The sequence below is a fragment of the Veillonellales bacterium genome (assembly GCA_039680175.1).
GTDB lineage: Bacteria > Bacillota > Negativicutes > JAAYSF01 > JAAYSF01 > JBDKTO01.
Genome location: JBDKTO010000001.1, coordinates 1 through 57,671 on the forward strand (window position 1 = coordinate 1; position 57,671 = coordinate 57,671).

56 protein-coding genes and 1 riboswitch (1 of these 57 running past the window's edge) are annotated in these 57,671 nt (G+C 44.0%); of the genes, 53 read left to right on the forward strand and 3 right to left on the reverse strand.

Features of this window, described 5'->3' with window-relative positions:
* Positions 1 to 590: 590 nt before the first annotated feature.
* The 5 genes from ABFC84_00005 to nrdG all read left to right on the forward strand — a co-directional run bounded on the left by ABFC84_00005 (position 591) and on the right by nrdG (position 3,428).
* Positions 591 to 806 (forward strand): DUF1653 domain-containing protein, encoded by a 216-nt coding sequence (locus ABFC84_00005; protein ID MEN6411129.1) that lies wholly within the window; start codon positions 591 to 593, stop codon positions 804 to 806.
* Between the two features lie 328 nt (positions 807 to 1,134).
* Positions 1,135 to 1,302: an aspartyl-phosphate phosphatase Spo0E family protein gene (locus ABFC84_00010; GenBank protein ID MEN6411130.1), complete on the forward strand. Its 168-nt coding sequence runs from the start codon at positions 1,135 to 1,137 to the stop codon at positions 1,300 to 1,302.
* Positions 1,303 to 1,807: 505 nt separating this feature from the next.
* On the forward strand, positions 1,808 to 2,080 hold the full coding sequence (locus ABFC84_00015) for a YlmC/YmxH family sporulation protein (protein ID MEN6411131.1): 273 nt from the start codon (positions 1,808 to 1,810) through the stop codon (positions 2,078 to 2,080).
* A gap of 191 nt (positions 2,081 to 2,271) precedes the next feature.
* Positions 2,272 to 2,745: a transcriptional regulator NrdR gene (gene nrdR, locus ABFC84_00020; protein ID MEN6411132.1), complete on the forward strand. Its 474-nt coding sequence runs from the start codon at positions 2,272 to 2,274 to the stop codon at positions 2,743 to 2,745.
* An 86-nt stretch (positions 2,746 to 2,831) separates the two neighbouring features.
* The gene (gene nrdG / locus ABFC84_00025) at positions 2,832 to 3,428 is read left to right on the forward strand and encodes an anaerobic ribonucleoside-triphosphate reductase activating protein (protein MEN6411133.1); all 597 of its coding nucleotides are present in this window, start codon (positions 2,832 to 2,834) and stop codon (positions 3,426 to 3,428) included.
* Between the two features lie 60 nt (positions 3,429 to 3,488).
* On the opposite strand, the gene ABFC84_00030 is transcribed toward nrdG, so the two are convergent.
* On the reverse strand, positions 3,489 to 3,821 hold the full coding sequence (locus tag ABFC84_00030; protein MEN6411134.1) for an ArsC/Spx/MgsR family protein: 333 nt from the start codon (positions 3,819 to 3,821) through the stop codon (positions 3,489 to 3,491).
* A gap of 95 nt (positions 3,822 to 3,916) precedes the next feature.
* On the opposite strand from ABFC84_00030, the gene ABFC84_00035 reads away from it, so the two are divergent.
* From ABFC84_00035 to dapA, 24 genes are all read left to right on the forward strand, one after another.
* Entirely contained in the window at positions 3,917 to 7,582 is a 3,666-nt protein-coding gene (locus tag ABFC84_00035) for a PolC-type DNA polymerase III (protein MEN6411135.1), read from the forward strand.
* 210 nt (positions 7,583 to 7,792) lie between these two features.
* Complete coding sequence (gene rimP / locus ABFC84_00040) at positions 7,793 to 8,251, forward strand: ribosome maturation factor RimP (GenBank protein MEN6411136.1); 459 nt, start codon at positions 7,793 to 7,795, stop codon at positions 8,249 to 8,251.
* A gap of 31 nt (positions 8,252 to 8,282) precedes the next feature.
* A complete protein-coding gene (gene nusA, locus ABFC84_00045) occupies positions 8,283 to 9,335 on the forward strand; it encodes a transcription termination factor NusA (protein MEN6411137.1) in 1,053 nt (350 codons plus the stop codon).
* A gap of 5 nt (positions 9,336 to 9,340) precedes the next feature.
* Positions 9,341 to 9,607: a YlxR family protein gene (locus ABFC84_00050; GenBank protein ID MEN6411138.1), complete on the forward strand. Its 267-nt coding sequence runs from the start codon at positions 9,341 to 9,343 to the stop codon at positions 9,605 to 9,607.
* Positions 9,604 to 9,909 (forward strand): ribosomal L7Ae/L30e/S12e/Gadd45 family protein, encoded by a 306-nt coding sequence (locus ABFC84_00055; GenBank protein MEN6411139.1) that lies wholly within the window; start codon positions 9,604 to 9,606, stop codon positions 9,907 to 9,909. Before ABFC84_00050 ends, ABFC84_00055 begins: the two co-directional genes overlap by 4 nt.
* Before the next feature lie 36 nt (positions 9,910 to 9,945).
* On the forward strand, positions 9,946 to 12,423 hold the full coding sequence (infB, locus tag ABFC84_00060) for a translation initiation factor IF-2 (protein MEN6411140.1): 2,478 nt from the start codon (positions 9,946 to 9,948) through the stop codon (positions 12,421 to 12,423).
* A 23-nt stretch (positions 12,424 to 12,446) separates the two neighbouring features.
* Complete coding sequence (gene rbfA / locus ABFC84_00065) at positions 12,447 to 12,800, forward strand: 30S ribosome-binding factor RbfA (protein MEN6411141.1); 354 nt, start codon at positions 12,447 to 12,449, stop codon at positions 12,798 to 12,800.
* A 5-nt stretch (positions 12,801 to 12,805) separates the two neighbouring features.
* Positions 12,806 to 13,759: a bifunctional oligoribonuclease/PAP phosphatase NrnA gene (locus tag ABFC84_00070; GenBank protein ID MEN6411142.1), complete on the forward strand. Its 954-nt coding sequence runs from the start codon at positions 12,806 to 12,808 to the stop codon at positions 13,757 to 13,759.
* Positions 13,756 to 14,631 (forward strand): tRNA pseudouridine(55) synthase TruB, encoded by an 876-nt coding sequence (gene truB / locus ABFC84_00075; protein MEN6411143.1) that lies wholly within the window; start codon positions 13,756 to 13,758, stop codon positions 14,629 to 14,631. Before ABFC84_00070 ends, truB begins: the two co-directional genes overlap by 4 nt.
* Before the next feature lie 39 nt (positions 14,632 to 14,670).
* Positions 14,671 to 15,609, forward strand: a complete 939-nt coding sequence (locus ABFC84_00080; GenBank protein ID MEN6411144.1) for a bifunctional riboflavin kinase/FAD synthetase — start codon at positions 14,671 to 14,673, stop codon at positions 15,607 to 15,609.
* A 159-nt stretch (positions 15,610 to 15,768) separates the two neighbouring features.
* Complete coding sequence (gene rpsO / locus ABFC84_00085) at positions 15,769 to 16,035, forward strand: 30S ribosomal protein S15 (GenBank protein MEN6411145.1); 267 nt, start codon at positions 15,769 to 15,771, stop codon at positions 16,033 to 16,035.
* A 134-nt stretch (positions 16,036 to 16,169) separates the two neighbouring features.
* Positions 16,170 to 18,263 (forward strand): polyribonucleotide nucleotidyltransferase, encoded by a 2,094-nt coding sequence (pnp, locus tag ABFC84_00090; GenBank protein ID MEN6411146.1) that lies wholly within the window; start codon positions 16,170 to 16,172, stop codon positions 18,261 to 18,263.
* Between the two features lie 83 nt (positions 18,264 to 18,346).
* Positions 18,347 to 19,087 (forward strand): polysaccharide deacetylase family protein, encoded by a 741-nt coding sequence (locus ABFC84_00095; GenBank protein ID MEN6411147.1) that lies wholly within the window; start codon positions 18,347 to 18,349, stop codon positions 19,085 to 19,087.
* Positions 19,088 to 19,233: 146 nt separating this feature from the next.
* Positions 19,234 to 20,475, forward strand: coding sequence for a glycosyl hydrolase family 18 protein (locus tag ABFC84_00100; protein ID MEN6411148.1), 1,242 nt, complete (start codon positions 19,234 to 19,236; stop codon positions 20,473 to 20,475).
* Between the two features lie 39 nt (positions 20,476 to 20,514).
* A complete protein-coding gene (locus ABFC84_00105; GenBank protein MEN6411149.1) occupies positions 20,515 to 21,408 on the forward strand; it encodes an N-acetylmuramoyl-L-alanine amidase in 894 nt (297 codons plus the stop codon).
* A gap of 130 nt (positions 21,409 to 21,538) precedes the next feature.
* Positions 21,539 to 22,798, forward strand: coding sequence for a pitrilysin family protein (locus tag ABFC84_00110; protein ID MEN6411150.1), 1,260 nt, complete (start codon positions 21,539 to 21,541; stop codon positions 22,796 to 22,798).
* Between the two features lie 18 nt (positions 22,799 to 22,816).
* The gene (dut, locus tag ABFC84_00115; GenBank protein MEN6411151.1) at positions 22,817 to 23,263 is read left to right on the forward strand and encodes a dUTP diphosphatase; all 447 of its coding nucleotides are present in this window, start codon (positions 22,817 to 22,819) and stop codon (positions 23,261 to 23,263) included.
* A 173-nt stretch (positions 23,264 to 23,436) separates the two neighbouring features.
* The gene (locus ABFC84_00120; GenBank protein MEN6411152.1) at positions 23,437 to 23,745 is read left to right on the forward strand and encodes a hypothetical protein; all 309 of its coding nucleotides are present in this window, start codon (positions 23,437 to 23,439) and stop codon (positions 23,743 to 23,745) included.
* Between the two features lie 13 nt (positions 23,746 to 23,758).
* Positions 23,759 to 24,052, forward strand: a complete 294-nt coding sequence (locus tag ABFC84_00125; protein ID MEN6411153.1) for a YlmC/YmxH family sporulation protein — start codon at positions 23,759 to 23,761, stop codon at positions 24,050 to 24,052.
* Between the two features lie 68 nt (positions 24,053 to 24,120).
* Positions 24,121 to 24,843 (forward strand): general stress protein, encoded by a 723-nt coding sequence (locus ABFC84_00130; protein ID MEN6411154.1) that lies wholly within the window; start codon positions 24,121 to 24,123, stop codon positions 24,841 to 24,843.
* An 86-nt stretch (positions 24,844 to 24,929) separates the two neighbouring features.
* Positions 24,930 to 25,102: riboswitch (Lysine riboswitch) on the forward strand.
* Positions 25,103 to 25,222: 120 nt separating this feature from the next.
* Positions 25,223 to 26,014, forward strand: a complete 792-nt coding sequence (gene dapB / locus ABFC84_00135) for a 4-hydroxy-tetrahydrodipicolinate reductase (GenBank protein MEN6411155.1) — start codon at positions 25,223 to 25,225, stop codon at positions 26,012 to 26,014.
* Between the two features lie 60 nt (positions 26,015 to 26,074).
* Positions 26,075 to 27,106 (forward strand): aspartate-semialdehyde dehydrogenase, encoded by a 1,032-nt coding sequence (locus ABFC84_00140; GenBank protein ID MEN6411156.1) that lies wholly within the window; start codon positions 26,075 to 26,077, stop codon positions 27,104 to 27,106.
* Positions 27,107 to 27,117: 11 nt separating this feature from the next.
* A complete protein-coding gene (gene dapG, locus ABFC84_00145; protein ID MEN6411157.1) occupies positions 27,118 to 28,341 on the forward strand; it encodes an aspartate kinase in 1,224 nt (407 codons plus the stop codon).
* Positions 28,342 to 28,357: 16 nt separating this feature from the next.
* Positions 28,358 to 29,239, forward strand: a complete 882-nt coding sequence (gene dapA / locus ABFC84_00150) for a 4-hydroxy-tetrahydrodipicolinate synthase (GenBank protein ID MEN6411158.1) — start codon at positions 28,358 to 28,360, stop codon at positions 29,237 to 29,239.
* Here the strand turns inward: dapA and ABFC84_00155 are convergent.
* Positions 29,236 to 29,415 (reverse strand): hypothetical protein, encoded by a 180-nt coding sequence (locus tag ABFC84_00155; GenBank protein MEN6411159.1) that lies wholly within the window; start codon positions 29,413 to 29,415, stop codon positions 29,236 to 29,238. The two genes, dapA and ABFC84_00155, sit on opposite strands and share 4 nt — an antisense overlap.
* A gap of 24 nt (positions 29,416 to 29,439) precedes the next feature.
* Between ABFC84_00155 and ABFC84_00160 the strand changes: the two genes are divergently transcribed.
* From ABFC84_00160 to ABFC84_00185, 6 genes are all read left to right on the forward strand, one after another.
* Entirely contained in the window at positions 29,440 to 31,104 is a 1,665-nt protein-coding gene (locus ABFC84_00160) for a ribonuclease J (protein MEN6411160.1), read from the forward strand.
* Between the two features lie 126 nt (positions 31,105 to 31,230).
* A complete protein-coding gene (locus tag ABFC84_00165; GenBank protein ID MEN6411161.1) occupies positions 31,231 to 32,010 on the forward strand; it encodes an ATP-dependent Clp protease proteolytic subunit in 780 nt (259 codons plus the stop codon).
* Between the two features lie 14 nt (positions 32,011 to 32,024).
* Positions 32,025 to 32,243, forward strand: coding sequence for a YlzJ-like family protein (locus tag ABFC84_00170; protein ID MEN6411162.1), 219 nt, complete (start codon positions 32,025 to 32,027; stop codon positions 32,241 to 32,243).
* A gap of 125 nt (positions 32,244 to 32,368) precedes the next feature.
* Positions 32,369 to 34,543 (forward strand): DNA translocase FtsK 4TM domain-containing protein, encoded by a 2,175-nt coding sequence (locus ABFC84_00175; GenBank protein MEN6411163.1) that lies wholly within the window; start codon positions 32,369 to 32,371, stop codon positions 34,541 to 34,543.
* A 116-nt stretch (positions 34,544 to 34,659) separates the two neighbouring features.
* On the forward strand, positions 34,660 to 35,424 hold the full coding sequence (locus tag ABFC84_00180; GenBank protein MEN6411164.1) for a RodZ domain-containing protein: 765 nt from the start codon (positions 34,660 to 34,662) through the stop codon (positions 35,422 to 35,424).
* 27 nt (positions 35,425 to 35,451) lie between these two features.
* Complete coding sequence (locus tag ABFC84_00185; protein MEN6411165.1) at positions 35,452 to 37,350, forward strand: YgiQ family radical SAM protein; 1,899 nt, start codon at positions 35,452 to 35,454, stop codon at positions 37,348 to 37,350.
* Here the strand turns inward: ABFC84_00185 and ABFC84_00190 are convergent.
* Positions 37,331 to 37,717 carry a hypothetical protein gene (locus ABFC84_00190; protein ID MEN6411166.1) on the reverse strand — a complete coding sequence of 129 codons (387 nt, stop codon included), beginning with the start codon at positions 37,715 to 37,717 and terminating at the stop codon, positions 37,331 to 37,333. The genes ABFC84_00185 and ABFC84_00190 overlap by 20 nt on opposite strands.
* 135 nt (positions 37,718 to 37,852) lie before the next feature.
* Here ABFC84_00190 and ABFC84_00195 point away from each other — a divergent pair, with 135 nt between their 5' ends.
* The 18 genes from ABFC84_00195 to ABFC84_00280 all read left to right on the forward strand — a co-directional run.
* On the forward strand, positions 37,853 to 38,887 hold the full coding sequence (locus tag ABFC84_00195; protein ID MEN6411167.1) for an extracellular solute-binding protein: 1,035 nt from the start codon (positions 37,853 to 37,855) through the stop codon (positions 38,885 to 38,887).
* 40 nt (positions 38,888 to 38,927) lie between these two features.
* A complete protein-coding gene (rimO, locus tag ABFC84_00200) occupies positions 38,928 to 40,262 on the forward strand; it encodes a 30S ribosomal protein S12 methylthiotransferase RimO (protein MEN6411168.1) in 1,335 nt (444 codons plus the stop codon).
* Positions 40,263 to 40,393: 131 nt separating this feature from the next.
* Complete coding sequence (locus tag ABFC84_00205) at positions 40,394 to 41,635, forward strand: competence/damage-inducible protein A (protein MEN6411169.1); 1,242 nt, start codon at positions 40,394 to 40,396, stop codon at positions 41,633 to 41,635.
* A gap of 31 nt (positions 41,636 to 41,666) precedes the next feature.
* Positions 41,667 to 43,244 (forward strand): DEAD/DEAH box helicase, encoded by a 1,578-nt coding sequence (locus ABFC84_00210; GenBank protein MEN6411170.1) that lies wholly within the window; start codon positions 41,667 to 41,669, stop codon positions 43,242 to 43,244.
* A 112-nt stretch (positions 43,245 to 43,356) separates the two neighbouring features.
* Entirely contained in the window at positions 43,357 to 43,809 is a 453-nt protein-coding gene (locus ABFC84_00215; GenBank protein ID MEN6411171.1) for a regulatory protein RecX, read from the forward strand.
* Between the two features lie 221 nt (positions 43,810 to 44,030).
* The gene (rny, locus tag ABFC84_00220) at positions 44,031 to 45,566 is read left to right on the forward strand and encodes a ribonuclease Y (GenBank protein ID MEN6411172.1); all 1,536 of its coding nucleotides are present in this window, start codon (positions 44,031 to 44,033) and stop codon (positions 45,564 to 45,566) included.
* Between the two features lie 150 nt (positions 45,567 to 45,716).
* Complete coding sequence (locus ABFC84_00225) at positions 45,717 to 46,235, forward strand: hypothetical protein (protein ID MEN6411173.1); 519 nt, start codon at positions 45,717 to 45,719, stop codon at positions 46,233 to 46,235.
* A gap of 41 nt (positions 46,236 to 46,276) precedes the next feature.
* Positions 46,277 to 47,056 (forward strand): TIGR00282 family metallophosphoesterase, encoded by a 780-nt coding sequence (locus ABFC84_00230; protein ID MEN6411174.1) that lies wholly within the window; start codon positions 46,277 to 46,279, stop codon positions 47,054 to 47,056.
* Positions 47,057 to 47,182: 126 nt separating this feature from the next.
* Positions 47,183 to 47,443 carry a stage V sporulation protein S gene (locus ABFC84_00235; GenBank protein ID MEN6411175.1) on the forward strand — a complete coding sequence of 87 codons (261 nt, stop codon included), beginning with the start codon at positions 47,183 to 47,185 and terminating at the stop codon, positions 47,441 to 47,443.
* 116 nt (positions 47,444 to 47,559) lie between these two features.
* Positions 47,560 to 49,056 (forward strand): leucyl aminopeptidase, encoded by a 1,497-nt coding sequence (locus ABFC84_00240; protein ID MEN6411176.1) that lies wholly within the window; start codon positions 47,560 to 47,562, stop codon positions 49,054 to 49,056.
* Entirely contained in the window at positions 49,053 to 49,898 is an 846-nt protein-coding gene (locus ABFC84_00245) for a PHP domain-containing protein (protein ID MEN6411177.1), read from the forward strand. The genes ABFC84_00240 and ABFC84_00245 overlap by 4 nt, the downstream gene beginning before the upstream one ends.
* Before the next feature lie 9 nt (positions 49,899 to 49,907).
* Positions 49,908 to 50,732 carry an Asp23/Gls24 family envelope stress response protein gene (locus ABFC84_00250; GenBank protein MEN6411178.1) on the forward strand — a complete coding sequence of 275 codons (825 nt, stop codon included), beginning with the start codon at positions 49,908 to 49,910 and terminating at the stop codon, positions 50,730 to 50,732.
* Between the two features lie 36 nt (positions 50,733 to 50,768).
* Positions 50,769 to 51,125, forward strand: coding sequence for a sulfite exporter TauE/SafE family protein (locus ABFC84_00255; protein MEN6411179.1), 357 nt, complete (start codon positions 50,769 to 50,771; stop codon positions 51,123 to 51,125).
* Positions 51,122 to 51,505 carry a sulfite exporter TauE/SafE family protein gene (locus tag ABFC84_00260; protein MEN6411180.1) on the forward strand — a complete coding sequence of 128 codons (384 nt, stop codon included), beginning with the start codon at positions 51,122 to 51,124 and terminating at the stop codon, positions 51,503 to 51,505. The genes ABFC84_00255 and ABFC84_00260 overlap by 4 nt, the downstream gene beginning before the upstream one ends.
* A gap of 127 nt (positions 51,506 to 51,632) precedes the next feature.
* Positions 51,633 to 53,000 (forward strand): tRNA (N6-isopentenyl adenosine(37)-C2)-methylthiotransferase MiaB, encoded by a 1,368-nt coding sequence (gene miaB / locus ABFC84_00265; protein MEN6411181.1) that lies wholly within the window; start codon positions 51,633 to 51,635, stop codon positions 52,998 to 53,000.
* A 27-nt stretch (positions 53,001 to 53,027) separates the two neighbouring features.
* Positions 53,028 to 55,616: a DNA mismatch repair protein MutS gene (gene mutS, locus ABFC84_00270; protein MEN6411182.1), complete on the forward strand. Its 2,589-nt coding sequence runs from the start codon at positions 53,028 to 53,030 to the stop codon at positions 55,614 to 55,616.
* The gene (gene mutL, locus ABFC84_00275; protein ID MEN6411183.1) at positions 55,616 to 57,406 is read left to right on the forward strand and encodes a DNA mismatch repair endonuclease MutL; all 1,791 of its coding nucleotides are present in this window, start codon (positions 55,616 to 55,618) and stop codon (positions 57,404 to 57,406) included. The genes mutS and mutL overlap by 1 nt, the downstream gene beginning before the upstream one ends.
* A gap of 35 nt (positions 57,407 to 57,441) precedes the next feature.
* Positions 57,442 to 57,671, forward strand: partial view of a class I SAM-dependent methyltransferase gene (locus tag ABFC84_00280; GenBank protein ID MEN6411184.1) — the beginning only. It continues 559 nt past the right edge of the window; the window shows 230 of its 789 coding nt (coding positions 1-230); it begins with the start codon at positions 57,442 to 57,444; the stop codon falls past the right edge of the window.

Consider the following 57,671-nt stretch of genomic DNA (forward strand, 5'->3'; position numbering starts at 1 on the left):
TTGTTCGGCTGATTTTTGGATTGCTGGCCAAGCATCAGCTTTACTCTCAAAGTGGAGTAAGCCAAGCTTAACATTCCCATATATTACCTTTTCTTTTCGGCTATGGAAAAGGCTTATTAAGTGTACGTTCTTTTCAGAATTCGTTTACAATTCTTTATTTTTTCGGGCTTGACATATTACCAGATTGCTTAACTTAAGTCCTTAATGATTAGAAGCGAAGATATAACACATAGCACGATCATAATTGCAGTGGTAAAAGTATTTTTGTAGGCGCTTTGAATCGCAATGCTTGCTAATGTCAGAAGAACAAATCCAACAAGTATCTTTTTCATGTTATGGCTGATTGAATTTGGGTAGAATATGTTTAAAGGAATGTTAGCTTAAAGAACTCTACCTAACCCAATGATTGACCTCCTCTTTATGTATTTGTTAATATTTTTCTTAGCTAGCTTTATAGTATCATATATAGAGATAATTTTGAAATCACTTTTCATAAATAGATAAGATTATTTTGCGCCCTCCGGGGAGCTTTTACCTTTGCAATGCAAACTGATATAATAACATTATTCTATATTACAAGGAGAGAGCGAATGAACGAAATAAAGCCCGGTAAATACAAACATTTCAAAGGTAACATGTATCAAGTGTTGTTTGTTGCCATTCATAGCGAAACTGAAGAGCCACTAGTAATATACAAAGCGTTGTATGGTGAGCAAAAGATATGGGCAAGGCCATTGAAAATGTTTGTAGAAACCGTTGAACATGATGATAAAATAGTGCCAAGATTTGAATATTTATCAGACTAAGCGTTCGAATTAGCACAAAATCAGTCCACTAGCAAAACCCATAGAATCAGCACTTCGCGGTATCATTGGACGGGGGCCCGGATGGTGCCGTTTTCAGTGCGGCAATGAGAGAACAGTATTTTTTGTCAAGGAAGTCTCTTTTTGCCGAATAATGTATAAAAATGGTAAATGAGGCGTCCTTTGGGGCGCTTTTTTTATACCTAAAGCAATAAAAGCAATAACAATGCAGGGTAATACAAAAAAAATATGAAATTTGATGGTTAGATAGTAAACGGCAAAATCCTTTAGCCCTTTCTGGTATTCTGACGGGAGAAAGGGGGGATTTTGTATGAATAAGAAAGAGATGATAAGTCAGATTGAAGCATTACGGCACACTCTAAACGAAAACAGCTGCGGAAAAAGTTTTATTGATCCAGAAGTTTTAGCACTTAGCAGACGCTTAGATGAATTATTAAATGAATATCAAAAAATGTTACAAAGAAAGGGTATCAAGTGAAAGAGCCGTCCAGATTCAAAATTAATTTTAATAATCACCGCTTATAGATCGTAAACATCCTAATATTTATATCCACTTTTTTTATCCCGGCATAATGCTGCCGGGATTTTTTACCTTTTGCCGCTTTAAGGTAGTTAGTAATTATTATTTACAAAATACCACTATTATAGTATGATTTAATTAATCTAATTCCAGTTAAATAAAAGGATGTGGAATGATATGTTTAAGAAAATTGGTCAATTTCTATTACAATTTCTAGGAGTCCTAGCTTATCCTTTCATATTCGTTGCAGGAGTCATAGCGCTCATTTTTTCACCAATTATTAGTCTATTAAGAAGTATTTTTGGATCAAGTAAAAAATGTTAAACAATCGCCTATACTACGGTATAAGACGTTTTATAATAGTAACGCCTTGACATATAATGAAGAAAAATGCCCTAATCCTGCTTTGCGCATTTCTGCATAATTCACATTATCTAAAATATAATGTAGCGGGGGTGCGGAAATGGGAGACGTTATCGTATGTGTATCTGACCTGAAGTTAAAAGAGGTCATTAATGTACTGGATGGCAAACGGCTTGGCACCATAACGGATATAGAAATTGATGTGGATGCCGGTAAACTAACGGCTATCGTTGTACCAGGCGCAGGCAAATTTTTGGGCTTGTTTGGGCGAAATGAAGACATTGTAATACCATGGGAAAAGATTAAAAAAATTGGGTTTGATGTTATTTTAGTGGAAACAGCAGCTTTCGCTGAACTCACTCAACATGAGTAAAAAAAATCTCTAACCTTGAACTATGAGGTTAGAGATTTTTTTAAAAACAAGTAAAAAAATTAATTTTTAGCAGGAATAATACAATATATAGCGTAATCAATAACTAGATAAATACAATATGTGGTAAGATAAGAAGAAGCTATTGGTATTATACCAAATAACAGCAGGAATAAGCAATGGGGGCATAAATTGTGCGTTGTCCGTTTTGTGGATGTGACGAGAGCAAGGTAATTGATTCCCGTGCAGCGGAAGAGGGAAGTTCCATTCGGCGCCGGCGGGAGTGTTTTACTTGTGGGCGGCGCTTTACTACCTATGAGGTCGTTGAGCAGCTGCCACTGATGGTGGTGAAAAAAGACGGCCGGCGAGTTATATTTGACCGGTCTAAAATTTTAAACGGGATACTGCGAGCTTGCCAAAAACGGCCCATACCAATCAGTACGATGGAAGCATTAGCCGAAAAGGTAGAAAAGGAAATTCGTAATACCATGGAGCGGGAAGTTTCGAGTCAATTGATTGGTGAAATGGTCATGCAGTATCTGAAAGAGATTGATCAGGTTGCATACGTACGGTTTGCTTCGGTTTATCGTCAATTTGCCGACATCAACAACTTTATGCAGGAACTGGAAGCCCTGATGAAAACCCAGACAAAAAAAGAGCCTTATTGATTCTGATTTTTGCCCGTCCTGCAATGCTGCATCGATTAGAAGAGTTCGGAGAATTACCGGTTGCCTGAGTGCGGTAGAACGATTTAATGCGGCGGAATGCTGAGTTTAAAGAACGTGTGGTTCATATTTGGCCGTATGATTTAGAAAGGATGACCTCAATGCTCCGTTATGCAGATATAATCGATGAATCCGTTGTTGATGGATTAGGAATTCGGGTGACGGCTTTTTTTCAAGGCTGTCCCAGACACTGTGAAGGCTGTCATAACCCGAATCTGCTTACTATGACTGGTGGAAAAGAAATCAGTGAGAACGAATTTGTAGATTTGCTGCTGAGTAAGCTTTCGCCGCTTCATAAAGGGGTTACTTTTAGTGGCGGTGATCCACTGGCCCAAGCGGAAGCGCTGTTACATGTAGTTTCTTTGCTTAAACAGCAAAAGCCCCAAATAGATATATGGGTTTATACCGGTTTCGTGTTTGAAGAGGTGCTTTCTCTGCCGGTGATGAACCTGATTGATGTTTTGGTGGATGGGCCTTTTATTGCCGCACAAAAGGATTTAAGTTTAGCTTTTCGTGGTTCGGCGAATCAAAGAATTATTGATGTACCGAAATCATTGACAGCAGGGAGAGTTATTGAAGCGGTCATTGAAAACTCTTTTCGCAGCAGGCAGGTTAGTTTCATGTAGCACTGTAGCGGCGGAATGGTTTAAAATAATATTAACCCCGACGACATGCCGGGGTTAATATTATTGCCATTTCTTCCATATGTCGGGCTGATAGCCGACGGTAGCCTGGGTGCCGTTTCGAACAATAGGAGTTTTGTATAACAATGGATTCTGTAAAAGTACTGTTTCAATATCATGAATGATATATTTCAAATTGCGTTTTTGATATTCTTTACTTTCCGTATCGATTAAATGAGTGATTCCGATTACTGATTTGACACGATTTAATTCGCCTTTGCTAAGGCCTGTTATCGTTAAGTCGATAAATTGGAATTTAATGTTTCTTTCTTTAAAATAACGTTGCGCTTTTTTTGTTTCCTGGCATTTTTTTGTTCCAAAGATTTGAATGTTCATATGTGCGCCTCACCGATTCATAATTTAGTGTTAATCATTGCGTGTTATTATTTTATTATATGGTTTTTGAAGCTGAGGTAAAAGAGGGTTCTACTATGTATAGTTATTGTATCATACCGGATTGTGATAAAGATTTGAACTTTTTTTTGGCAGATATGATGTTCTCAGCCAGTGATAAAGAACTTATGGAAAGATGCCGGGTGTCGAAGGTTGAGGTAGACACCTCGACTAGTTCTTGGCTTATTTGCGTGGACGCGCCGCAGAAAATCCCGCAACAACTGGTGAACCGGATTGCAAAACAGCTTTGTAATCGTTGCGGGCTGAACAAAGTTGAGCTTAAGCAAAATATTAAAACATTAGCACGTTACCTGGAACAGGAATGGGAAAGCTTTATCGGACAGGTTGCCAAAGACAACCCGGCCTTAAAACATTTGCTGGTTGCTGCCGACTGGCATTTGCAGGGGACAACATTAACGATCGAAACGTCCGGTGATCTTTCCGGTGAACTGATGACGGAATATGGCATTATCCATAATATGCAGTCTTATATTTTGGCGGAGTTTCATCAGCATTGCGAAGTAGAGTGTATCACTTCAGCCGCAGAGTGCAATAATACTTGCGAGGAAGATTTATTAACTCCCGAATATTTGGAAGCTTTAACAGAATGCCTGACGCCAAGTACCAAAAGGGCTGCCGATAATCCGTTGATTTTCGGACGGAAAATTAAAGATTCGCCCCAACCGATCAGCATGATTCAGGACGAAGGGCGCAATATTGTTATTCAAGGACAAATGATAAACTATGAGATGCGGGAATTGCGTTCGGGAAGGAGATTACTTACTTTTGATATTAGCGATCGGGACGACGGCATCAGCGGCAAAGTGTTTTTTGATGACAAGGAGCAGGGGCAAAAGGTAGAAGCTGCCTTAAGCCAGGGCATGACAGTCAAGGTAAAAGGAAGTGTGCAGTACGACAAATATTCCAATGAATTGGCGATGTTTGCCGATAGTATGCTGCGGGTGGAACTAGAGCAGCGGCAGGATAACGCGGCGGTCACCCGGCTGGAACTTCATGCCCATACCCAGATGAGCAATATGGATGCTGTGGTTTCAGCAAAACAGCTGATCCAGACAGCAGCCAAATGGGGCCATCCGGCGATTGCGATAACGGATCACGGAGTGATACAAGCCTTCCCCGAGGCACAGGATGTTGCTGCCAAGACGGGTATAAAAGTGATTTACGGCATGGAAGGCTACTTGTTTGAAAATGATATTAACCAAGCGCGGCATATCGTTATTTTAGCGCAAAATATGATTGGATTGCGCAATTTATACCGTTTAGTCTCTTTATCCCATTTGAAATATTTGCATCGCACGCCGCGGATACCACGCACCATTCTGGCGGAATACCGAGAGGGACTGCTGTTCGGATCGGCCTGTGAAGCCGGGGAATTGATTCAGGCCATCCTTCATGATGCCAGCGAAGAAGAACTGCTTAAAATTGCTGCTTTTTACGATTATCTGGAAATACAGCCGATTGGCAATAACGCTTTTTTGGTGCGGGAAGGCAAAGTAGCGGATGATAATGCTTTGCAGCAGATTAACCGAAAGGTATGTGAGCTGGGGGAAAAACTGGGGAAACTGGTTGTGGCAACTTGTGATGTCCATTTTCTGAATCCGGAAGATGAAATTTACCGGCGGATTTTAATGACCGGCAAGGGGTATGCAGATGCGGATCACCAGCCTCCGTTGTTTTTCCGGACTACGGAGGAAATGCTGGCGGAATTTTCTTATCTGGGGCAGGAAAAGGCTCAGGAGATTGTAATCGAAAATCCCCGCCGCATTAATGAGCGAATTGAAACAATCAAACCTATACCGGATGAATTGTATTCTCCCCAAATTCCCGGAGCGGAAGAACAGATCAGTTCTATGTCCTATCAACGAGCAGAAGAACTTTACGGCAACCCATTACCGGAAATCGTAGCCACACGATTAAAAACAGAATTGGATTCTATTATCAATCATGGGTTTGCCGTATTGTATTTGATTGCCCACAAATTGGTGAAAAAATCCCTTGATGACGGATATTTGGTCGGATCCCGTGGCTCGGTAGGATCTTCCTTTGTAGCTACCATGACCAATATTACCGAGGTGAATTCCCTGCCGCCTCACTGGCGCTGCGAGAAATGCAAGCACTCCGAATTCGTTACCGACGGCAGTGTTGGCAGCGGTTTTGATCTTCCGGACAAGGAATGCCCCAATTGCCACATTCCCATGAAAAAGGATGGACATGATATTCCTTTTGCTGTTTTTATGGGATTCCATGGCGATAAAGTTCCCGATATTGACTTAAACTTTTCCGGCGATTATCAGCCGGTTGCCCACAAATATACAGAAGAATTATTTGGCAAGGATAATGTATTCCGGGCGGGAACAATTGCTACAATCGCGGATAAAACGGCTTATGGCTATGTCAAGAACTATTTTACTGACAAGGGCATTATTCCGCGTAATGCTTATATTAACAGTTTAGTGGCCGGCTGTACGGGCGTGAAACGGACAACCGGGCAGCATCCCGGCGGCATTATGGTTATTCCCCGGGATATGGATGTTCATCATTTTACCCCGATTCAGCGGCCGGCCGATGATAAAAATTCAACCACAATAACGACTCATTTTGACTATCATTCTATCAGCAGCCGTTTGGTAAAATTGGACATACTGGGGCATGATGATCCTACGGTTATTCGCATGTTGGAAGACTTAACCGGCCTTGATGCCAAAAATATACCCTTTGACGATGCGGCAACTATGAGCTTATTTTGCTCACCCCAGGCATTGAACGTTACAGCCGAGCAGCTTGGCAGCAAAGTAGGAACATTCGGTATTCCGGAATTCGGCACCAAATTTGTCCGCCAGATGCTGGAGGACACTATGCCCAAGACATTCAGTGAACTGGTTCGTATCAGCGGCTTTTCCCACGGTACGGACGTCTGGCTTAATAATGCCCAGGATTTGATAAAGAACGGGACCGCGAAGCTGTCAGAAGCCATTTCGGCACGGGATGATATTATGCTCTATCTAATCCATAAAGGAGTAGAACCGCAGCTTGCCTTTAAAATCATGGAATGTGTCCGTAAAGGCAAGGGCGTGAAACCGGAAGACGTTGAAAAAATGCGGGAAAAAGACGTTCCAGAATGGTATGTGGAATCTTGTCAAAAGATTAAATATATGTTTCCTAAAGCTCACGCTGTGGCCTATGTTATGATGGCGTATCGAATTGCCTATTGTAAAGTGCATCATCCTAAGGCGTTTTATGCATCGTATTTTTCTGTCCGGGCTACAGAATTTGATGCGGATCTTATCCTTCAAGGAGAAAATGCTTTGCGATCCCAATTGAGGGAATTTGAACAAAAAGGCAATGCAATGACCGCGAAAGAAAAGGGGCTACAAACGATTCTGGAACTGGCATTGGAAATGATTTTGCGAGGGTTCCAATTTCGCCGGGTTGATTTGTATCAGTCGGATGCCACTAAATTTTTGCTTTGCGATGAGGGCTTGCTGCCGCCGCTAGCTGCATTACAGGGCGTTGGCGATAATGCGGCTCGGAATATAGTGGCGGCTCGGCAGGAACATCATTTTTCTTCGGCTGAAGATTTAAGGATACGGAGTCATATATCAAAAACAGTCATTGATATATTAAAAGGTCACGGCTGCCTGGATGATTTGCCGGAGACCGATCAAATGATTCTATTCGCTTAATAAAAGGAATGACAAGTTTTTTGTTGTAAAAGAAATTCCTCAGTGCTATAATTGAAATGATAATTGTGGCTGTGCGTCTAAGAGTGGGTAGAAAAACCCACTCTTTCATCTTATTATTGTTAGTTCTTCGGTTTTAATCAAGGTATAAGGTAATATGCTGTTAGGCAACACTAAGGATAGAAGGATTTTCTTAGTCAGGAGGTAATTGGCATGTCAAGAGAAAAAGTTGAAACTTTGGTTGAAAAACTTGTACTTGAGATAATTCAGGATACTGAATTGGAATTAGTCGATGTGGAATACATAAAAGAACACGATTGGTATTTACGCGTTTTTTTAGATAAAACCGATGGGATTGAAGTCGAAGACTGTCAGATGGTGAGCGAAAAGCTAGAGGCAAAGCTAGATGAAATCGATCCGATTCCGGAAAGCTACTATTTGGAAGTTTCTTCACCAGGGCTTGACCGCGTCCTAAAAAAAGAGAAAGATTTTGTTCGGCATGTCGGAGATAAAGTGGAAATTAGTACTTTTGCGCCGATTGACGGGAAGAAAACCATTGTCGGTACACTCAAAGGATTGAGTGACGGTGAGATTCACCTTGATATTGACGGAATCAAGCTGGATATACCGAAAGCAAAGACAGCACAAGTTAGGCTATACATAGATTTTTAAAATAGGGAAAATTGAATAGGGGGAATTATGGGTGAACGCGGAATTTATGCAGGCCTTTGAGCAATTAGGAAAAGAAAAGGGGATTGCACCTGAAATTTTGTTTGATGCGATCGAAGCGGCGCTGATTTCAGCTTACAAGCGTAACTTTGGTTCGGCGCAAAACGTAAGGGTATCGTTGGATCGTGAGACAGGGGAGATTCATGTTTATGCGCGAAAAACTGTTGTAGAGACACTAACCGATTCGCGGCTGGAAATGGATTTGACGGAAGCACGGGCGATAGATGCCCGCTATGAGCTGGACGATATCGTCGAAGTAGAAGTCACTCCGAAAAATTTCGGACGCATCGCTGCGCAAACGGCAAAACAGGTTGTTGTGCAGCGGATTCGCGAAGCAGAACGAGGTATTATTTATGAAGAATTTTCCAACAGGGAAAGCGATATCCTGACCGGTATTGTCCAGCGGATGGAACAAAAGAATGTATTTATTGATCTGGGAAAGGCAGAAGCAATTTTAGCTCCTTCCGAGCAAATTGCCGGTGAAGTTTACAAACATGGAGATCGATTAAAAACCTATATCATTGAAGTTAAAAAGACGACGAAAGGGCCGCAGATTTTAGTCTCACGGACTCATCCGGGACTGTTGAAACGGCTATTTGAACTGGAAGTGCCGGAGATCCATGATGGGGTTGTTGAAATTAAATCAGTGGCTCGTGAGCCGGGTATGCGTTCTAAAATTGCCGTCTATTCACGGGATGAAAATGTGGATCCGGTTGGGGCTTGTGTCGGTCATAAAGGAATGCGGGTTCAGACGATTGTCAATGAATTAAAAGGAGAAAAAATTGACATTGTGAAATGGAATACGGATCCTGCTAAATATATAGCAAATGCGTTAAGTCCGGCTAAAGTGGTTGCGGTAGAAGTAAATGAGGTTGAAAAAGTATCTAAAGTAGTAGTGCCGGATTATCAATTATCATTAGCTATTGGCAAGGAAGGTCAGAATGCCAGACTTGCTGCCAAGTTAACCGGTTGGAAGATTGACATCAAGAGCGAATCCCAAGCTCAAGCTGTGACACAGGAGGAGTAATAGCCATGGCACAAAAAAAAATTCCTCAACGGATGTGTGTCGGTTGCCAGCAAATGAAGAATAAAAAAGAATTAATGCGTGTTGTTCGGACACCGGAAGGGGAAATCCTGCTGGATGTTACCGGCAAAAAGTCAGGACGTGGTGCGTATGTATGCGCCGGTGAACAATGCCTGGCAAAAGCCTTTAAAGAAAAAAGACTGGAACGGGCGCTGAAACAGGAGATTGATCCCGGGATATATGAACAATTGCGTATTCAAATTGAAAAAATATGAAGGAAAAAAAGCTAACGTCCCTTTTAGGATTGGCACAAAAGGCGGGTAAAATAGTATCTGGGGAACTGGCAGTGGAAAAGGCGGTTCGAGCCGGTAAGGCGAAGATAGTAGTCGTTGCGTCAGACTCTTCGGAAAGTACAAAAAAAAATTACCATGATATGGCAGCCTATTATAAGATACCAATTTATGAGGGACTATCAAAACAGCAAATGGGCTTGTGTATTGGCAAGGCCAACCGTGCGGTAGTGGCAATTATTGATGAGGGATTTAGCCGGATTGTAGCAGACGCTTTGCTGCAATAATTGAAACGGGAGAGAAAGAAAATCGGGGGTGGATCAATGTCCAAATATAGAATATACGAACTCGCTAAGGAGTTTAATACAACAAGTAAAGTAATTATAGATATTTTGGCTCGTAATAACATGGTAGCAAAAAATCATATGAGCAGCGTCGATGATGAAGCGAAGGCGATTGTAAATCGGACTTTTGCCAGAAAGACGGATGTTCCGGAACAAACTGCTGGAGGCAATAAACCGGTTACCGCTCAGAATCAGCAAGCGAGTGCTAAGCTGTCACGCGAAAATAAAGCTTCCACATCGCCGCAGCAAAGACCTACTAATAGTCAGCGACAACAACAGTACTCCCAGCCGCAAAGGAACCATTCAAATCAACCGAAACAACAGTCGCAGTCATATCAGCAAACAAGAACGGCGAATAATCAGGCACAGCGTCCATCACAAACTCAAAGAAATTATGGACAAGGAACACAACAGCCACGGCCTTCACAAAACCAGCAGCATTCAAATCAACCGCGCCCTGCAAACGCAGGCTTTAGAAATCAGCAGCGCCCGGATCATAAACCGGCTTCCACCGGACAGTCTCAGCAAAATCAACGGACTCAGGTGAATACCAATACCAATGGAAATGGTAATAAAAGGCAGCAAAATTTTCATAATCAAAACCGTCCCCAGGGACGTTATTCACAAAACCGCCAACAGTCACAGTATTCATCCCGCCATCATTCTCGTCCGGCAGCGGCAGCTGCCGTAAAAACAGAGCATCCAACTCCCAAACTAATTAAACTGGGCGGCCCGCTAACTGTAAAAGAACTGGCGGGCAAAATAGGCCGGGAAGTGGGAGAAGTCATAAAGAAGCTCATGATGCTGGGAATTATGGCAAGCATCAACCAGGAAGTAGATCTGGATACGGCCACCATTTTGGCGGGAGAATTTGGGACTAAGGTAGAAGAACTGCCACCGGAGGAAGACCCGACAGAAATCCCTGAAATTGAAGATGATCCTGCGACATTAGTGTTAAGACCGCCGGTTGTTACGGTTATGGGCCATGTTGACCACGGTAAAACATCGTTGTTGGATGTAATTCGCCGGGCCCATGTTACTGCTCACGAGGCTGGCGGTATAACACAACATATCGGAGCCTATCAGGTTGTATCACAAGGCAAGAAAATTGTTTTTCTGGATACTCCCGGGCATGAAGCATTCACTGCTATGAGGGCGAGGGGAGCACAGGTAACCGATATAGCAGTATTGGTTGTGGCTGCGGATGACGGTGTTATGCCGCAAACGATAGAAGCCATTAATCATGCGAAATCGGCGAAAGTCCCAATTATCGTTGCCATCAACAAAATGGATAGGCCTGGAGCTAATCCGGATCGTGTGAAACAACAGCTGGGTGAACATGGCCTGATTCCGGAAGACTGGGGCGGCGATACGATCATGGTTCCGGTTTCCGCCCATCAAAAAACAGGGATTACCGAGCTGTTGGACATGATTCTTCTGGTTGCAGAGATGCAGGAGATCAAGGCGAATCCCAATCGTGCGGCTTTCGGGACGATTATTGAGGCTCAGCTCGACAAAGGCCGTGGCCCGGTAGCCACAGTTCTGGTACAAAAGGGAACATTGCGGATAGGCGATTCCATTATTGCCGGTACCACCTATGGCAAAGTCCGGGCGATGATCAATGATCGGGGTGAAAAAGTTAAGAAGGCGGAGCCTTCTACACCAGTTGAAGTGCTGGGACTGGCCGATGTTCCGGAGGCCGGTGATGTTTTGGCGGCCGTTGAAGAAAAAGTTGCCCGTTCCGTAGCGGAAAAGCGTATAGCCAAAAAACGTACGGATGAATTAATGCAATCCCAAAAGGTTTCGCTGGATGATTTATTCAAGCAGATTCAGGAAGGTAACATAAAGGACCTGAATATTGTAGTTAAGGCTGATGTTCAGGGATCTATAGAAGCATTGAATCAGTCTCTTTTGGCCTTAAATACGAATAAGGAAGTACGTGTCAGCATTGTTCATGCCGGGGTTGGAGCCATTAATGAGTCGGATGTTTTGTTAGCATCGGCAGCCAACGCGCTGATTATTGGATTTAATGTTCGTCCTGACGCTAATGCCAGGAAGGCGGCGGAAACTGAAAAAATCGATATTCGGACCTACCGAGTTATCTATGAGGCGATTAATGACGTCGAGGCAGCCATGACAGGTATGCTTGCTCCTCAATATAAAGAGGTTATCCAGGGACGGGTGGAAATTCGAAAAGTATTTACAATATCCAAGGTAGTAATAGCCGGTGCTTATGTATTAGAAGGTAAAATCACCAGCACATCAAAAATTCGAATTATTCGTGACGGTATTGTGGTTCATGAAGGAGAACTTGAATCGCTGAGGCGGTTTAAAGATGATGTTAAGGAAGTGGCTGCCGGGTATGAATGCGGTATTTCAGTAGAGAAGTATCGTGATTTAAAAGAAGGCGACATTATTGAGGTTTGTGCCATGGAAGAGGTTAAGCCAAATAGTTAATTTGTCGGAACGGAGGAGAATGTATGGGACAACTCCGGGTTGAAAAAGTGCAGGAATTGATAAAGCAGGAGCTCAGTAAAATTATTTTGACTGAGTTGAAAGATCCCCGGATTGGGTTTGTTACAGTTACGAATGTGAATGTTACCGGCGATTTGCGAAGCGCCAAGGTATATTTAAGCTTAATGGGCAGTGATGACCAAAAAACTGCTACTTGGACGGGGCTGCAGAATGCGCTTGGTTATCTGCGCTCGGAAATTGGGAAGCGGATTCGTTTGCGGTTTACGCCGGAGCTTTCGCTGCATTTGGATGATTCTTTAAATTATAGTGCACGGATTCAGGAATTGCTGCTAAAAATTAAACATGAAGAGGATAATTAAATCATATGGAATGTTCGTTACAATCTGCCGCCAATCTCATATTGCAAGCTGAGACCATTGTGATTACCGCTCACGTTCATCCGGACGGAGACAGTCTTGGTTCTATGCTGGCGCTTTATCAGTATCTTGAGGCTAAAGGGAAGAATGTTCAAATGCTGTTGGATGATACGCTGCCAGTGTTATACGAGTTTCTTCCCGGCATTCAAAAAATTCATCGTTCGACTGAGCCGCCGATCGACGCGGATTTATTGGTCATTCTTGATGCCAGCGATGAAGAACGCATCGGTAAAATCGGAAAACTGGTTAAGGCAGCGGTTTTAAATATTGATCATCACATTTCCAACACCAAATTTGCTGATTACTGGTATATTGACAGCGCCGCCGCCGCTACGGGAGAGGTTATTCTGGCTATGTTAAAACTTATGGATGCCCAGATTTCTCCGGATATGGCGGTATGCCTTTATACGGCGATTGCCACTGACTGCGGCTTCTTTCGCTATGCCAATACTTCAGCGCAGACACTGCGGTATGCCGCTGATCTGGTGGAATGCGGTGTAAAGCCCCATCTCATCTCGGAATATGTAGATGTCAGGCCGCTCAGCAGCTTACTGATTCTGCAGAAAGCCCTGGGGACTCTGGAACTTTACTGCAACGGTAAAATTGCTGCTATTACAATTTCTCAATCTTTACTGGATGACGACGACAGTACGGAAGGATTGGTGAATTATCCGCGCAACATTGTTGGCGTAGAAATTGCTATCTTATTTAAATTTGTTGAGGCGGGTGTATGCAGAATCAGCTTCCGTTCGAAAAATGCCGATGTGAGTCGGCTGGCACTGGAATTTGGCGGCGGGGGACATATCCGGGCAGCTGGCTGTACCGTGAAGGGAACAGTGGAAGAAACGAAACGGAAAGTAATTGCTGCGGCCAAACGGCAGCTTCAGGAGCTGCCGGCATGACGGGAGGGCTGCTCAACGTATTAAAGCCGCCGGGGATGACTTCCCATGATGTCGTATCGTTTATTCGGAAAACTTACGGGATGAAGCGGGTTGGTCATGGAGGAACTCTTGATCCTGGCGCCGCCGGAGTTTTGCCGGTGGCGCTGGGGCAAGCTACCCGCTTGATTGAGTATATCACCGCCGCCGATAAAAGTTATCGTGTGGAATTAACTTTCGGCTATGAAACGGATACCGGTGACGACACCGGCAAAGTGATTCATACTGCCGACTATGATATGCCGGCGCCAGAACAGCTGCAGGACGTCCTGCAGTCTTTTACCGGCATTAACCGGCAAATTCCTCCCATGCATTCTGCTATCAAAGTAAATGGAAAGAAGCTGTACGAATTGGCTAGGATCGGTATTAGCATTGATCGTCCGGCAAGAGAGATTGAAATTAGCCGGATTACTTTACTAAAGGTATTTCCAACCGGGATTCTATTTGACGTCACATGCTCTAAGGGAACCTATATTCGCAGTTTATGCCGGGATCTGGGAACGAAGCTGGGCTGTCCGGCAGTGATGTCTTTTCTGGTTCGTACAAGAGTTGGAAAGTTTTTATTGTCCGATGCGCTGACGGTAGAAGAACTGGCGCTAAAACCGGAATTGCTTTTGGCAGATCCATTCCTTTGTTTACCGAAAGTCAGCCTTTCTCATGATAAGGCGCAGGCTTTTACTTATGGTAAGAGCATTTTTTGTGAAGAATTGTGTGAAACTTTATATGGGGTTTATGATGAGCAAAAATCTTTTTTGGGGATTGGGAAAAAATCAGCTTGTGCTTCAGTGCTTATCCCTGTGAAAGTTTTGTCGTGTCAAGGTAAAACGCTGCTATAGCAGCATTTTGGATTGATGTTGATATGTGAGGAGAATTGTATGGAAGTATTGACCCAAATGACCAATATAAGCCGGCAATATCAGAGAATTGCCGTCGCTTTAGGAACTTTTGACGGAGTTCATATCGGTCACCAACGAATCATTAATCGTGCAATTGAGTATGCCAAGGAAAAAAATGGAACTAGTGTTGTATTTACCTTCAGCAACCATCCATTATCCGTTGTGGCGCCAGAGCGGTGCCCCTTGCAAATTATCACCTCGGAGTACAAGGAGAAAATACTCGGCCGCATGGGGGTTGATGTATTGCTGTCTATTCCTTTTACTCCCCAGTTTCTAAAACTTTCACCGGAAGCGTTTCTGCAACTTTTACAGGACAATCTTCAGCCTGATTATATTGTAGTCGGGCCTAATTATTCTTTCGGCTATAAAAGTGCCGGGACGCCCGAGCTGTTGAAAACGGCGGGCAAGGCCGGTCATTTTCAAGTGGAAATACATCCGCCGGTTTACGCCAAAAAAAATTTGGTAAGCAGCACTTTGATCAGGCAGCTGGCGGCGGATGGTGATGTTTTTCAGGCAGCCGGATTACTGGGCCGTCCCTTACGTATTCAGGGCAATGTGGTGTCTGGCAATCAAAGGGGTGGAGGATTACTGGGGTATCCGACCGCAAATCTTGCTATTGCTCCCGGAATGGTTGTACCGGCCGATGGGGTGTATGCCGTAGCCGTTTTTTATGATCAGCATTCTTTTAATGGCGTTGCCAACATCGGAAGCAATCCTACCTTTGCGGGAACGGAGCGTAGAATAGAAGTGCATTTGCTGAATTTTGCCGGGAATTTGTATGGTAGCACTATTTCGCTGGATTTTTTCGCGCGGCTTCGCGGTGAAAAAACTTTTTCCAGTGCCGCTGCCCTGAAGCAACAGATTCATAATGATGTAGCAGCTGCCCGGCAGATATTGGGGAAAAGCAAGTATTCGTAGTAATGACAGCTCCTCTTATATTTACAATGAGAAGCATATGTGATAAACTAATATAGTTATTTGAATGTTTTCCACAAACGTGAACCATGGCGAGGATAATCGAGTCTCCGGCGATTCTCTTGGCTATTGGGGATATTGAGAAAAAAGGAGGTGACCATAATGCTGACAGCAGAACAAAAGCAAGATTTAATTGGGAAATATCGTTTACATGAAGCCGATACCGGATCTCCCGAAGTTCAAATTGCTATTTTAACGGAACGGATTAATTATTTAACCGAACATTTGAAAGAGCATAAAAAGGATCATCATTCCCGTCGGGGATTGTTAAAAATGGTAGGTCAGCGCAGAGGATTACTTAATTATTTGCGTGATAATGATATTGAGCGATATCGTGTCATTCTTCAAAAACTGAATCTTAGAAAGTGAGAAAAGCGGATTGCAATCCGCTTTTCTTTATTTTTTAGGGTTAAGACAGAATAAAAAAGGGAATAATAAAAAAAATGTCGAAGAACTAAACTTTGGAAAAAAGAAAAGGGGCAATAAGAGGAGGAAAACTAAATATGCATAGTTTCGAAATGCAGCTAGGCGGTCGTAAGCTGGTCATTGAAGCAGGGAAAATGGCTAAGCAGGCAAATGGGGCGGTTCTTGTCCGCTATGGTGATACGGCAGTATTAGTTACTGCGACTGCTTCCGCCGAACCAAGGGAAGGAATTGATTTCTTTCCTTTAACAGTTGACTACGAAGAAAAACTTTATTCTGTAGGAAAAATTCCGGGAGGCTTTATCAAACGGGAAGGGCGTCCCAGCGAAGCCGCAATTCTCTCGGGACGTTTGATTGATAGACCGATTCGGCCGTTATTTGCCGAAGGATTTCGGAATGATGTTCAAGTGGTGGCTACTGTATTATCGGTAGATCAGAATAATCCTCCGGATATACCGGCCATGATCGGCGCTTCCTGCGCGCTGTCTATTTCCGATATTCCTTTTAACGGGCCGATTGCCGGCGTTCGCGTTGGCCGGATTAACAATGAATTTATTATAAATCCTACAGTTAAGCAGCAGGCGCAGAGTGAGCTGAATCTTGTCGTTGCCGGCACCAAAGATGCTGTGTTGATGGTAGAAGCAGGCGCCAAGCAATTACCGGAGGATATTATTTTAGCGGCCATTGCCTTTGGCCATCAAGTTGTTCAGGAAATTGTCGAGCTTCAGGAGAATATTGTGGAGCAAATTGGCAAGCCAAAACGTGAGATTAAACTGTATGAGGCACCGGAGGAAATCACGCAGGCGGTTCAGGACTATGTGACGGATAAATTAACGGTTGCCGTAAAGAATCCGGATAAGCTTTCCCGGGAAGAAAATATTAAGCAAGTGAAAGCAGAAACAGCGGAATATTTTGCAGCAATTTATCCCGATAATGATAAAGAAGTAAAGTATGTAATGCAGAAGGTTCTCAAAAAAGTTGTCCGCAGGATGATTTCTGTTGATAAAATCAGGCCGGACGGACGCAGCCTGGAGGAAGTTCGTCCAATCACCTGCGAAGTAGGGTTATTGGCAAGAACACATGGTTCCGCTCTGTTCACCCGGGGACAGACCCAGGCTTTGACTATTACGACACTTGGCCCGATCGCTGATGAACAAATTCTTGACGGCCTCGGAGTGGAAGAATCAAAACGCTATATCCACCATTATAATTTTCCGGCTTACAGTGTTGGTGAAACAAAACCTGCCCGCAGTCCTGGAAGAAGGGAAATTGGTCATGGCGCTTTAGCGGAGCGGGCCTTATTACCGGTAATTCCTTCCGAAGCGGAGTTTCCTTATACGATTCGTCTTGTTTCGGAAATTCTGGAATCAAACGGATCCAGTTCTATGGCCAGCGTATGCGGCAGCACTCTGTCCTTGATGGATGCCGGAGTACCGATTAAATTACCTGTTTCGGGCGTTGCAATGGGCCTGGTCAAAGAAGGCGACCATTATACAATTTTAACGGATATTCAGGGAATGGAAGATGCACTGGGCGATATGGACTTTAAGGTAGCCGGGACAGTAAACGGTGTTACCGCTATTCAAATGGATATTAAAATTGCCGGAATTACTCAGGAAATTTTAACTGCCGCTTTGGCACAGGCCAGGCGTGGCAGGATGCATATTATGGGCAAGATACTTGATGCAATTAAAGAGCCGCGGGCCGAATTATCCCCGTTTGCACCGCGGATTATTACCATGCAAATTGATCCGGATAAAATTCGCGATGTAATTGGACCGGGCGGTAAAACGATTAAAAAGATAATTGATGAAACAGGCGTTACGATTGACATTGAAGATGATGGTAAAGTTTTTATTGCAGCAGTGGATGTGGAAGCCGGGCAAAAAGCCATCCGGATTATTGAAACCTTGGTTCGGGATGTGGAAGTCGGTGGAATATATGTGGGTAAGGTAACCCGCCTGATGAATTTTGGGGCATTTGTGGAAATTTTACCGGGAAAAGAAGGATTAGTTCATATTTCTCAGCTGGCTTTGGAAAGAGTAGCGAAGGTGGAAGACGTCGTTAAAGTGGGCGATGAAATTACAGTCAAGGTTACTGAAATTGATCGCCAGGGCCGGGTCAACCTGTCCCATAAAGAAGTCCTTAAGGCAGAACAAAATAAAAAAGAATAATGTTCTGAAAACATAGACCACTGCGGTTTATGTTTTTTTTTTAGCGTATGAAATCACCAAACGGATCATAGATTGTAGAAATAATGCTTGCTATAGTAGAGGTGATTTCCCTGAAATATGTATTCGTTGCCCATATCCGACAGTGGTATATTATTTTTGCCGCCAGCGTTTTTCTGGTAATAGCAGCATTGGCGGGAATTATGCAGCCGGTTTTGAATCAATCGGCCGGCAGCAAGCCGCAGCCGATTTTTCAGGGTAATGGGGCCAAGCCGCAGATTGCCTTTGCCTGTAATGTGTTTTGGGGTGAAGAATTTTTACCCCGAATGCTGGATACTTTGGCTGACAATCATATTACAATTACTTTTTTTATCGGCGGCAGCTGGGCGAAACGGTATCCGCAAATTCTTGCCGATATAGCCGGCCGGGGACATGAACTGGCCAATCATTCATATAGTCATCCTCATCCGAATGCCCTTGACAAGGGGAAAAATAAGGAACAAATAGTGAAAACCGAGCAGCTGGTTCAGGAAATTACCGGCATGAAAACACAGTTGTATGCTCCGCCTTATGGCGAATATAATGATACCGTGCTTATGGCTGCCGATGAATTAGGCTATAAAACAATTATGTGGAGTATCGACACGATTGACTGGCAGCGGCCTCCGGCAGATGTTATTATTAATCGGGTCATGAAAAAAGTTCATAATGGTGCCATTATTCTTATTCATCCGACGGCCAATACAGCCGAAGCGCTACCCCGCTTAATTCAACAGCTTCAGGCTTCCGGATATCAAATAACCAGTGTATCTGATATACTAAAATAAAAAAACAGGCATAAATTGGCCTGGTTTTTTTATTGTCACAAAAATTTATATATGGTATTATGTTTACATAAAACATAACCATAATTATATTTTGCTATTGCCATTCCTCGTCGGCGGAAGCGGCAGGATAGAATGGAGGTTAGTGAATGAAAAGTTATAAGGTTGCTTTTATTTGGTTTTTGGTTATTGCAATGTTTGCAGTGATGAATATACCGTCTGCACCGGTTTACGCTTTTTCAGCGAGAGATTTACTGGGACAAACTACCGGTGCCAGTATTGACGATAATGTTAAAGGAGTTTCATCCGGTGGCGGTTTGGCGGATTTGTTGCTCGGCTTACTGTTTGGAAAATTATTCGGTAATATTCTGAATACCAATGCAGATTCATCAAAGGATGTAGGCTCGTCGTCGGCGTGGCTGAGCGGCACTGGAACAAAAGAGATAGCAGGTTTTTATGCTGAATGGTGGGGGGAAGACACATCTTCTTATAAGGATATGGTCAGTCACACGGATGTTTTGAAAACAATTATTCCTTTTTGGGCTACGTTGCAGGAAGATGGAACAGTGACTGAGCGCGGTGGCAATGACCATTCATCGGTAGTTAAAACGGCCCACCAGAACCATATTTCCGTACTGCTGATGGTAAATAATGCGACTGAGGGAAAGACGGCTACACCGATTCATACGGTCTTGACGGATCCTGCGCTGCGAACGAAAGCGGTTGACAGTATAGAAACATACATTAAAAAGTACGATCTTGATGGCATCAATATTGACTTTGAATCGGTACCGGCACAGGACCGTAACCAGCTGTCAGCATTTATGAAAGAATTGTCGGCTCGGTTGAAGCCCCAGGGGTATGTGATTTCTATTGATGTCTTTCCTAAACAAGATGAATCCAATGATATTGCGATGGCTTATGATTATGCTCAACTGGCGAAATCTGCCGATAAAATTATGATAATGACCTATGACTATCATGGCAGCTGGAGTGATGCCGGACCGGTTGCTGATGTTCGCTGGGTAGAGAATTGTCTCCGCTATGCTTTACAATTTATTCCTAAGAATAAAATTTATCTTGGGATTGCCGGGTATGGTTATGATTGGTCCAGTAAAGGGGTAGAAAGTCTGGAATATCAACCGATTATGAATTTAGTGCAGCGGTTCAATGTACCTGTACTGTGGGACCAGTCAGCGAAATCGCCGCATTTTTCCTATACTGGAACCGATGGTATAACCCATCAGGTGTGGTACGAAAATAAGGAAAGCTTGCAATATAAACTGGATCTGGTTAATCAGTATGATATTGCCGGTACAGCTTTATGGAAGCTGGGGGAAGAGGATCCAGGCTATTGGCAGGTATTTAAGGACAAGCTGCTGAAAAAATAGCAAATTAACGCTGCAAATTATAGTTGTGGGAGGATTATCGTGTATAGAAATCAATTAGTAGCAAAATTTTTGCTGATGGTACTGTTGTTGATTGTCATTGCTCCTGTCCCCGTTACTCATGCTGCCGGAATCGATAATGTAATCGGCAATCTGGCATCGTCTACGATTGCTTCTCCAAGCGACGGCAATAGCAGTTCCGGGTTGCTTAATTCGTTATTTAGTTTGATTTTTGACAAGCTCTTAGGGCCGATTCTTAATCTTCTGGGGGGAGGAAGCCATTCCTCCAGTTCTTCCGCAACGTCACCGGTGAAGGTCACACCGCTGCCATCACCGGCAGGAAGTTCCAGTACTGTACAGGATAACGGGGTGTTGAGAGGGAAGGTGATTGTTGTTGATCCGGGACACGGCGGCAGCAATCCCGGAGCAGTGGCGAATAACACCCGTGAGTCGGATAATAATTTGGCGGTAGGGCTTAAACTGCAAGGTTTGCTTACCCAGGCAGGAGCAAAAGTTATTATGACCCGGGATATGGATCGAACCGTTGCGCGGGAAGGAAGCACCCTTGGCCAGGAACTCCAGGCTCGTGTCGATTTGGCGGAGACCAATCATGCCGACATTTTTGTTAGTATTCATTCGAATGAAAATCCCGATAGTAATGTTGCCGGGGCCATGACATTTTATTCCAGCGGAAAGTCACCGGATTTAGCCACGGAAGTGCAAAGCGCTTTAATTAAGGAAACCGGCGCTGTTGACAAGGGGACTTCAACGGCAACTTACTATGTGCTGCGTAATACCACTATGCCGGGAATATTAGTGGAAATGGGATTTGTTTCTAATCAGGCGGAAGCGGCACGATTGCAAAATGATGCATATCGCGGCAGCATAGCTCGGGGTATTTTTAACGGGATTGTTAAGTATTTTAATCGTTCCTGATAGGAAAAACAGAGGTAGCAATATCTCTGTTTTTCACATGTTCGATTCGTTTACGAATATAATAATAAAAGCAGGATATTTGCTGGAGAAAAGGGAAAATAGTCTATACATTAAAAAAAAGGAGTATTCTATGTATCATAAAACTGTATTACCGAATGGGATCAGAGTTGTTTCAGAAATGATTCCCTATGTTAAGTCCGTTACGCTGGGAATATGGGTAGGGACTGGTTCCCGGGCCGAAGACGATTGTAATCATGGCATTTCCCATTTTATTGAACATCTTATGTTCAAAGGAACCCAAACCCGTTCTGCCAAAATTATCGCCGAAACGGTGGATGCGGTTGGCGGTCAATTAAATGCTTTTACGGCCAAGGAGCATACTTGCTACTATATGAAAGTGATTGACACGCACTTAGAGCTGGCTCTTGATATTCTCAGCGATATGCTGCTGGAGTCTAAATTTGATGCGGAAGATATCGACCGTGAACGGGAAGTTGTGTTAGAAGAAGTTCATATGTATGAGGATGCTCCTGATGAATTAGTTCATGACATTCATTTAGATAAGGTTTGGGCAGGACACCCTCTGGGAAGAAATATACTGGGCAGCATTGAGTCGATAAAACGCTTTGACCGTGATATGGTGGAAAAATATTATCGTGAGCACTACACCCCGGATAATATTGTTATCGCTGCGGCAGGAAATTTGCAGCATCAGGAGTTAGTGGAGAAAGTCCAGCGCTTTTTTGGCAAGCTTGCCGGATCCCAGAAAAAGTCGGTCACTATCGCTCCGGTTCTTCAGCCTGTTCGCACGATACAGGCTAAAGAAACGGAACAAGTCCATATTTGTTTAGGAACTAATAGTTATCCCCAAAATTCAGCAGAACGATATACCGTTCATGTAATTAATAATATTTTAGGCGGAGGCATTAGTTCGCGGTTGTTTCAGACGATTCGGGAAGAACGCGGGCTGGCCTATTCGATTTATTCTTATCAGGCGAATTATAGTGATGCCGGTCTGTTTACAGTCTATGCCGGCACCCGGCCGGGAAATGCCGATCAGGTTACCGGCTTGATTATGCAGAATATCCTGGAGTTAAAAGAATCGGGTATTACCGAGGAAGAGCTAATTAAATCGAAGGAGCAGCTGAAAGGTAATTTATTGCTTGGCTTAGAAAGCTCAAGCAGTCGCATGTCCCGTTTAGGTAAGATGGAAATTACCTTGGGAAAGTATGTTTCTTTGGATGAGATTGTTGAAAAAATTGATCGCATTTCTTTAACCGACATTGAACCGGTTCTTTATTCTTTGTTTACTCCGGATACGATCTGTTTTACCGCCCTTGGGCCGATAAATGCTGACCAAATATCTTTTGACTTTGGCAGCAAATTATAATTCAGTAGGAGAATATGTATGCAACAACGAGGGTTTGAAATTATTACTGCTTATTTGGATGCTGATATTTCTTTACCAACGCGTCAAACTGCACATAGCGCTGGTTATGATATGGAAGCTGCGGCTGCGGTTGTTTTGCAGCCTAAGTCGGTAACCATGATTCCCACAGGGTTAAAAGCCTATATGCGGGAAGATGAATATCTGGGAGTTCACATACGTTCTGGCTTTTCTTTTAAAAATCAGGTAAGTCTGATTAATAGTCAGGGTATTATTGATGCGGATTATTATAATAATCCAGATAATGAAGGGCACATTTTAATTGGAGTATTTAACTATGGAACGAAGGCAATTTCGGTTAAAAAAGGAGATCGTATTGCTCAGGGAATTTTTTCAAAATATCTGAGAGTTGATGCGGATATAGCGGATAATACTCGAACGGGTGGTCTGGGCAGTACCGGAAAATAATACTACTGTGCAGTTTCTATTTGGTTTTTTTGTGGCCTAGCGAAAGCTAGGCTTTTTTAACATAAATTTTTGTAAGGAACATATTATTTTATATATGGCGAGATCGTTTTTTGACAAGTCGGTACTATTAATAGTATCGGTAGCAGCTTGTGCGGGATAACGGAGGAAAATGTATGGTTTCTGTCTGGACTATACTATTCAGTATGCTGTTTGGAATCGGACTATCTGTCTGGGGAAGAATACGCTGCATCAGGCGTATGGAGGAGAAAGATACGAAATCATCTCCTCTGGCCCAGGCGATCCGGGATTTAGTGGCAGTGGCCGGAGGGTTATATTTATCGTTGATTATGCTTGTTTCCTTTTTGAAATTAGATTTACCGGAAAAAATCTCGCTGTATGAAGTTTCCCTGGATCCGTTAGCTTGCATAGCAATCGGTTTGGCGATCATTCAGCCATTATTTATGAAAATAAAAAAAGGTTAGGCAGGTGGCAGCAATGCGGGTAAGCGATCTATCCGGCAAGGAAGTTATTAATTTAGGCGATGGAGCGCGTTTAGGCATCATTGAAGAATGTGAGCTGAGTGTTGACTGCAAGTCGGGGCGGATTCACGCGATTTTGCTTCCCAACCGTTCCGGATTTTTAACTATCTTTAGCGATAATCGGCATTCAGCCATTCCCTGGCGGGCGATTAAGCGTATTGGTGACGACGTCATTATCGTGGACATTAGCAATGCTTTTGACCGCATGAATACAAATGCTGTTCGGGAGAAAATAGAAGATACATATTAACCGAATCAATGGATAAACTAACATTAACTTGCAGATTCTGCATTGTAAATGTTAGGAGGTTTTGCTACATGACCAATGAAAATGTAAATCAGCCGACAAAACAAACAGCAGCGCAATCTCTGGGGAAGACTGCACAATCTTCAACTTCAAGAGCAACTCAGGTTCAAGCAGGCGAAGGGGAAGATAATTCTTTAGTAAACAGCTATTCCCGATCTCAGTCCGGGCAAACAGCAAGTTCCTCATCCGATCAAAGGGGACAGACAGTCATCTCCCAAGGATTTGGCAAGCAAGGGAAAACAGTTATTGGGGTTTTTTCAGTCCATAGTGATGCCGAAAAAGCGGTTTCAGAATTGCGGAGTCAGGGTTTTACCACAGAGGAAATTAATATTGTTTCTAAGGATTCTTCCAAATTTCGTCAAAATCAACCCTATGACGACGATATTACCGACGGCGCTTTAACTGGCGGTACTATCGGCGGTATTGGCGGGCTGCTTATGGGAGCGGGAGTAGTGGCAAGTGTTGGTGCAATGGCGATACCGGGCATCGGTCCGATCATCGCATCCGGGCCAATTGCAGCAGCAATTGGTGGTGCCGTAGCCGGCGGCGTAGCTGGTGGGCTTATTGATTGGGGAATACCGGCGGAATCAAGTCAACGCTATGAAAAAAGCGTTGCGGAAGGCGGTATTCTGGCAGTGATTCGCACGGAATCTTCCAAGGTAAATTCAGCGGCTCAGATTTTGCGCAAAAATGGCGCCAGTGACGTGGAAAGCCATAATTTAAAGGAACGGTAATGTTTTAAAATGTTCGAAAATATATTGACAGCGTGGGAACCCTTATTATACAATGTACATAAATTAAATAGACATCATCCTGTGTAGGATGGAGTAGAGGTGCGGGTAACAAGAATACTTCCAGGGAGAGTGGAATCAATGAGCTGGAAGGAAAGGGTTAACCGCCGAAGTGTGAAAGATTACCAGATTTTTTACACTGGTCTTATATCGAATAGGTTTAAGACTGTCACCGAATTTTTGGTGGAGCGCTATCTCATTTAGGTCAGAAAACAGATTTTGTGCTGTTTTTCTAAATCCTTAAGCTGTTTAGTCATACTGACAGCCGGTGAGATACAACTCGCCGGCTGTTTTTATTATATAAATAAAAGGTGGGGGAAAAATGATTAGGGTAATGGTATGCGGTGCTTATGGTAAGATGGGACGCGAAGTTTTAAGAGCGGTATATAACGATGAGCAATTAAGTGTTGTCGGGGCTGCGGATGTAAACTCTGATTTTTGTGATGTTGGTGATTTGATTGGTGAAGGCAAGACGGGCATTGTCGTTGGAGATAATTTACAATCGGTCATTGACGAAACAAAACCCCAGGTGATGGTCGACTTTACGAATCCTCAGTCGGTTATGGAAAATATACAGACAGCTATCCGCAATGGTGTCTGTCCGGTCGTAGGGACAACCGGCATATCGGAAGCAAATATTAACGAATTGCGTGAACAATGTAAAAAGGCTAAGGTAAATGCTCTTATTTCGCCTAACTTTTCTGTAGGGGCGATTTTATTAATGAAGTTGGCGCAAGAAGCGGCTAAATATTTTCCTCAGGTAGAAATAATTGATTTACATCATGATCAAAAGCTGGATGCACCTTCCGGTACAGCAATACGTATGGCAGAATTGATCACCCAGCAGAGAGGCTATTTACGACAAGGAAATCCTGATGAAGTTGAAAAGCTGGAGGGGGCCAGAGGCTGTGAACTTTCCGGAATTCGGCTGCATAGTGTCAGATTGCCAGGCTGTGTAGCCCATCATGAGGTGATTTTTGGCGGACTAGGGCAGACATTGACCATCCGCCATGATTCGATTTCCCGCGAATCTTTTATGCCAGGCGTCATACTGGCCTGTAAGAAAGTATTAACGGTAGATGGTTTGGTTTTTGGCCTTGAAAATATTTTATAAATACGCCATAATATGGAAGTGTTAGTAACTGTCAAAATAACATCTGTGGGGGACGATAAAATGAAAAAGTATAATATAGCTATTTTAGGAGCTACCGGGGCTGTAGGGCAGGAATTCTTAAAATTAATTGCGGAACGGAACTTCCCTTTTAATGAACTGAAATTACTTGCATCAAAAAGATCTGCCGGGAAGATTATTGAATTCATGGGGAAAAATTATACGGTGGAAGAAGCTACGCCTGATTCGTTTGAGGGGGTGCAAATTGCGCTCTTCGCCGGCGGCGCTGCCAGCAAGATTTTTGCACCGGAAGCCGTTAAACGAGGTGCAGTTGTTATTGATAATTCCAGCAGCTTCAGAATGGATCCTCAAGTTCCTCTGGTAGTGCCTGAAGTGAATCCCCAGGCGATTAAAAATCATAAGGGGATTATTGCCAATCCAAATTGTTCCACTATTATCATGGTTATGGCCTTAAAGGCAATTTATGATCGGGTTAAGATTAAGCGCATTGTTGTTTCGACCTATCAAGCTGTTTCCGGAGCGGGGAAAGAGGCTATTGACGAACTGACTGAACAGGTGAAAGCGATTGTCGAGAACCGGCCGGTAGAAGCGAAAATTCTGCCAAGCGCCAGTCTGCCAAAGCATTATCAAATTGCATTTAACTTAATTCCTCACATTGATGTATTTGTGGAAGATGATTACACCAAGGAAGAGATGAAAATGGTTAATGAAACTCATAAGATCCTTGACGATTATACTATTGGCATTACGGCTACTACAGTTCGCGTTCCAGTGTATCGCAGCCATGCAGAGTCGGTCAATTTGGAACTTGCCGGCGCTTTATCGGCAGCCGAAGCAAAAGAATTGCTGGCAGCCTTCCCCGGGGTTACTGTTCAGGATAATCCGGCAGAAATGTCCTATCCGATGCCTTTGTTTACCTCAAATTTGAATGATGTTTACGTTGGCCGTATTCGTCCTGATTATTCAGTTGATTATGGTTTAAATCTTTGGGTTGTTGGTGATCAGATTCGTAAGGGCGCCGCGTTAAATGCATTGCAAATTGCCGAATATATGATTGATCAAAAATTAGTTTGAGGTGTGAGAATATGCGGATTATTGTCCAGAAATTCGGGGGGACATCAGTAGCGTCGCCGGAAGCAAGAGGCTGCGCGTTAAATAAAATTAAGGCGGCAAGACAGCAGGGATGCACTCCGATTGTAGTGGTGTCGGCTATGGGACGCAAAGGAGAAAATTACGCAACCGATACGCTTCTTGGAATCGCGGCAGCTGCTTATAAAAATATTGCCGCCCGCGAGCGGGATCAGATAATGAACTGCGGGGAAATTATCTCTGCGGTGGTAATGGCCGGTACGCTTCAGGCGGCTGGAATGGATGCGGTGGCTCTCACCGGCGGGCAGGCAGGAGTTACGACCGACACCAATTTTGGCAGCGCAAGGATTCTTAAGGTGGATCCAGCCAGAATTACGAGTTTGGTAAAGGCGGGAAAGACGCCGGTAGTATGCGGCTTTCAAGGGATCAGCACGGAAGGTGAGCTTACAACCTTGGGGCGGGGCGGCAGCGATACCACGGCAGCTGCTTTGGGAGTGGCTCTCAATGCGGAATTGGTGGAAATTTATACCGATGTGGATGGCATAATGACTGCCGATCCAAGAATCGTAAATAATGCGAAGATTCTCGACTGCATCAGCTATAGTGAAGTGTGTCAGCTGGCTCATCAGGGAGCCAAGGTTATCCATCCCCGGGCAGTGGAAATTGTGATGCCTAGAGGAATTCCATTAGTGGTGAAATCCACCTTTTCCGATGCCCCCGGGACATTGATAACTAATATTGTGAAAGAAAATACCGAGGGAACAGCAGTGACGGATCGGATTGCAACCGGGGTTACTTATCTCGGTAATATTGCCCAGGTTAAAATCGATGTTACTGCTGATGATACTGGCAAGGCGGGATTCACGGTATTTAAAATTATGGCGGATAACGGCATTAGTGTGGATTTAATTAATGTGAATCCGGGGCAAATCATCTTTACTGTTCCGGAATGTGTCGCCGATAAAGCAGCTGCCAAGTTGAAAGAATGCGGCTATGCTGCCGAAATCGTATATGACTGTGCCAAAGTTTCTGTGGTTGGCGGCGGGATGCGTGAAGTTCCCGGTGTTATGGCAAGCTTCGTCGAGGCGCTGGCACTGAATAATATTTCTATCTTGCAAACAGTTGACTCCCATACTTCCATTTCGGCCTTAGTCAGCAAACTGGATACAGAAAAAGCAGTCACTGCTTTGCACGAAAAGTTTGGCTTATCTAAACTTTAAAGGGAGGGACTAGTCAATGAAAAATTTTGGAAGAGTTCTTACTGCAATGGTAACTCCGCTGCATGATGATTACAGTGTGAATTATAAGGGTGCAGCGAAATTGGCTAAATATCTGGTGGCTCATGGATCAGACGGATTGGTTGTTGCCGGAAGTACCGGAGAAGCTGCTACCTTAACCAAGAATGAAAAACTGAAACTGTTTGAGGTTGTGCTGGAAGCCGTAGGCGATCAGGCAGCGGTTATTGGCGGTACGGGGTCGAATTATACCCAGGCTTCGATTGAAATGACACAAGAAGCGGAAAAAGTGGGTATACACGGTGCCTTGCTTGTCGGTCCGTACTACAACAAACCGCCCCAGGAAGGCTATTATCAGCATTTTAAAGCCATTGCTGAGGCTACGCAGCTGCCGTTAATTTTATATAATGTTCCGGGAAGAACCGGCTCGAATATATTACCGGCTACTATTGCCAGGTTAGCTAAAATTCCTAATATTGTAGCTGTGAAGGAAGCCAGCGGAAATTTGGAACAAATGGGTGAAATTATTCGCACAACGCCGGATGATTTTATGCTGTATAGTGGGGATGACAGTTTGACATTACCGGTTTTGGCGATTGGCGGAGTCGGTATTATCAGTGTAGCCGCTCATATCGTTGGCGATCGGATGCAGGAGATGATTGCCGCATTCCTGGCGGGAAATACAGCAAAGGCACGGGCCATCCATTTGGAATTACTGCCTTTCTTTAAGGTCATGTTTATTACAACCAATCCTATTCCCGTAAAAGGGGCAGTGAATCTGATCGGTCAGGATGCCGGGCCGCTTCGATTGCCGCTCGTTGCTCCCACGGCTGATGAATTAGCAAAAATTAAAAATGTAATGCATGATATTGGAGTGATTTAAGAAAAATAAGGCTGGCGCTTAAGCTCGATAGGATACTGCGCCGGCCTTATTTTTTTATATCTCTGTCCGATTGTTGCAATTCCTTCTGAAAATGCGTTATAATAGACAGAAGCGGATGAACGGCCGGGTTTTTTAAAAGAAAATTTGGGACGGCATTGTTTTAAACTATTTTTCATAATAAATCGGAGGTGTAGCATTTTTTGGCAAAAATACCACAAAAAATTCAAATTATCCCCTTGGGCGGACTGGGGGAAATCGGCAAAAACATGACGGTAATCCGTTATGAAGATGACATTATCGTTATTGATTCTGGATTGATGTTTCCGGAAGACGATATGTTAGGGATTGATCTGGTCATACCGGATATTTCTTATTTGCTGGAAAACCGTGATTTGGTCCGGGCTATTATTCTTACCCACGGTCATGAGGATCATATCGGGGCGTTGCCCTATGTTTTAAAACAGCTTACCGTGCCGGTATATGGTACAAAGCTAACATTAGGCATTTTAGAAGGCCGGCTGAAGGAAAATAATGTTTCAGCAGACAATCTGATTCCGATAAAACCAGGGGATCAAATTGAAATTGGTCCGTTCAAACTGGGATTTATCAAGGTGAGCCACAGTATTGCCGATTCAGTGGGAATCTCGATCAGAACCCCGATTGGTACGATTGTGCATACCGGTGATTTTAAGCTGGATCAAACTCCTATTGATGGCAGAGTGACCGATTTTCATAAATTCGCCGAACTGGGTGATCAGGGAGTTTTAGTTCTCCTTGCCGACAGTACGAATGCGGAACGGCCGGGATATACATTTAGTGAGAAAACGGTAGGAGCAAAATTTGATGAGGCATTTCGCAATGCCCGGGGACGGATTATTATTGCTACCTTCTCCTCCAACGTTCATCGCATCCAACAGGCTATTGATACTGCTTGCAAATATAAACGCAAGGTAGCAGTACTGGGGCGCAGCATGGTCAATGTTGTCAATATTGCATTGGAACTGGGTTATCTCCTAGTGCCGGAAGGCGTGCTCATTGACATTGATGAAATCAATAATTATCCTGCCTCCAGCATTGTTATTGTAACTACCGGCAGTCAGGGCGAGCCTATGTCGGCTTTAACCCGTATGGCCATGTCCGACCACCGGAAGGTTGAAATTGTTCCCGGTGATACGGTCATTATTTCCGCCACGCCGATTCCGGGCAATGAGAAACTGGTTTCCCGAACTGTTGATTATCTGTTTCGACAAGGTGCCGAAGTCATATACGGCAAGTCCTCCGGTATTCATGTTTCAGGCCATGCCAGCCAGGAAGAATTGAAATTGATGCATAACCTGATTCGTCCTAAATTTTTTATCCCGGTGCACGGCGAATATCGGCATTTGATTATGCATGCTAAAATAGCGCAAGAGCTTGGCATGCCGAAAGACCATATTTTTGTTGCCGAAAATGGACATATTCTTGAATTTACGGCTGAAACAGGTGCCGTGGTCGGGAAAGTTACTGCCGGCAAAGTTCTGGTAGATGGATTGGGTGTAGGCGATGTAGGCAATATTGTTCTCAGAGACCGCCGGCAGCTGTCGAAAGACGGAATTCTGATTGTTGTTATTACGATGGATAAGCAGCGAGGCTGTGTTTTGGCCGGACCGGATATTGTATCCCGGGGATTTGTTTACGTCCGTGAGTCGGAACAGCTCATGGATGACGCGAAAGAGCGAGTCAAGCAAGCCCTGGAACGGTGTGAGACTAATAATATTACCGAATGGGCCACGATTAAATCCAATGTACGCGATACGCTAGGTAAATATCTTTATGAAAGAACCCGCCGTCGTCCGATGATATTGCCTATTATTATGGAAGTATAAAGACCGAGTTTACTCGGCCTTTTTCTTTTTTGGCGTTCTTGATTTTTACAAAAGGAAGCTCCGAGCTGTATGTAATTTTTTGCATGGTTCATACTATGTATGAATAATGATGCTGGAGGTAATATAATGATTGATAATGATAATCCGGTTATCGCTCCGCCGGGGACCACTCCTGAACATACGGAAATACCGATGCCTGATGCTGCCCCGAAAAAAACACAATCAAGTAAAAAAGCGGGAACGGTTGAAAATATTCAGGAGATGGGCAGCACTGAAGTGCCGACGGCTAAGAGTAATGTTCATGTTATGACGATCATTGGACAAATTGAAGGCCACATGGTATTGCCGCCGCAAAATAAAACGACCAAATATGAACATGTAATGCCACAATTGGTAGCGATTGAGCAAAACCCGGAAATAGAGGGTTTGATGCTGCTTTTAAACACAGTAGGCGGTGATGTGGAAGCCGGACTGGCCATTGCAGAGATGATCGCGAGTATGTCGAAACCATCAGTTTCGATTGTATTAGGCGGTGGCCACAGTATCGGCGCGCCGATTGCTGTATCGGCAACTCATTCCTATATTGTTGAGAGCGCCACTATAACAATTCATCCGATTCGTCTGACTGGTTTAGTAATTGGTGCACAAAGCTCGTTTGATTATTTGGAAAAAATGCAGGACCGTGTCAACCGGTTCGTAGTTACCCATTCTAAAATCAGTGAAAAGAAGTGGAAAGAATTATTATATAAAACCGGAGAACTTTCCAGAGATATAGGAACCTCAGTAGGTGGTAGAGATGCAGTGAGTTTTGGCTTAATTGATTCGGTGGGGGGGATATCCGCTGCTATGAATAATTTGCAGGAATTGATAACAATAAGCAAAGAACACAAGGGGCTGAAGCAATGATTTTATGGACGGTCATGCCTTTGAGTCTAGTTTGGGGACAGCCGCAAGGTTCACTTCCTCCCTATGAAGAAATCGAGTATACCGGTACGAAAATGCAGGTAACAAAGCTGTCGGACAACCAATGGCAGATTATTCGAATTCTATCAACAGATCCGCAGGACTACTTGCGTGAAGATATTCAACCGGGAACCGTTCTCGTGAGTACGCCTGTATTTAAAGCGCTTGCACATTAGAAAAAAGCACTGTAGTTGCGATTGGCAGCTCAAGCACTCTCTTAGTAAGGGTGCTTTTTTATGCATAATGATAAAAGGATTTTATTGCAACATGTAGAAATTCATACACTTAGAGGTGGTGTGTTTTGTCTAAGTCCTTGTCAGAACTGACACCCGAATTAAAATACGAATTGTTCGGCATTGTACTTGTTACAGTCGGTATTTTAGCCGGTATCAGTCTCTTGGGGCTTCATGCCGGGCCGGTTGGGTTATTCATTGCAAAAACTCAAAAATATACAGTCGGCGTTGGGGCACCGATTATTCCTCTATTACTGATGACTGTTGGCTTACGCTATATTTGGCGGCAGCATGCAATTGATTATTCGTTTAAATTTTGGGGGTTGGTGTTTTTATATATTTTATTATTAGCTATTTTTCATCATTGGGCTATTCCCGAAGGGCAGGAAATTCTGCCGGAAAGTTTGGTCCCGGGCGGCGGATTCATTGGTGGCTTTACTTTGTTTTTATTACGCAAGCTATTTGGTGTTGACGGAGCGATCGTTGTTCTGGTTGCTTTAGCGATCTGCGCTGTGCTTTTGGCAACAACCTGGTCTTTGGCAAAAGGATTTCTGGCGGCGAAGCAGAAAGCGGCAGAAAGTTTTCTCAGCGCCCGGCAAACCTTAGCTTGCACTTATGAAAATCTCATTGAGGTGCAGGACGAGAGCGAAACGGAACCAAAGCAGGAGAATCGTCGTTCTTTTTATAATCAGGAGAATGATCGGCCTGTGGTACCGGCAGCGGCAAAAGGAGATAAGCAGAACAGTGAGGCGTCTTTAAAATCTGCATCGCCAGCGGCGAGTGTTCAGCAGCCCTCTGATCCTGCTACCGCTCAGCAATATATGCTGCCGCCACTTACTTTGCTCAAAAAAATTAATCGAATGAAGCAAACGAGAATTCCAAAAGAAGTAAGTCAAAATGCTGCCATTTTAGAAGAAACATTGGAAAATTTTCATGTTAGTGCTAAAATAATAAATACTTGTCAGGGACCGGCGGTTACACGCTACGAGTTGGAACCGGCTCCTGGCGTGAAAGTAAGTAAGATTGTAAATTTAGCCGACGATATTGCTTTAAAACTGGCATCCACCGGTGTGCGTATAGAAGCGCCTATTCCGGGGAAAGCGGCGATTGGCATTGAGGTTCCCAATAAAGAAGTGTCCGGCGTTCATTTGCGGGAGGTCCTTGAAAGTCAGGATTTTCAGCAGGCGGGTTCCCGGCTTGTTGTGGCTCTGGGAAAAGATATTGCCGGCCAGCCGGTGGTGACCGATTTGGCTAAAATGCCTCACTTGCTGGTGGCGGGAGCTACTGGCTCCGGCAAAAGCGTATGTATTAACACGTTAATTACCAGTATTTTATTTAAGGCTATGCCGGATGAGGTCAAATTTATCCTGATTGATCCGAAAGTAGTGGAATTATCCAATTATAATGGCATTCCCCAGTTGATGACGCCTGTTGTAACAGATGCCAAAAAGGCTGCGGCTGCTTTAAACTGGGCAGTCCAGGAAATGGAGCGGCGGTATGCGGTCTTTGCGACTGCCGGGGTGCGGGATATAGGACGGTATAATGAAATTTCCCAGGATGGGGGATTACCGCTTATTGTAATTATTATTGATGAATTGGCTGATTTGATGATGGCAGCGCCGGTAGACGTGGAGGATGCAATTTGCCGTTTGGCGCAAAAGGCTCGTGCAGCAGGCTTGCATTTAGTGCTGGCTACCCAGCGCCCATCGGTGGATGTGATTACCGGAACGATAAAGGCAAACATTCCTTCACGGATATCCTTTGCCGTATCGTCACAGATCGATTCGCGGACTATCTTGGACATGGCCGGAGCGGAAAAATTATTAGGCAAAGGGGATATGCTGTTTTATCCTGTAGGAGCCGCAAAACCGCTGCGGGTACAGGGGGCTTTTATTGCTGATAGCGAGGTGGAAGACTTGGTATCTTATATCCAACATCAGGCTGAGATTCCCAAGTATTGTGAAGAGATTACATCCTTTGAAAGTGTAAAAAAGGAAGATGAAAAGCCGGAACAGGAGAAATATCAGGATGAATTATTAGAAGAAGCGGTCCGAATGGTATTGGAAACAGGTCAGGCTTCCGTATCTATGCTGCAGCGAAAGTTTCGCGTTGGCTATACCCGGGCCGCCAGACTGATTGACACGATGGAAGAAATGCGAATCGTCGGACCGAATATTGGCAGTAAGGCCAGAGAAATTATCATGACTTCCGATCAGGTGAATGCCCGTTATTTTAAAAAATAATATTCATATTTTGTCTAACGAGGTTATAGATGGCTTTCGATGTTGGGTAAAATAGAGTAAGCAATCTTAATACCGTCGACTATTGAGTCATTAGAAAAATAGGAGGTAATAACAACATGCAGACTGTGGGTCAGGCATTGCGTAGTGAGCGAGAGAAAAAAAACTTGACGATAAAAGACATTGAGGCTGCTACTAGTATTCGGTCATTATACATCAATGCCATTGAAGAAGATAATTATAAAGTGATTCCCGGTGAAGTTTATCTGAAAGGGTTTATTCGCAATTACGCGAACTATTTAGGCCTAAACGGAGAGGAAATGGTTGCTTTATATCGTGAAAGTCAAGCTCCTGTTGAACCGGAACCGGAAGTGCCGGCTAGAAAGAAAGTAGCACCAAAGAAAGATACTCCGGTCAGTTTACGAACGGGCGGCAAGGGGAAATGGGCCGCCGTCGGGGTGGTAGCAGTTTGTCTGGCAGGAATTATCTGGTGGGCAGCCGGTAATAAAATAGCAGAGCCTCAGCAACCGGCTCCCGAAGCTAAATCAGCTCCAGCAGCTCCCGTTCAGCCGCTTCCATCGGCAGTGCCACAGCAGCAGGCAACGTCCGCATCGGACAAATCGGCTGCTACAAAGCCTGTAGCGGTAACGGCTAAATTTACGGATGCCTGCTGGACGTTAGTTAAGGCCGATGGCAAGGAGATTTATGAGGGAATTCCGAAGACTGGTGAAACTATAACCTGGCAGGCGGAAAAAAACATAGCGCTCCAATTAGGCAATGCCGGCGCTGTGGATATCGTATATAACGGACAGTCAGTGGGAAAAATCGGTGGGAAGGGTGAAGTAGTATCTAAGACCTTTTCAGCCAATAATGCTAAGCCATAACCGAGATTTTCCTTTTAGGAGATAACAATGAACGATTTTTTGCCAATCAGTAAACAGGATATGGAGAAACGCGGCTGGACACAACTGGATTTTATTTTTATCAGTGGCGACGCTTACGTGGATCACCCCAGTTTTGGTCCGGCGATTATTTGCCGGCTGCTGGAAAAACACGGCTATCGAGTTGGCATTATTCCACAGCCGGACTGGCGGTCGGTGGATGATTTCAAAAAACTTGGCAAGCCCCGGCTGGGAGTGTTGGTTTCTGCCGGAAATCTGGATTCAATGCTTAATAAATTTACTGCAGCAAAGAAATATCGCAGTACCGACAATTATTCTCCCGGGGGGAAAGCCGGCTTGCGTCCGGAACGGGCCACGCTGGTTTATTGCAGCCGAATCCGGGAAGTATGGAAAAATATTCCTTTAATTATTGGCGGCATTGAAGCCAGCCTAAGACGATTCGCCCATTATGATTATTGGTCCAATAGTGTTCGCCGGTCTATCCTTATCGACAGCCGCGCCGATCTTTTGGTTTATGGAATGGGTGAAAAACAGATCCTTGAGATTGCCGCACAGCTGAATCAGGGAATTGCAGCAGCCGATATCCGTCATATTCCGGGTACTTGTTGTCGGACAACCTCTTTGGATATGGTATGGGACTTTATTGAAGTGCCTGACTATGAGACTGTAAAAACCAGCAAGCCGGCTTTTGCCGCGGCGTTTAAGGTACAGTATCAGGAGCAGGATGCGATTCGCGGTAAGACGATTGTGCAAAATCACGGTGCAGATTATCTGGTGCAAAATCCTCCGGCGATGCCGCTGACGACTGGGGAAATGGATGAAATTTACGACCTGCCCTATCAGCGTACCTATCATCCCAATTACGAAGCTGCCGGCGGTGTACCGGCGATTCAGGAAGTCAAATTCAGCCTGGTCAGCCATCGGGGGTGCTTTGGCGGCTGTTCCTTTTGCGCCATTGTTTCTCACCAGGGAAGAATGATTCAAAGCCGAAGCCGGGAGTCGATTTTGCGGGAAGCTAAAATAGTAACCGCTATGCCGGACTTTAAAGGATATATTCATGATGTCGGCGGTCCGACCGCCAATTTCCGGGTGCCGTCCTGTACTGCTCAATTTGAACGAGGTACCTGTAAAGCAAAGCAGTGTTTGGCACCCAAAGCATGTAAGAACCTAGTGGTTGATCATCGGGATTATCTGGCTCTTTTACGGGAACTGAGAGGTTTGCCGGGGGTTAAAAAAGTTTTTATCCGTTCCGGGATTCGTTATGATTATGTTATGGCAGCCAATGATGATGAATTTTTAACCGAGTTATGCCAGTATCATGTCAGCGGTCAGCTGAAAGTAGCGCCTGAACATGTTTCTTCCAAGGTAACACGACTGATGGGCAAGGCCGGCAAGGAAGTTTATTTGCGGTTTATGAATGCCTATAAGCGCATCAATCAGGTCCTGGGGAAAGAACAATATTTGGTGCCATATTTTATGTCAAGCCATCCGGGGGCGGGATTGACGGAAGCGATAGAACTTGCTGAATTCATTCGGGATTTGGGATATAATCCTGAACAGGTGCAGGATTTCATTCCTACTCCAGGCAGTTTGTCCACTTGTATGTATTACACCGGCCTTAATCCGTTAACCGGGGAGAATGTGTATGTAGCAAAAGATCCCCATGAAAAGAAACTGCAGCGGGCGTTGCTCCAGTTTCGCAATCCGGCCAATTATCCTTTTGTGTATGAAGCACTTGTAAAAGCCAGGCGGCAGGATCTAATCGGTTATGGGCCGAAATGTTTGATTCGGCCCCAAAAACGGCCGTTCTATTCTTCTCAGCCGAATAGACAGAAGAAACGGCGTGGTTTATCTCCCACCCGGGATAAAGGGAAAATAATAAAGTCGGCTAGGAAGCAGCTGTCTTAAAAATTTTTTTGCATTCCTTTGTTTGTAAGTACCACGCAATCCAACCATGGGTTATCATAACAAACAGGCCAACCCCTATATTGTCAAACAGCGCCATAACAACACCTAACAGGGAAAGCAGGATGGATAAGACAAGTTCGGTAAGGCGTGCCCAGGATTTAAGACGCAGCAGTCCATAAGCGGGAATTCCGTATAATAAGGCGGCCAGCAGAGAAGTTAGGACGGCATGGTTGTCTTGCTTGCTCCATCCATCGTACACGCCAAAGATATTTCCTGCCGCAATCAGACATAAAAACAGGGAAATCATCACTAACCGTGAGGTTAGGTTAGGATGAAGAAAAGATAACCAGGATGGGAATTTAATCATATTGTGCAGAACCCCTTTCATATTTATTCCATTTTATCATATTTTAGCAGCCTTTCTTGTTGCACAGCCAAGGAATAGCGAGTATAGTATATTTAGTTTACCTAATCTAACTTAATTAGATAAGGAGCTTGTCATATGCGGCGTTATTTACCACTGTTGTTAATTGCTTTTTTTGTTCTGATTATTGTTTTAGCAGGCAGCTTTTTTTTACCAGGGTATGCGGATCAGCAAAATCCGGATAATGTCCCCCATATCACAGTGTACACTAATTTGCCGGTAGAGCCGATAGCCGTGCTGACCCAGGAATATGAAAAGGTTCAAAATATCAAAGTCAATGTAGTTTCTTTAGCGGATGATGCGTTACTGGCAAGGTTGAAACTGGAAGCGGACAACCCTCGGGCCGATATAGTCATTGCCGATCGTTCCTTATTGGAAGCGGCCAGGAAAAGTCACTGCCTTGCACCCAGCGCATCGGAGCAAACAGATATGATCGCCGAACGATTTAAAAATGCCGACAATTATTGGACCGGTATCTGGTATGATCCTATTGTTTTTGCGGCAAATCAGGATTTTTTAAAAACACTGCCCCAATCACCCGCTAAATGGTCCGACTTGGTAAAGGACAATAAATGGCGTATTGGCTTAACTGATTTTTTAGCGGCTGATGCATATGCCAATCTTTTGTATACGATGGCGGCAGTAAATGGGGAAAACCAGACCTTAGATTATTTCAAAAAAATTCATCCCAAAGTCGTACAATATGCTAAGTTTCTTGCTACCCCGGTAAGAATGGCAGGTATGGGAGAAGTAGATATTGCCATTGCCGTACAAAGCGAAGCCATTCGCTATTGCAATGACAATTTTCCCATCCAGATTATCTATCCGGAAGAGGGAACGGCCTATTTACTTACCGGCGCAGGCCTGGTAAAGGGCACTTCTCACGCAACGGATGCCCGGCAGTTTATTGACTGGCTGCTCCAGGATGGAGCGCAAGTAACTTTACGGATCAATAAATTTTTCTTTAATCCTACGAATCCGGAAAGTTATTTGGCAAAGGGGATTGCTGCAAAAAATTTAAGATTGTTTGATACCGAGGTCGAGATAACGAAGGAACAACAACACAGGCTTATGGACCGCTGGGTTCAAACTGTACGTCTCGGTTCGAAATAACAAGATTGCTGCAGCTATTGGGGAATAGGAGGAAGTATTCATGCTAAAAGCCGGGTTTATCAGCCTTGGTTGTGCCAAAAATCTTGTAGATACAGAAGTCATGCTGGGAGCATTGGCTGCTGACGATATTCAGCTAACCACTGAGCCGGGAGAAGCGGATATTCTGATTATCAATACTTGTAGCTTTATTGATTCGGCGAAAGAAGAATCAATTTCTACCATTTTACAAATGGCAGAATATAAGCAGACTGGGAAATGCCGTGGTATCATTGTAGCCGGTTGTCTGGGACAGCGTTATCAGCAGGAATTGCTGGATGAAATACCGGAAATTGATGGAATCGTCGGTACCGGGTCCTGGCAGCGAATCGGCGAAGCGGTTGATGCGGTTCTTTCCGGCCGTCGAGTACTATTTATTGATGATGTCAATACAATTTATGATGACCAGATGCCCAGAATTACCACTACACCTTTTTATAGTGCCTATATTAAAATTGCCGACGGCTGCAGTAATTGCTGTTCATATTGTGTGATTCCCCGGATCAGAGGAGAGTTTCGCAGCCGGGGAATTGAATCTGTCATTGCCGAAGCCCGACAGCTTGCAGCACGGGGCATTAAAGAAATTAATCTGATAGCACAGGATACCACCAGTTATGGCCGTGATTTATATGGTTCACCTCAACTGACGAAACTGTTAAAAGAATTAGTAAAAATTGATGGAATTATGTGGATTCGTCTGTTATACTGTTATCCTAGGTATTTTTCCGATGAATTAATCGCTCTTATTGCTAGTGAGCCGAAAATATGCAAGTATGTCGACCTGCCTTTGCAGCATGCGGACGATGGTATTTTAAAAGCAATGAATCGCCGGGATAGCCGCAGGGACAGCGAGATTTTATTGGCAAAGCTTCGCGACGGCATTCCCGATGTGGTTATTCGGACGTCCTTTATTGTAGGCTTTCCCGGTGAAACAGAGGCGCAGTTTGAAGCTTTGCGGCAGTTTATGCTAGAACAAAAGTTTGAAAGAGCAGGTGTGTTTACCTATTCTCAGGAAGAAAGCACACCGGCGGCTGTTATGCCGGAACAAATCTCTGAGGATGTCAAACAAGAACGATATCATTGTTTGATGTCATTGCAATGTAAGATTTCAGAAGAACGGAATCAAAAAATGGAAGGGAAGATTCTAAAGGTAGTTATTGAAGGAGTAGATACGGAGCAAAGCAATGTTGTTCTTGGTCGTTCCTACCGGGAAGCGCCGGATGTTGATGGACAGATATATATTGAAAATGCCGGGAAATGCCACGTCGGCGATGTGGTTGACGTACAAATTGTGCAAGGATTTACCTACGATTTATTAGCAGAAAAGTTACCGGAATAGGTATAATTGTAAAGGGTAATTTGGAAAATAGTAGTGGCGCGTGTCCTGCTATTTTCTTTTTCATGGCTATGGGAGAGCCTGCGTTAGCGATATGCTGATCCGGCGGGATAAGCAGGGAGGAGGAATTTACTATGATTGTGGAGTTAATTAGTACCGGAACGGAGCTGCTGCTGGGGGAGATTGTCAATACCGATGCTCCCTATTTAGCGCGACAGCTTAATGGGCTAGGATTTGACGTTTTATATCAGTCCACTGTTGGCGATAATCGTCAACGAATAACCAAGGTTTTAAAAACGGCCCTGGAGCGATCCGATATTATTATTACTTCAGGCGGTCTAGGTCCAACACAGGGCGATATTACGAAAGAGGTTACGGCTAAATTACTTAAGCGTGAGCTGAAATTGCATGAAGCTACCGCTGACCGTATACACTGTTTTTTTGCTGCCAGGCACAATAATATGCCGAACAATAATTTGCGTCAGGCTATGATTCCTGAAGGAGCAATTGTGCTTGATAATGAGCGAGGCACTGCTCCCGGAGTCGTTTTAGAACAGGGAGATAAAACAGTTATTCATTTGCCGGGGCCGCCCCGGGAATTGGAATGGATGTTTCAGAATCGGGTGGTACCTTATTTGAAACAGCGCTTTGGCGGGCAGGGAATTATTTATTCCAGAATATTACATACAACGGGAATAGGTGAATCCCTGCTGGAAGAACAGATTAAAGATTTTATTTTGGCACAAAATAATCCTACTATTGCATTATTAGCGAGAAAGGGCGAGATCATCATTCGTCTTACGGCCAAGGCGGACAATGAGGCGGCAGCCAAGGTTTTGCTTGATACCCTGGAAGAAAAAATTCACCGGCGTATTGGCGAATATATTTTTGGCCATGACGAAGAGAGTATGGAAGGTGTTGTTGGAAGTATTCTCGCTGCTAAGAAACTGACGGTCGCTTGCGCCGAGTCTTGCACAGGCGGGTTAGTAACGAGCCGGTTAACCGATATTCCCGGCAGTTCCCAGTATCTGATCGGTTCTGTTGTATGCTATAGCAACCGTATAAAGATGGATGAGATTGGCGTACCGGAGAAATTGCTGATTGAATATGGCGCCGTCAGTCAAGAAACAGCTGGTGCGATGGCCGACGGTATACGTAAAAATTATCATACCAATATTGGCTTGGGGATAACCGGAATCGCCGGTCCGGACGGGGCCACAGAAAATAAGCCGGTTGGATTGGTTTATATTGCTATTGAAGGGCCATCCGGTATACAATGTTATCAACATAATTTTACTGGTCAGCGATTGGATATAAAATACCGGGCATCTCAGGCGGCTCTTGAGGTATTGAGGCGTTATGCAGTACATTTATGAAATTGAATTATGAATCTAGGAGGATCGATATATGAAAGAAAGTAATAATTTATTTGGTAGTTTACAATTAAGCAAAAAGGTCATTTCGGCGATTACGGATATGGGGTTTGAGGAACCATCGCCGATTCAGAGCCAAACGATTCCAATTGTACTGGCAGGAGCGGATGTAATTGGTCAGGCGCAAACCGGTACGGGTAAAACGGCGGCTTTTGGCATACCAATGATGGAACGAGTCACTGACAGCCGGAATATTCAGGCTTTAGTGCTTACGCCTACCCGGGAATTAGCAATACAAGTTTCCGAAGAATTAGCGAAAATCGGTAAGTATCGGCGGATTAAAGCCCTGCCTATTTATGGCGGACAAGCAATTGACAGGCAAATCCGTGCTTTAAAATATGGAGTACAAGTGGCGATTGGTACTCCCGGGCGGTTGTTGGATCACATCCGTCGTAATACGATTAAACTAGATTCTGTTAAAATGCTGGTGTTGGATGAAGCCGATGAAATGCTGGATATGGGTTTTGTTGAAGATATTGAAACTATTTTACAAAACATTCCTAGTGAAGGACGGCAGACCTTGCTATTTTCTGCTACTATGCCGGCGCCGATAGCGGTTCTGGCTAGAAAGTATATGAATAATCCCCAAATTATAACCGTTAGCAAAGAGCAGCTTACAGTACCGCAGATTGATCAGTTTTATTATGAAACAAGGGAAAAGCTGGAAGGACTTTGTCGAGTGCTTGATGTGGAAACAACCGGACGGCTAATCATTTTTTGCCGGACTAAAAAAGGGGTAGATGAGCTTGTGGCATCGCTGCAAGCCAGGGGCTATATGGCTGACGGGCTGCATGGCGACTTGAGTCAGACGCAGCGGGATCGGGTTATGAAAAAATTTCGCGACGGCAAATTGGAAATACTGATTGCCACTGATGTTGCCGCCAGAGGGCTGGATATTGATGATATTACCCATGTCATTAATTATGATATTCCACAAGACCATGAATCTTATGTCCATCGCATCGGGCGGACCGGACGGGCCGGCAAAAAGGGCGTAGCGATTACATTTATTGGGCCACGGGAGTATCGGCAGCTGAAGCTTATTGAAAAGTTGGCTAAAACTCGTATCATCAGAAAACAGCTTCCATCTTCCGCCGATATTTTAGAACGCCAGCGAGAAGTCATTAAAACCCGTCTTATTCAAACAATCGAGCACGGTGGCTTTGCTGATTACCATCTTATTGCTGCCGATTTGGCATCTGATTATGATCCTCTCGACATCGCTGCTGCTGCCTTAAAAATTTCCCAGGAAGGATATAAGGAAAAGATCATTGAAGAAAGGCCTTCCTTTGCCAATAGCGGTGCTGAACCGGGAATGGTTCGCCTGTTCATCAACGCTGGGAAAGTGCAAAAAATTCGTCCCGAGGATATTGTACGGACTATTGCCAGCGAAGCGGATATACCAGGAAATAGCATCGGCGTAATTAATATCTATGATAAATTTACTTTTGTTGAGGTGCCGGAAGAAGTGGCTGAACGGGTAATATCCGTCATGCACAAAAATACGATCAAAGGCTATAAAATTAATGTGGAACCGGCTAAAGGCCGATAAAACAGAGGGCTGACTGCCCTCTGTTTTATCGTTGGATAGAAAGCAGCAGGAACTATTGACAATATGAACGAAGGTTCGCTGCAATGTTTTTGAATAAGGAGGGGCGGGCAAGATGTTACAGTTGAATAATTTTGAAACAGCGTGGTCATTATCATTGCGCATATTAGCCCGGCGATCTTATAGTGAACAGGAAATGCGAACAAAATTAACGGCAAAGGGATATTCTGCTGACGTTACTGATTCGGTTATAAAGGGTTTGTTGGAGCACGGTTATCTTAATGATTCCGTTCTTTGCCGTATGATTTTTGAGCAATATTGCCGTAGCGGTAAATATGGGTTGCGGAATATTGTTGGCAAGCTCAAGCAACGGGGATTATCCACTCAGGTAATTTCGGACATTACGGGAGCGTATGATTCAGCAACGGAATGGCAGCGCGCTCTTATTTTAGTGAAAAAGCGTTTTAAAGTACCCGAAGCAGTTGACAAACGAAAAATTGGGCAGCTATTAATGCAACGCGGTTTTTCTTTTGATACAATTAATAAAGTGTTTGAAGAATTTTTCTGATTTTACAGATAAAACTTTTAATAAATTGTGGTTAACTTGACACTACTTTCAAAAACATTTACAATTATATTGGTCAGTCGTATATGGATAGCGGTAAATTGCAAAATCTTTTAAGAGAGCCAAATGCTATAGGGGAGCAATTGGTGCTGGTGCTTTTAAAAGCCGAGTTCATGCTCGGCTTTACCCTTATTATCAGCTTATAGTGAAGGAGGTGGAACGTTATCATTGAAATTATTTTAACAGCTATCATTGTAGCAATTTTGGGATTTGGTATAGGCTATTGGGTACGTAAAAGTACCGCTGAGGCCAAAATTTCATCAGCAGAAGAAGCAGCTAAAAAGATCGTTGACGATGCTGAACGAGCTGGGGAAGCGAAGAAAAAGGAAGCACTGGTAGAAGCAAAAGAAGAAATTCATAAGCTTCGCAGTGAGTTGGAGCGGGAGACAAAAGAACGTCGTTCCGAGCTTCAGCGGTTAGAACGCCGCTTGATGCAGAAGGAAGAAAATCTTGATCGGAAAATAGATTCTCTTGAAAAAAAAGAGGATATTTTGAGCCGCAAAGAAGCTGATGTAGACAAAAGTCAGGAAAAGATCAATGAACTGCATGCCAAACAACAGGCCGAATTAGAACGCTTGTCAGGATTTACTTCCGAGGAAGCCCGTAATATGTTACTTGCCAGCGCGCAAGAAGAGATTAAACATGAAACAGCAATCATGATTAAGGAATTGGAACAGCAAGCGAAAGAGGAAGCAGATAAGAAGTCTCGTGAAATTATTTCACTAGCCATTCAGCGCTGTGCAGCCGATCACGTTGCTGAAACTACCGTATCAGTTGTTGCTTTGCCGAATGATGAAATGAAAGGCCGAATCATTGGCCGTGAAGGTCGCAATATTCGTACGCTTGAAACTTTGACCGGCATTGATCTTATTATCGACGATACTCCCGAAGCAGTAATTTTATCCGGATTTGATCCGGTTCGCCGTGAGGTAGCGAGGATTGCTTTGGAAAAGTTGATTACCGATGGGCGAATTCATCCGGCCAGAATTGAAGAAATGGTCGAGAAAGCGCAGAAGGAAGTCGAGCAAAGAATTAAGGAAGCCGGTGAGCAGGCTACCTTTGATACTGGAGTTTATGGACTCCATCCGGAGGTAATCAGACTTTTAGGACGATTGAAATTCCGTACAAGTTATGGCCAAAATGTGTTGAAACATTCGATTGAAGTAGCTCATTTGGCAGGTGTTATGGCCGCCGAACTTGGCGTAGATGTTATGCTGGCAAAACGTTCAGGTTTGCTCCACGACATTGGCAAGGCAGTTGACCATGAAGTTGAAGGACCGCATGTTACTATTGGCGCTGATTTAGCAAAGAAATACCGCGAATCGGCTGAAGTAATTAATGCGATTGCCGCGCATCATGGCGATGAAGAACCTAAAACCGTTCAGGCTGTATTAGTAGCAGCGGCAGATGCAGTATCGGCAGCGCGTCCCGGTGCTCGCAGAGAAAGTCTCGAAAGCTATCTGAAACGATTGACACGATTAGAAGAGATTGCTGAATCCTTCGAGGGTGTAGATAAATCATTTGCAATTCAGGCCGGCCGGGAAATTCGGATAATGGTTAAGCCGGATAAAATTGATGATTTAGCATCGGTTCGTCTCGTTCATGATATTGTTAAGAAAATCGAAAGTGAACTGGAATATCCAGGACAAATTAAAGTTACTGTTATTCGTGAAACTCGTGCAGTTGATTATGCAAAATAATTTATGTTGAAGTTAAACGACCTTGTTACAAGGTCGTTTTCATTTCCATAAATTTTAAAAAGGATTCATTGATTATCTAGAGAATAAATATTAAATTATAGCTTCTGCTATGTTTTTCTCTATTTTACTTACTAACGGATGGTGAACTACATGGAAAAATATATACAGGATGATGAAGCAATTTCTGACAGCGTCAATCTATTGATTTCAATTTTAGTTCGTTATCCCGAAATTGGGACGATTCGCTTTGAGCCAAAAAGTAACTTATTAAAATTAACCTTTATGTTTGCCGGGATATTATCGGCAAAAAAAATTGCAGGAATAAAACAATTAATTATCGACAGCATTACAGCATACCATATTTTGGGTAAAATCTCAGCCCAAAAATGCGAGGTGAAATTTAGTTCCTATGAACATGTGACGGTACTTGATTTTTTTCGCGATGTTCACACGTTATCAAAAAATGAAATCGCGCTGGTTATTACTTTACTCCGTGAAAAATGTAAAGAACGGTTGGTTGTTGATTGCAATGACTCCATGCTGGAGGAAGATTTAGTGATTCAAGAAGAAGTGATTGAGAGTATGCTTGAGAACATGAAAAGTCAGCGCGAGGCACATAGTCTGATCGGTATTCGGGAAGATGGACGGGTCTTGGTATTTAACAAATAAGAGAAAGTGCTAATTCTTGTATTGCTGGAGGGTTATTCAAGATGAACGTCATGCTTATCGGAGACATTTGCGGCCGGCCTGGCCGCCAGACGGCTGCCCACTTTATTCCTAAGTTAAAGGAACAGTACCAACTTGATTTAATTATTGCCAATGGTGAAAACTCAGCCGGAGGGGTTGGAATTACCGCTCCCGTATTTTCTGAATTACTGGCGATGGGAATTCAGGTTGTTACAACAGGAAATCACATCTGGGACAAAAAAGAAATTTTTGATTTTATCGACGGCGCTAATCGGCTCATTCGTCCGGCAAATTATCCGCCAGGGACTCCGGGAGTCGGATTCTATGTTGTACAAATTAAGGGTCTGAATGTTGGCATTGTGAATCTTGCCGGAAGGGTATTTATGCCGCCGATTGATTGTCCGTTTCGCGCGATAGATTCTATCTTGCATGAAATCGGCGGGAAATGTGATATTGTTATCATCGACTTTCATGCGGAAACCACTTCTGAAAAAATGGCGCTTGGCTGGTATCTTGATGGAAAAGTTTCCTGTGTTGTGGGGACTCATACCCATGTGCAAACCGCTGATGAACGTATTTTACCAAAGGGAACGGCCTACATAACTGATTTAGGAATGGTCGGGCCGCGTAATGGCATATTGGGAGTCAATAAAGAGCCGGTATTGAAAAAATTTTTAACCGGACTGCCTGTTCGGTTTAGTGTCGCGAATGGAGCCAGCTTATTTTGCGCCCTTATCCTTGAGATTGACGAGGAGTCAGGGCAGGCGACAAATATCTTACGCATACAAGAATTTTTAGATTGACAAATTTATTGAAATTATTTGAATCTTTTTTTAAAATATAAAAGGAATTTTTTGGAGGAAGCACGAATACTTGATACCATAGGACTTATATATCGTCTTTTGAATTAAAGGAGGGTACTAAAAAACATGGAAGTCTTAAAAGTATCAGCAAAATCCAATCCTAACTCAGTAGCAGGCGCTTTGGCTGGAGTATTGCGAGAGCGCGGTGGTGCCGAAATGCAAGCCATCGGTGCGGGAGCTCTTAACCAGGCGGTTAAAGCAGTAGCGATTGCAAGAGGATTTGTCGCACCTCACGGAGTTGATCTTATTTGCATCCCTGCCTTTACTGATATTCTCATTGACGGAGAAGAACGAACGGCTATGAAATTGATAGTTGAACCGCGTTAACAGCTTCTAAAACCTGTTCAAATTGAACAGGTTTGTTTGTTTTTGAGGAAATTTTAGGGAATACTATTTAGGGAATGGCAGCGAGTTTGTCCCTTATGGTTACGAGGAGTGAGACTATGAAAATTGAAGTATGTACGACGAACGCCAAGAAAATAGTTTGCGATACACTTATCATTGGCGTATGGGAGGAGACTGTATTAACGAGAAAAATTGCCGAAATACATGGCGAGGTGTTGGCAGACCATATTGCGCATGTAATTCATCGGCAGCCTGACTGCGGTATGTATGGAAAAACAATTAATATTTATCCGGTGGAAGCTATCGGGGAAAAACGCATTATGCTGCTAGGATTGGGAAAACCCAGGGAACTGACTGTCGATAAGATTCGTGATGTATTTGCTATTGCAGCGCGAAAAATTCGTAAATTAGAACCGACTACAGTAAGCTGCATTTTAGCAGACTTGATTCCGAGTCAAATTGAACCGGAAGGTATGGTCAAGGCTATCGTCGAAGGTATAATTTTAGGAGCGTATCGGTTTAATTATTATAAAACAACGAAGGTCGATGCTGAAATCGCCAAGCTGTTTATTATTGTACAGCAGGAAAATACTGCTATGCTGCAAAAAGCAGCACAGCGCGGATATATTATCAGTCAAAGCGTCAATTTGGCCCGGGACCTTTCCAATCATCCGTCGCGTAATATGACGCCGACGAAAATGGCCGAGCATGCTGTTGAGATTGCCAGACAAACGGGAATGAAATTAGTGATTTTATCAGCGGCTGATATGGCAAAGCAGCAAATGAATGCTATTTCAGCAGTTGCTCAGGGAAGTGATGAGCCCCCTTGCTTAATTGTTCTGCGCTACCAAGGTGACACTTCTTGTAAGGAAATTGTGGCCTTTGTGGGTAAAGGTGTCACTTTTGACAGCGGCGGCATATCACTGAAGCCGAGTGATAAAATGGGAGAGATGAAAGGGGATATGGCTGGAGGAGCGGCTGTGTTAGGCGCAATGCTGGCTATAGGACGGCTGAAACCTAAATTGAATGTTATCGCGGTGGTTCCTTGTGTAGAAAATATGCCTTCCGGTCATGCATTAAAACCGGGAGATATTATTAAAACGATGTGTGGGAAAACCGTCGAAATAATAACTACTGATGCGGAAGGCAGGCTGATTCTGGCAGACGGGATTACTTATGCCAGGACTGCAGGTGCAACAAGAATCGTTGATGTTGCAACATTGACAGGTGCTTGTGCAGTCGCATTAGGAAATGCAGCCTCAGGCGTTATCAGCAATGATCAGGTTTGGTGTAAACAAATTTTACAGGCGGCAGAAACAGCAGGAGAAAAAATGTGGGAACTGCCCCATTACCCGGAATATACGGAGCAAATTAAAAGTGAAATTGCCGATTTGAAAAACTCAGGTGGACGTATGGCCGGTGCTATTACGGCAGGAATGTTTCTGGCTCAGTTTGCTGATGAGTTGCCATGGGTACATATTGATATCGCCGGTACAGCAGACATTGACAAAGCGCGGGGATGCAATGGTAAAGGTGCGACTGGTGCCGGACTTAGAACACTTGTTCAATTGGCGGAAGATATAGGTGCCGAATGATAGCTGATTTGCATATTCATACCAACGCTTCTGATGGTCGGCTTTCTCCCCAGGCGGTTGTGGCAGAAGCGATTCAAAGCGGATTATCGTCGATTGCCATCACCGATCATGATACGGTTGACGGCTTGCTAATGCTGGCTCAGCAGGGGATATTAAAAAATGAACATTTGACTATTATTCCGGGTATTGAATTCAGTACCGATTTACCAAATCACGAAGTGCACATCTTAGGTTATAATCTGGATATTTTTAATAAAGACCTGCAGGCGCAGCTGGATGTCCTTGTCGCTGACAGGCTGCAGCGTATCAAGAAAATAATCGCTAAACTGGCACAGCTTGGTTATCTGATCGAATTTCAACGAGTTCTGGAATTAGCAGGGCGAAGCACTGCGCTGGGACGGCCGCATGTGGCACGAGCTCTGGTTGAAAAGGGTTATTTCCCAACTGTAACCGATGTTTTTAAAAATCTGCTTTATAAAAATGGACCGGCCTTTGTTGCTCATTATAAATTATCCCTTTCTACTGCGCTTGAACTGATTAAAAAAGCGGATGGCATTCCGGTTTTGGCTCATCCGGGGTTAATTGGCGATGATAGCATTGTGGTCGATATTATTCGAGCGGGAATTTTTGGGCTGGAAGTTTTTCATCCTAAACATCAGGCGGAGGAAGTGGAAAAATATCAGCGATTGGCATCCCAGTATGGATTATTGGTAACGGGAGGATCGGATTTTCACGCAATTCCTACCCGTTTTCCCGAACATCTTGGTATTTTTTCCGTAGACAATCAACTTGCTCAAAAACTAATCATCGGCAGCTTTGACAGGTTAACTTTGCGGAGCTAGGAGGCTAAAATGAATGTTATCGCATTTGTCGGACCAAGTGGTACGGGAAAAAGTCATCGTGCTTTAATTGTAGCCCATGAATATAATATTGATACTATCATTGATGACGGGCTGTTGATTAAAGATAGTAAAATTGTTGCCGGATATTCTGCTAAGAAAGAGCCGAGTAAAATAAAAGCTGTCAAAAGAGCGATATTTATGAAGCCCGATCATGCGCAGGAAGTGTGCGAGGCTATTGCCAGAGTTAAGCCGGAACGCATCTTGATTTTGGGAACTTCCATTAATATGGTCGAAAAAATTGTTGAGGTGTTAAAGCTCCCTAAGATTTCACAAATTATTCACATTGAGGAGGTTGCCAGTCCGGCAGAAATTGCGAAAGCACGGGAAAGCCGCGTAAAAGAAGGGAAACATATTATTCCTGTGCCAACAATAGAATTAAAGCCTCATTTTTCAGGTTATTTGATTGATCCGTTAGAAATATTTTTTAAAAAGCCACAGATGAAACGGCGAAAGCTTGGTGAAAAGTCTATCGTTCGTCCGACATTTAGTTATTATGGAAAATTGCTCATATCAGATGCTGTTATTGCTTCGATTGTTGATCATGTGGCAACAAGTGATTTAGCGGTTACCCGTACAAATCAGATTCAGATTAAAAATTCTCACGATAGGGAGAAAGGCATCTCAATTGCCTTTGATGTAACAATAAAATATGGTCATACACTGAGGGACGTGATTCAACATATGCAACAGAAGATAAAGGCTGTTGTTGAATACATGACGGGATTATTGGTCAGGGAAGTAAACGTTTTTGTAAAGAGTCTTAGTGTGGATTGAGTTAACGATAGTCAATTTGTGGAAGGAGCTTTTTCTATGCTGCAAAATGGAAAAATGATTGGATTTGGTTTTATTGCCGGTATTTTAAGCGGTTTATTGGGAGTTGGCGGCGGAATTGTGTTAGTGCCGATTATGGTAGCATGTCTTGGCTTAACGCAGCATATTGCTCATGCGACATCGCTGGCGGTTATTGTACCGACTGCGTTCGCAGGCAGTATTATCTATGGCCTTCATGGCAATAGCGATCTCATACTGGCGTTAACATTGGCTGTCGGAAGCGTTTTTGGCGCAAGCCTTGGTGCCAGATGGATGCCAAGGATACCCGCAGCACAGCTGAAACGATTATTTGGAATGTTGTTGTTGATAGTCGGAGTAAGGATGGTGTTGTCATGATTGTGCTAATGACGTTACTCACTGGTGTAGTTGCCGGTATTTTAAGTGGTTTATTAGGGGTTGGCGGAGGGATTGTTCTTGTACCCATGATGGTATTTGGTCTTGGAATGGCTCAGCATATTGCTCAAGGAATTTCATTGCTGGTGATTATTCCAACGGCTTTTGCCGGTATTTGGCAGCTCCAGAAACAAAAACTTGTTAATTATCATGTTGCAGTCTATTTGTCTGTCGGAGCTGTCGCCGGCGGAATCATTAGTGCGAATTTTGTTCAAGACATCCCGGCTGCGGATTTGAAGAAAATATTTGGTCTATTTATTATCATTATGGGCAGCAGAATGCTGCTGGCAAAGCCTAAAAAGTCAGCAAAAACTTCTTCGTAAGTTTCATAAGTAAAGTGCCAGGGACTGACGTTCTGAAACGCCGGTCCTTTTCTTTAGCGATTCAGAGGGGGGTTAATTGTTTAACAGAAAAAATTAGGATATAATAATCAGCAGGAGTTGATGAAGAATGGCAAAACCAGATCACTTTAAAGTTAAGCAAGGATCAATAAAATCAAATAAAAAGCATTTTACTACTTATACATATGGCTGCCAAATGAATGAAAATGATACAGAGCGTTTAGCGGGTCAGTTAATGGAAATCGGCTATGAGTATACCGAAGAGCCGGAAAAAGCGGATCTGATCCTGATTAATACCTGTTGCGTCCGGGAAAGTGCCGAAAAAAAAATATATGGAAAAATTGGTGAATTAAAGAAACTTAAAGCGATAAAGCCTAATCTTATTATTGGTGTGGCAGGCTGCATGGCACAAAAGGATCGGGATAAAATTTTTAAGAAAGCTTCCCATATTGATTTTGTAATAGGAACCCATAACATACATAAACTGGCTGAATTAGTTCAGAAAGTGGAGAAAAACAGCAAACCGGTATTGGAAATATGGGATCAGGCTGTGGCAGCTTCTCCGGAGATGCCTGCTATTCATAAGGGGCAAGTATCGGCTTGGGTTCCCATTACGTATGGTTGCAATAACTTTTGTACCTATTGTATTGTTCCTTATGTGCGGGGACGGGAAAGAAGCCGTCCGCTGGCCGACATCGTAAATGAAATTCAGCAATTGGGTCAGGACGGTTTTCAGGAGATTACCCTTTTGGGGCAAAACGTGAATTCTTATGGCAGGGATAGCAGTGAACCATACGATTTTGCCGATTTATTGCAGGCTGTTGATGAAGTGGATACCATCACCCGGGTTCGTTATCTGACTTCGCACCCACGGGATATGAATGATAAAGTAATTTCTGCGATTCAGGGTGGTAGAAAAATATGCGAACATTTCCATTTACCGATTCAATCCGGCAGTAATACGATTTTAAAATTGATGAATCGAGGCTATACGGCGGATTATTATCGACAGCTTGTTGCGAAAATCCGCCAAGCAATTCCCCATGCCAGTATTACAACCGATCTTATTGTGGGCTTCCCTGGTGAAACCGATGAGCTTTTCCAAGAAACGTTACAGTTTATTCAATCCATACGCTTTGATGCCGCTTATACTTTTTTATACTCCAAACGTTCGGGAACGCCTGCAGCAGCGATGCCGAATCAAGTGCCGCTGACTCGAAAGAAAGAACGTTTGCAGCAGCTTATGAAACTGCAAAATGATATCAGCCTGGAGATCAATCAAACGCTGGAAGGGAGAACCGTGGAAGTACTGGTTGAAGGGACCAGCAAAAATGATGCGAATATATTAATGGGACGAACCCGTACCAATAAAATTGTGCTATGGAAAGAAAATGGCAGTGAAACGATCGGCCGGCTGCTGCCAATACATATCCGTGCAGGGCAAACTTGGCTGCTAAAAGGTGAATTTACCGGTTAATTGCTTGCTGGGAAGAGGAGAGTTATGATGGCCAGCTATACTCCGATGATAGAACAATATCAGAATATCAAAAATCAACATCCGGATGAAATTTTGTTTTTCCGGCTGGGTGATTTTTATGAAATGTTTTTTGAAGATGCCGAGGTGGCATCGCGGGAATTGGAAATTACTTTAACGGGAAGAGAGGCCGGGCAAAATACCCGGGTGCCAATGTGCGGTATCCCCTATCATGCAGTGGACAACTATCTTGCCAAACTGATTGGCAAAGGGTACAAAGTGGCCATTTGCGAACAAGTTGAGGATCCTAAAAGCGCGAAAGGAATTGTACGCCGTGAAGTGATTAAGATTGTTACTCCCGGCACCATCCTTTCCGAATCCTGCCTTCCCGATAAAGCAAATAATTTTTTGGCGGTTTTGTATGAGAACGAGAAAAACTTTGTTTTGGCGGCAGCGGATGCGTCTACTGGTGAATGTTTGTGGTCCAGCTTTAACGGCTGGGATCGTTTCAATGCCCTTGCCGACCAGTTGATCCGTTTAACGCCGGCGGAAATAGTGCTGACAGGCAGCTGTATCAATAACCAAGCGGTGCAGGACGAACTGAATGGACGACTGTCGTATTGCACGTATACAAAGCTGGCGGTAAATGATTTACAGGCGATACAGTGTTTGCCGGGACAGCACTTTGCCGCCGCAGATTTGCCGCAGGATCCGGATTCACTGCTGGCAGTGGGGTATCTGCTGTATTATTTGCATCAGACGGTGAAAAACGATCTATCCAATATTAATCGTTTAGTTGAGTATAGTGCCGTCAACCATTTGCTTGTCGATGCAGCTTCTTTGCGCAATTTAGAGGTTATCCGGAACACCAGAGACGGAAGCAGGAAAGATACACTTCTCTCTGTCCTGGACTTTACCAAAACGGCAATGGGCAGCCGCCTGCTGAAACGATGGCTGGAATATCCGCTTTTGCAGCCGGCAAAAATTATCCAGCGCCAGGATGCTGTTGCTGCATTATTGGATCAAGCAACCGTACGATATACAATTCAGACCGCGTTAAAAAATATTTATGATTTTGAACGGATTATGACACGTATTGAAGTAGGCACGGCTAATGGACGGGATATGATCGCCCTTAAGTCGTCCCTGACTGTATTGCCGGCAATTAAACAACAGCTTACACAGATCAACAATGCATTGTTAAATCAAATTGATAATGGGATTGACAGGCATGATTCTTTGGTTGAACTGATTGAGTCGGCTATTGTTGACAATCCGCCATTTTCTGTACGGGAAGGCAATATCATTAAGTCCGGCTACCATAATGAACTGGATGAATTACGCCATATTGCCACAGACAGCAAGCAGTGGGTGCAGAACTTGGAAACTTCGGAGCGGGAGCGTACCGGTATCAAATCCTTAAAGGTTGGGTATAACAAAGTTTTCGGATATTACCTTGAGGTAACTCATAGCCACGCTGCCTCTGTTCCATCAACTTATGTACGCAAACAAACGCTGGCGAACGCGGAGCGATACATTACACCGGAATTGAAAGCTTTTGAAGGGAAAATTCTTGGAGCGCAGGAAAAGATCGTCAATATTGAATATGAGCTGTTTTGCAAAATCCGCGATTCTATCAAGGAGCATATGAAAGAAATTCAGAAGACCGCCCGTCATATTGCGCAGCTGGACTGTATTCTGGGGCTGAGTGAAGCAGCCAGTCAATATAATTATGTCAGGCCGCGGATTCGTACGAATCGCAGGATTTCCATCAAGGACGGGCGGCATCCGGTTGTCGAACGCCTTTTAGTACGGGAAATGTTTGTACCTAATGATGTGGAACTGAATCACCAGGATAATGAAATCATGGTGATTACCGGTCCTAATATGGCGGGGAAGTCAACGTATATGCGTCAGGTGGCCTTATTGGTCTTAATGGCCCAGGTGGGCAGCTTTATTCCTGCCCGGGAAGCGGCAATTAGTCCCGTAGATCGTATCTTTACCAGGGTAGGTGCCAGTGATGATTTGGCAACCGGCCAAAGCACCTTTATGGTGGAGATGAATGAAGTTGCGCATATTTTAAAACATGCGACCAAGAACAGCTTGATTATTCTGGATGAAATTGGGCGGGGAACAAGCACTTTTGATGGAATGAGTATTGCCCAGGCCGTTATCGAACATATCTATGAGCATATAGGGGCTAAAACTCTTTTTGCCACTCATTATCATGAGCTTACCGAGCTGGCGGAAACAAATTCCCGTGTTAAAAATTTTTCGGTGGCAGTGAAGGAGCGGGGCAATGAGGTTGTTTTTTTGCGGCGGATTGTTCCAGGTGGGGCTGATAAAAGTTACGGTATCTACGTGGCACAATTGGCCGGATTACCGAAAAAGACGGTAGAGCGGGCTAAAGCCATTTTATTGCAGCTGGAGAAAAACCATAGCATTCCCGCGAAAGTTACCGAAGCAGCGGCGACCACCAGCTCTGGTTCAATGTCTTTGTTTACAAATGCAATCATTGAGGAACTGCTGTCGCTGGATGTGATGACAATTACCCCTATCGAAGCTATTAATCTTTTATATAAATTACAAACTCAAGCGAAAGAGGAAGTTGGTCAATAATGAGTGATGACAGAATACACATTCTTGATGAGCATACGGCAAATCAGATTGCCGCCGGCGAAGTCGTTGAGCGGCCGGCATCGGTTATAAAGGAATTAGTGGAGAATTCGATTGATGCGAAGGGGCACAGCGTTGAAATTGAAATTGCCAATGGGGGAATCAATTTTATCCGGGTTACGGATGATGGTATTGGTATGAGTCCGACCGACACCAAATTGGCTGTTTTACGTCATGCAACAAGCAAAATTCGCTTGGCGGGAGATTTGGTAAAAATTTATTCTTTAGGCTTTCGCGGTGAGGCTTTACCCAGCATTGCGGCTGTGGCAAAATTGACGATTACTACCCGGCAGCAGCAGCAGCCGTTAGCCAGTTATATTGAAATACAAGGCGGAAAGATAGTTGACATCCGGGAAGCGGGCGGCAGTATCGGGACTACGGTAACGGTAACAGATTTATTCTTCAATACTCCGGCCCGGCAAAAATTTTTAAAAACTCCCGGAGCCGAAAGCACACAGATTCATAATGTTTTAGGCAAGCTGGCTTTATCTCAGCCTGAAATAGCCTTTAAACTCATCAATAATGGAAAAACGGTAGTTGCTACTCCGGGGAATGGCCAATTGTATGATACTTTGCTGAGTATGTATGGGCATAAGATCGGCTCAGAGTTGCTGCCGATTGACTATGATCGAGATTCGATTGCTATTTCCGGTTATGTTTCTAAACCCAGTTTGCTAAAAAGCAGCCGCAATTGGCAAACTTTTATCGTAAATGGAAGGATTATTAACAGCCGTTTTATTGCCAAGGCGATAGACAATGCGTATCATTCTTTATTGCCGAAAATCGGATTTCCTTTAGCCGTATTGAATATTAAAGTTCCCCTGGAGTCTATTGATGTAAACGTACACCCACAAAAAAGTGAAGTGAAATTCAGCAATGAACAGATTGTTTTTCGGGCAGTATATCGAGCGATCACTGAAGCATTAACCGCACCGCAATCTCTGAGTCAGCTTGCTGCGACGGTAGAACCCTCACAGCGTCAGTATCATCCGGTTCATACAGACTATGAGTCTCAGCAGAATTACAGTCCGGTTCAATCCGTTCAACTGTGGCAGGAAGGGGAGAACCCTGTCTCCATAGAGACGGCAAGAAGGTTGATGCAGCAGGAAGAACCCATTTTGGCGGGCAAAGGACCGGCGCCGGTGTTGGCTAATGTGGAATCAAATGTTGCTTTTCAGCCTTTAGGACAAGTGAGTGATTGTTATATCGTTGCCCAGGGTGAAGACGGACTCTATATTATCGATCAGCATGCCGCCCATGAGCGAATTTTATATGACCGGTTGTGTGGAGCGGCAGGTCGAATTCCGGTACAGCAGTTATTGATGCCGGCGTACTTTGAGTTTGATGCTGTGGAAATGAGTCTCATTGAGGAAAATCATGCTGTATTTTACGATATGGGATTTACCTTGGAACAAGTCGGACCGAATAGCGTGCGCTTGGTTGAAACACCGGCGGATGTTCCGTCAGCCGAAGTAGAAGCTCTTCTCCGCCAGATAATGGAGATCATTCAAACTGCGCAGCAGCCATCGCCGGAGCAATTACGGCATGCCTGCTTGCAAATGACGGCCTGCAGGGCGGCGATAAAAGCAGGTGATCCTCTGAATATGCGGCAGATCCAAGCATTGTTAAGCGAACTGTGCAACACCGACTTTCCCTATACGTGCCCTCATGGTCGGCCTGCGATCATAAACATTAGTACAGCCGAATTAGCAAAAATGTTTAAACGTACCTGATTCTTAGCGGCAGTGGAAAGTTTGAAGGTGATAAAATGGATTTAGTGGTAACGACAGTCCGCGAGCACTATGCGGCAGAAATGGATACAGCCCGGCAGTTTGCGGCAGCACTTAATGTTCCGTTTGTGCAGCGGGAAAGCAGATCGGTGGGCAATATAAAGGCTGCGTATGGTGTCAATAATATTCTGGCTTTTTCCCGCAGAAAGGGGCCGGTTGTTTATACGGAAGGGGGAGAATTTTTTTTCCATCTGAGTATGGCCGAATT

Excerpts from the sequence above, each read along its gene's own strand:
- ABFC84_00100 (MEN6411148.1), top strand. The coding sequence starts at position 19,234 with ATGAAAAGTTATAAGGTTGCTTTTATTTGGTTTTTGGTTATTGCAATG.
- pnp (MEN6411146.1), top strand. The coding sequence starts at position 16,170 with ATGCATAGTTTCGAAATGCAGCTAGGCGGTCGTAAGCTGGTCATTGAA.
- rpsO (MEN6411145.1), top strand. The coding sequence starts at position 15,769 with ATGCTGACAGCAGAACAAAAGCAAGATTTAATTGGGAAATATCGTTTA.
- infB (MEN6411140.1), top strand. The coding sequence starts at position 9,946 with ATGTCCAAATATAGAATATACGAACTCGCTAAGGAGTTTAATACAACA.
- ABFC84_00255 (MEN6411179.1), top strand. The coding sequence starts at position 50,769 with ATGCTGCAAAATGGAAAAATGATTGGATTTGGTTTTATTGCCGGTATT.
- ABFC84_00120 (MEN6411152.1), top strand. The coding sequence starts at position 23,437 with ATGGTTTCTGTCTGGACTATACTATTCAGTATGCTGTTTGGAATCGGA.
- rimP (MEN6411136.1), top strand. The coding sequence starts at position 7,793 with ATGTCAAGAGAAAAAGTTGAAACTTTGGTTGAAAAACTTGTACTTGAG.
- ABFC84_00080 (MEN6411144.1), top strand. The coding sequence starts at position 14,671 with ATGGAAGTATTGACCCAAATGACCAATATAAGCCGGCAATATCAGAGA.
- ABFC84_00030 (MEN6411134.1), bottom strand. The coding sequence starts at position 3,821 with ATGAACATTCAAATCTTTGGAACAAAAAAATGCCAGGAAACAAAAAAA.
- dapB (MEN6411155.1), top strand. The coding sequence starts at position 25,223 with ATGATTAGGGTAATGGTATGCGGTGCTTATGGTAAGATGGGACGCGAA.
- ABFC84_00050 (MEN6411138.1), top strand. The coding sequence starts at position 9,341 with ATGGCACAAAAAAAAATTCCTCAACGGATGTGTGTCGGTTGCCAGCAA.
- ABFC84_00010 (MEN6411130.1), top strand. The coding sequence starts at position 1,135 with ATGAATAAGAAAGAGATGATAAGTCAGATTGAAGCATTACGGCACACT.
- ABFC84_00130 (MEN6411154.1), top strand. The coding sequence starts at position 24,121 with ATGACCAATGAAAATGTAAATCAGCCGACAAAACAAACAGCAGCGCAA.
- ABFC84_00230 (MEN6411174.1), top strand. The coding sequence starts at position 46,277 with ATGAACGTCATGCTTATCGGAGACATTTGCGGCCGGCCTGGCCGCCAG.
- ABFC84_00250 (MEN6411178.1), top strand. The coding sequence starts at position 49,908 with ATGAATGTTATCGCATTTGTCGGACCAAGTGGTACGGGAAAAAGTCAT.
- ABFC84_00140 (MEN6411156.1), top strand. The coding sequence starts at position 26,075 with ATGAAAAAGTATAATATAGCTATTTTAGGAGCTACCGGGGCTGTAGGG.
- ABFC84_00215 (MEN6411171.1), top strand. The coding sequence starts at position 43,357 with ATGTTACAGTTGAATAATTTTGAAACAGCGTGGTCATTATCATTGCGC.
- ABFC84_00240 (MEN6411176.1), top strand. The coding sequence starts at position 47,560 with ATGAAAATTGAAGTATGTACGACGAACGCCAAGAAAATAGTTTGCGAT.
- ABFC84_00195 (MEN6411167.1), top strand. The coding sequence starts at position 37,853 with ATGCGGCGTTATTTACCACTGTTGTTAATTGCTTTTTTTGTTCTGATT.
- ABFC84_00165 (MEN6411161.1), top strand. The coding sequence starts at position 31,231 with ATGATTGATAATGATAATCCGGTTATCGCTCCGCCGGGGACCACTCCT.
- ABFC84_00185 (MEN6411165.1), top strand. The coding sequence starts at position 35,452 with ATGAACGATTTTTTGCCAATCAGTAAACAGGATATGGAGAAACGCGGC.
- truB (MEN6411143.1), top strand. The coding sequence starts at position 13,756 with ATGACGGGAGGGCTGCTCAACGTATTAAAGCCGCCGGGGATGACTTCC.
- ABFC84_00245 (MEN6411177.1), top strand. The coding sequence starts at position 49,053 with ATGATAGCTGATTTGCATATTCATACCAACGCTTCTGATGGTCGGCTT.
- miaB (MEN6411181.1), top strand. The coding sequence starts at position 51,633 with ATGGCAAAACCAGATCACTTTAAAGTTAAGCAAGGATCAATAAAATCA.
- mutS (MEN6411182.1), top strand. The coding sequence starts at position 53,028 with ATGGCCAGCTATACTCCGATGATAGAACAATATCAGAATATCAAAAAT.
- ABFC84_00110 (MEN6411150.1), top strand. The coding sequence starts at position 21,539 with ATGTATCATAAAACTGTATTACCGAATGGGATCAGAGTTGTTTCAGAA.
- rbfA (MEN6411141.1), top strand. The coding sequence starts at position 12,447 with ATGGGACAACTCCGGGTTGAAAAAGTGCAGGAATTGATAAAGCAGGAG.
- ABFC84_00205 (MEN6411169.1), top strand. The coding sequence starts at position 40,394 with ATGATTGTGGAGTTAATTAGTACCGGAACGGAGCTGCTGCTGGGGGAG.
- ABFC84_00005 (MEN6411129.1), top strand. The coding sequence starts at position 591 with ATGAACGAAATAAAGCCCGGTAAATACAAACATTTCAAAGGTAACATG.
- ABFC84_00035 (MEN6411135.1), top strand. The coding sequence starts at position 3,917 with ATGTATAGTTATTGTATCATACCGGATTGTGATAAAGATTTGAACTTT.
- ABFC84_00055 (MEN6411139.1), top strand. The coding sequence starts at position 9,604 with ATGAAGGAAAAAAAGCTAACGTCCCTTTTAGGATTGGCACAAAAGGCG.
- ABFC84_00210 (MEN6411170.1), top strand. The coding sequence starts at position 41,667 with ATGAAAGAAAGTAATAATTTATTTGGTAGTTTACAATTAAGCAAAAAG.
- ABFC84_00070 (MEN6411142.1), top strand. The coding sequence starts at position 12,806 with ATGGAATGTTCGTTACAATCTGCCGCCAATCTCATATTGCAAGCTGAG.
- mutL (MEN6411183.1), top strand. The coding sequence starts at position 55,616 with ATGAGTGATGACAGAATACACATTCTTGATGAGCATACGGCAAATCAG.
- dapG (MEN6411157.1), top strand. The coding sequence starts at position 27,118 with ATGCGGATTATTGTCCAGAAATTCGGGGGGACATCAGTAGCGTCGCCG.
- ABFC84_00260 (MEN6411180.1), top strand. The coding sequence starts at position 51,122 with ATGATTGTGCTAATGACGTTACTCACTGGTGTAGTTGCCGGTATTTTA.
- rimO (MEN6411168.1), top strand. The coding sequence starts at position 38,928 with ATGCTAAAAGCCGGGTTTATCAGCCTTGGTTGTGCCAAAAATCTTGTA.
- ABFC84_00180 (MEN6411164.1), top strand. The coding sequence starts at position 34,660 with ATGCAGACTGTGGGTCAGGCATTGCGTAGTGAGCGAGAGAAAAAAAAC.
- dut (MEN6411151.1), top strand. The coding sequence starts at position 22,817 with ATGCAACAACGAGGGTTTGAAATTATTACTGCTTATTTGGATGCTGAT.
- ABFC84_00190 (MEN6411166.1), bottom strand. The coding sequence starts at position 37,717 with ATGATTAAATTCCCATCCTGGTTATCTTTTCTTCATCCTAACCTAACC.
- ABFC84_00170 (MEN6411162.1), top strand. The coding sequence starts at position 32,025 with ATGCCTTTGAGTCTAGTTTGGGGACAGCCGCAAGGTTCACTTCCTCCC.
- ABFC84_00095 (MEN6411147.1), top strand. The coding sequence starts at position 18,347 with ATGCTTGCTATAGTAGAGGTGATTTCCCTGAAATATGTATTCGTTGCC.
- nrdG (MEN6411133.1), top strand. The coding sequence starts at position 2,832 with ATGCGGCGGAATGCTGAGTTTAAAGAACGTGTGGTTCATATTTGGCCG.
- ABFC84_00225 (MEN6411173.1), top strand. The coding sequence starts at position 45,717 with ATGGAAAAATATATACAGGATGATGAAGCAATTTCTGACAGCGTCAAT.
- ABFC84_00015 (MEN6411131.1), top strand. The coding sequence starts at position 1,808 with ATGGGAGACGTTATCGTATGTGTATCTGACCTGAAGTTAAAAGAGGTC.
- ABFC84_00235 (MEN6411175.1), top strand. The coding sequence starts at position 47,183 with ATGGAAGTCTTAAAAGTATCAGCAAAATCCAATCCTAACTCAGTAGCA.
- ABFC84_00155 (MEN6411159.1), bottom strand. The coding sequence starts at position 29,415 with ATGAAAAATAGTTTAAAACAATGCCGTCCCAAATTTTCTTTTAAAAAA.
- dapA (MEN6411158.1), top strand. The coding sequence starts at position 28,358 with ATGAAAAATTTTGGAAGAGTTCTTACTGCAATGGTAACTCCGCTGCAT.
- ABFC84_00125 (MEN6411153.1), top strand. The coding sequence starts at position 23,759 with ATGCGGGTAAGCGATCTATCCGGCAAGGAAGTTATTAATTTAGGCGAT.